We start from the raw sequence: 41,896 nt of genomic DNA on the forward strand, positions 1-41,896 counted from the left end.
TACAAGACCGACCGGTCGGTTCACCAGAGTGGGCGGTGCGGCGGGTGGTGCCGTCCGGCCCGCACGCGCCGGACGGCGGCGCCCCGCAGGGGCGCCGCCGCCGGTCAGAGGCAGGGGAAGGGGGACGGGGTCAGGTGGTGGTCAGGGACAGGCCCCACTGGCTGAGGATCGGGTTCACCGGCTGGAAGAAGGTGGTCCCGCCCCAGGAGCAGTTGCCCGAGCCGCCCGAGGTCACGCCCTGGGCCTGGTTGCCGCTCAGCCACGAGCCGCCGGAGTCGCCGGGCTCGGCGCAGGCGGTGGTGCGGGTCAGGCCGCGGACGGTGCCCTGCGGGTAGTTGACGGTCTGGTTCTTGGCCTGGATGGTGCCGCAGTGCCAGCCGGTGGTCGAGCCCGAGCGGCACACCGAGGCGCCGACGGAGGCCTCGTTGCTGCCGCGCACGGCCACGCGGCCGCCGCGGTAGTTGTTCACGTAGGGGCTGGGGGTCCAGCCGGAGTTGGCGCGCACATAGCCCATGTCGCGGCCGGGGAAGACCGAGCCGGCCACGCGGCCCGACTCGCCGGCCGATCCGCTCACGGAGGTGCCGGTGCTGCCGCAGTGCCCGGCGGTGACGAAGCCGCCGCGCACCGAGAAGCCGATCGAGCAGCGGCTGTTGCCCGGGGAGTAGGCGTCGCCGCCGACGATGGCGCCGAAGGTCTCGGGCTGGGCGTCGGCCTCCTCGACCACCACGGGGGCCGAGTCCAGGCCGGCGTCGGCGATGAGGTCCTCGGCCGCGTCCTCGGAGCCCTCCAGGGCCTCGACGACGACGGTGTTGGACTCCAGGTCGACGTGCCAGCCGGTGACCTCCTCCGACACGCCGTCCTCGGACGCGGCGTCCAGGTCGGCCATGGCGGCGTCGAGCTCGTCCTGGCTCGCCTCGACCACGCGCGTCTCGGCGCCGGTGGCCTCGACCGCCTCAACGGCGGAGGGGTCGGCGACCGAGACGGTCAGCTCGCGGGTCTCGGTGTCGAAGACCGCGCCGGCGAACGCCTCGCCGGCGGCCTTCTCGGCCTCCTTCTCGAGGGAGCGGGCGCTCTCCTCGGCCTTGAGCAGGTCGTCGGCCTGGCCGGAGGCCACACCGAGGTCGCGCTCGATCGCCTCGGCGAGCGGCTCGGTGCCCTCAGGGAAGGCGTCGGCCTGCGCGCCGGCGGGGGCGGCGGCGATCAGGCCCAGGGCCAGGGCCGATCCGCCGAGGATGCGAATACAGGGGGATTTCCGCACGTTCCTTACTCCTTGCGGTGGGGAGAATCGAACGGGTCGAGCGGTTCGGACGCCGCCGCTGGCGGGCGGGGGCGCCACNCCGGGGCAACCCGGCCTTGTGGGCCGGGCGGAGTGTCCACCGGACGATCGGTAAACAGTTGGCGACTATAAGCGAATCCTCCGCTGAGCAACACGGTTGTTGCACAACGTGCCTAGCGGAGGAGGGCGTGGTGATACATCGGAACAGCGGACGGCCCGCATTCGGGCGCACCGGTCCAACTCGGCGATCGGCTTTTAGCTGCGCCTTATCTCCTCAGGTCAGGCCGGTCGGAATGGGCCCCATAAGAGGCGGCGGGGAGCATATCCAGGGGGGTTTCCTGGCCGGATCAGGCCAACCGCTGTATACGGAGTGCAATCAACCGGGTACCCTGGTGCCGCCGTGCGGACCTCGTGCGGACCTTCGGCCCTGCCGACCGGCCGGGGCCGGCGCGGGCGCGCCTCGATAGGCTCGTGCGCTGTGGGCACCAAGCACAGGCGGCTCCCCCGGGAGGTCCGCGAGCAGCAGATGATCGACGCGGCCATCCGCGTCTTCTCCCGCCGGGGCTACCACAGCGCCGGCGTGGAGGAGATCGCGGAGGAGGCGGGCATCTCCAAGCCGATGGTCTACATCTACCTCGGCTCCAAGGAGGGCGTCTTCACCGCGTGCATCCGCCGCGAGGCCGACCGGCTGGTGGAGGCGGTCCGCGCCGGCGTCTCCGGCCGCGCCGCCCCCGAGGAGGGCCTGTGGGCGGGGCTGCGGGCGTTCTTCCAGTTCGTCGCCGACAACAGGGAGAGCTGGGTGGTCCTCTACCAGCAGGCCCGGACCCAGGGCGAGCCCTTCTCCCGCGAGGTCTTCCATGCGCGCTGCCGGGTGATGGAGGAGATCACCTCCCTGGTGGTCACGGGCACCGCCGCCCCGGACGGCGGGCGCCTGGTCTCCCAGAAGGACGCCGAGGTCCTGGCCCACCTCGCCGCAGGCGCCGCCGACGCCCTGACCGACTGGCTCCTCCAACACCCCGAGGAGACCCCCGAGACCCTGACCGAACGCATCGTCTCCCTGGCCCTGGCCGGAGCGGAGCGGTACACCGGATCGGGAAGGCCTTAGTACTGCAACGACAGGTCGGTCGGGGACCCGGCGGACACCCCCGCGGGCAGGCCCGTTGTTGATCTCGGGGAAGTCGGCCTTGTACCGGCCGGTACAAGGCCGACTTCCCCGAGATCAACAACGGAGAGGGCGCAAGCCGCACCACGGCGCCGGACACGGACACGACCCAGCGCCCCTGCGGCCCGCCGCCCGCCAAGCGGGCCGGAGCGGGGTACCTGCTACTCCGTATTAGCCCGTCGCCTGGCCCGCGCGTGTCACGGCGAACCACATCCGCATCCTCTGCTCGGGGTCGGACAGGTCGATGCCCAGGTCCCTTTCGATCCTTCCGATCCTGTAGCGCACGCTGTTCCTGTGGGCGCCCAGGTCGGCGGCGGTCCTGTCCCAGTTGCCGTTCCGGGCCAGCCATGCACGCAGGGTCCCGCGCAGCATGCGCGCGCTCTCGGTCTCGGCCGCCAACGGCCCCAACAGGCCCTCCGCCGCCCGTTCCGCCGCCGCCGGATCGATGACGGCCTCGAACGGGTCCTCCCCGCCCTGCGCCACCAGCGGGCGGGCCGCAGCGCGCGCCCGCACCAGCAGTGCGGCCGCCTCCCGGTCGGCCTCGGGCAGCTCCTGCACCGGGACCGGCCTGCTCAGCGCCCCCAGCCACCCCCGGCGGTACAGGTCGTCCAGCGCGTCGGCGTGCGCCCGGGCGTCCCCGAGGTCGGCTGCCACCGCCCGCACCGGCCCCTGGCCGCCCGGCGTCCCCGGGTCCGCGACCTCGGTGCCCAGGGCGGCCGCCGCGTCCGCCGCCGAGGGCGCGGGCCCCCGCCCGGCGCGCACCGCGTGCAGCACCCGGTAGCCGCCCTCCGGGGCTGCGTCGCCGGCCAGCGGGGCGAGCATCGGCCCCAGCCCCAGCGCCCCCTGCCCGTCCAGCAGCAGCCGGCACAGCAGGGGGCCGGGCGCCGCCGAGGCCGTCCCGCGCGAGAGCAGCCCCAGCAGCGCCACCGCCGTGCCCAGGACCGCCCGCTCGGCCATGTCCAGCGCCTCGGGGCGCCCCAGCACCAGCACGCCCTGTTCGCGCGGCGGCTCGCCCACCGCGTGCAGGAACACCTCGTCACCGCCGAGCACCGCCTTGGCGCTGCGTGGGCCCCGCGGGCGGCGCAGCCGCCCGACCAGCTCGGCCACCTCTGCGCCCAGCTCCCCGGGGGGCGAGGCGGCGCCCAGCCGCGCGTCCGCCCCCGGCCCGTCCAGCAGCACCGCCCAGCAGTCCAGGGCACCGGCCAGCGTGGACAGCACCCGCTCGGCGGGGGCGGCCGCGGTCACCGACCGCACCAGCGCCCGGTGCGCCTCGCTCACCCGGCGCACCGCCTCGACGCGGCCCTCCTCCACCAGCGCGCCGACCGCGCGCCCCACCGCCACGAACGGCGTGGTGCGGGCCACCTCCACCAGCGCCAGCCCGTGCGCGGCGCACCGCTCCACCAGGCCGCCCGGGACCTCGTCGAAGACCGGGGTCACCCCGAACCCCAGCGCGCCCGCGCCGGCCCGCACCAGTCCGGAGACGTACTCCTCCAGGTCGGCGGGGTCGGTGGACATGTTCACCCCGGCGGTCAGCACCAGCTCCCCGCCGATCAGGTAGGGGGCCGGGTCGCGCAGCTCGCTCACCGCGGCCCAGCGCACCGACGGCGGTTCCCCCACGGGCAGCACCACGGCGCGCAGCCCCAGGTCGCGCCGGTCCAGCAGGCTCTTGAGCGGCACGCTCCCGTCACCGTGCACCGGCCCCCCTCTCCGTCCGCCCGCTCCCCGGGCGCGTGTTTCCCGCAGGTCACCGACGAGGGGCCGGGGGAAGGGCGAACGAGACCGAACGACCAGGGAACGGGGACCGGACTGTATGGAACATCCAGTTACAGGCCAGCTTATGCGGCCTTAACGTGCAGGAATCCGGTGATCCGCGTCTCGGACCCCCGTAGGCCAGGACACTCCCCCGTTCGAGGAGCCCCCATGACGATCGACCTCGCGGTGATCGCGCTCTACCTGTCGGGCATGGTCGCCCTCGGCTGGTGGGGCATGCGCCGCACCCGCGACCGCTCCGACTACCTGGTCGCGGGCCGCAGGCTGGGCCCGTTCATGTACGCGGGCACCATGGCCGCCGTCGTCCTGGGCGGCGCCTCCACCATCGGCGGCGTCGGCCTGGGCTACACCTACGGCCTGTCCGGCGCCTGGATGGTCGGCGCGATCGGCGCCGGCATCATCGCGCTGCACGCCTTCTTCGCGCGCCGCATCTCCCGCCTGCGGGTCTACACCGTGGCCCAGATGCTCGACTTGCGCTACGGCGGCAACTCCCGCGCGGTGTCCGGCCTGGTCATGTGGGGCTACACCTTCATGCTCACGGTGCCCTCGACCCTGGCCTTCTCCACGGTGTTCAGCGGGCTGTTCGACATGCACCGCGCCGTCGCCGTCATCCTGGGCGGCGCGATCGTGGTCACCTACTCCGCCCTGGGCGGCATGTGGTCGGTGACGCTCACCGACATGGCCCAGTTCCTCATCAAGACCTTCGGCCTGCTGCTGGTCCTGACCCCCGTGGCCGTCCGGCACGCCGGCGGGTTCTCCGGGATGCGCGAATCGCTGGGACCCGACCACTTCGCGCCGTTCACCATCGGCGGCGGCACGATCCTCACCTACTTCCTCATCTACTCCCTGGGCATCCTCATCGGCCAGGACATCTGGCAGCGGGTCTTCACCGGCCGCAACGACGCCACCGTCACCGGCGGCGGGCTGGGCGCCGGGATCTACTGCCTGGTCTACGCCGTGGCCGGCGCGCTCATCGGCACCGCCGCGGCGGTGCTCTTCCCCGGCCTGGACAACCCCGACGACGCCTTCTCCGTCATCGTCGCCGACACCCTGCCGACGGGCCTGGCCGGGCTGGTGCTGGCCGCCGCCCTCTCGGCGGTCATGTCCACCGCCAGCGGCGCCCTGATCGCCTGCTCGGCGGTGACCTCCACCGACCTGATGCCCGAGGTGCGGCGGCTGTGGCGGCGCGGCACGGGCGGCGGGAACGACACCGGCGGCGAGAACGGCCAGGACGCCGGCGGCGGGCGCGACGGGGTCGCCTCCAACCGCATCACCACGCTGGTGCTGGGCGCGGGCACCATCGGGGTCTCCCTGCTCGTGGACGACGTGGTCGCCGGGCTGACCGTCGCCTACAACATCCTGGTCGGCGGCCTGCTCGTGGCCGTGCTCGGCGGGCTGGTGTGGAAGCGCGGCACCCGCGCCGGGGCCCTGGCCTCCATGCTCACCGGCTCGGTCACCGTCGTCGCCACGATGGCCGCCGAGGGGATGCTCGCCAACGAGCCCATCTACTACGGCCTGGGCGCCGCGCTGATCGCCTACGTCGCGGTCAGCCTCGCCACCAGGCCCACCGACCCCGCCGTCCTGGCCGCCTGGCAGCGCCGCGTCCGCGGCGGGGCCGGGCCCGGGGACGGCGCGGACGCCGGGGCGGCCGCGCACGAGCGGCCCGCCCCCGGCCCCGGCGACCGGACGAGCCCGGCCGCCGCACAGGAGGGGTCGGGCTGACCCGGCCCGCCCCTCCCGCGCTCTACCGACAGCGAACCCGACACCAGGAAGGCCCTCCACGATGTCCGCACCGATCGGCCCCACCGACTCCAGCCGCGTCCCCCGGTTCGCCGGGCCGGCGACCTTCGCCCGCCTGCCCCGGCTGGACCAGGTCGACCACGCCGGCATCGCGGTGGTGGGGGTGCCCTTCGACACGGGCGTCTCCTACCGGCCCGGCGCGCGGTTCGGCCCCGCCTCCATCCGCGAGGCCAGCCGCCTGCTGCGCCCCTACAACCCCGGACTCGACGTGTCGCCCTTCGCCGAGGTGCAGGTGGCCGACGGCGGCGACATCGCGGTCAACCCCTACTCCGTCGGCGACGCGGTGGAGACCCTCCAGGAGGCCGCCACCGGGTTCCTCCAGGCCGGGACCCGCATGGTCACCCTGGGCGGCGACCACACCATCGCCCTGCCGCTGCTGCGCGCGCTGCACGCTCAGCACGGCCCGATCGCGATGGTGCACTTCGACGCCCACCTGGACACCTGGGACACCTACTTCGGTGAGCCCTACACCCACGGCACCCCCTTCCGCCGTGCCGTGGAGGAGGGCATCCTCGACACCGAGGCCATCTGCCACGTGGGCACCCGCGGCCCCCTCTACGGCAAGAAGGACCTGGAGGACGACCGCCGGTTCGGCTTCGGCATCGTCACCGCCGCCGACGTGATGCGCAAGGGCGTCGACGAGATCTCCGACGCGCTCCGGCAGCGGGTGGGGAACCGGCCGCTGTACGTGTCGGTCGACATCGACGTGCTCGACCCCGCGCACGCCCCGGGCACCGGCACCCCCGAGGCCGGCGGGATGACCAGCCGCGAACTGCTGGAGATCCTGCGCGGCCTGGGCTCGTGCAACCTGGTCGGCGCCGACGTCGTCGAGGTCGCCCCGGCCTACGACCACGCGCAGATCACCGCCACCGCCGCCAGCCACGTCGCCTACGACCTGGTCAGCGTCCTGGCCCTGAACAAGGGCTGACCGGCCGCCGCGGCGCCGCCCCTCCCGTCCGCTCCCTGCGGGGCGGCGCCGCGGCCCCGAAAGCACCCAGCCGTCCCCCCGAGCCGAACCGCACCGAACCGCACTGAACCGCACCGAAAGGCCGTGCCCCGTGACCCGACCCCGCAACGGCGGCGATGTCGCCGTCGAGACGCTGATCGCCCTTGGGGCCCACACCGCGTTCGGCATCCCCGGCCAGCACGCGCTCGGACTGTTCGACGCCCTGCACGCCCGGCCCGAGGTGCGGTTCGTCTCCAGCAGGGTGGAGAACAACGCCGCGTTCGCCGCCGACGGGCACGCGCGCCTGACGGGGGAGGTCACGCCCCTGCTGGTGTCGACCGGGCCCGGGGCCCTGCTCACCCTGGCCTCCATCCAGGAGGCGGCGGCCGCGTCGGCGCCGGTGCTGTGCATCAGCAGCCAGATCCCCTCCGAGGGGTTGGGCGGCGCGCGGCGCGGGTTCCTGCACGAGCTGCCCGACCAGTCGGCCGCGGCCCGAGGGGTCGTCAAGTCCGTGCACACGGTGCGCCATGCGTCGCAGATCCCTTCGGCCATCGCCGAGGCCTGGCGCAGCGCCGCGTCGGCGCCCGCAGGGCCCACCTGGGTGGAAATCCCTCAGGACGTCCTTCTCGGCCCGGCCGGGCTGCCCGCGGTCGCCGACGTCGACGGCGCCCCGGAGCCCCTGTGCCCCCGGGCCGAGCTGGTGGAGGAGGCGGCGCGCCTGCTCGACGGGGCGGAGCGGCCCGTCGTCCTCGCAGGAGGCGGTGTGTCCCGGGCCGGGGCGCAGGACGCGCTGCTGCGCCTGGCCGAGCACGTGCAGGCGCCGGTCGCCTGCACCTTCGGCGGCAAGGACGCCTTCCCCTGGGACCACCCGCTCTCCCTGCAGTCCTGGCTGGAGGACCGCCATACCACCGACTACCTGGAGCAGGCCGACGTTCTCCTCGTCGTCGGCTCCGGCCTGGGCGAGCTGTCCAGCAATTACCACACGATGCGCCCCAAGGGCCGTGTCATCCAGATCGAGGCCGACCTGGGCAAGCTGGAGGCCAACGGCACCGCGCTCGGCCTCCACGCCGATGCGGCCGCCGCCTTGGAGGCGATCTCGGCGCGCCTCAGGCCTCGGGAGGGCTCGGAACGCGCTGAGCGCCGGGAGCGCGCCGAGCGGGAGACCGCCCAGGTCAAGCGCAAGGTGGCCGAGCGCCTGGCAGGACAGGACCTGGAGACCGAGACCCGCGTCCTCCAGGCCGTGCGCGAGGCGCTGCCCGACGGTGCCCCCAGCTACTGGGACATGACGGTCCTCGGCTACTGGGCCTGGTCGGCCTGGGACCCGAGGGGCGGCGCGATGCACAGCGCCCAGGGCACCGGCGGCCTCGGCTACGGCCTGCCCGCCGCGCTGGGAGCGGCCGCCGCCCACGACGGGCCCGTGCTCGCGGTCTCCGGCGACGGCGGCGCGATGTACGGCATCGCCGAGCTGGCCACCGCCCGCCAGCACGACCTGGACGTCACCTGGCTGATCGTCGACGACGGCGGCTACGGCATCCTCCGCGAGTACATGAACGGCGCCTTCGGCCGCGCCTCCCACACCGAACTGGCCCGCCCCGACTTCGCCGCGCTCGCCGGGTCCTTCGGGGTGCCCGCGGTGCTCTCCAGCGTCGAACGGCTCGGCGACGACCTGGCCGCCGCTCTGGCCGCCCCCGGCCCCAGCGTCGTCGTCCTGCCCGCCGTGCTGCGCATGTTCGCCCCCACGCACTTGGACTGACCGGCCGGTGGAACGCACCCGTTCGACGATGAACCGAAGAAGAGAGGCGACCGACCCGATGCGCACCCGTGAGTTCGACACCCTGCCGGCCTTCATCGCGGGGGACTTCGTCCCCGCCGCCGACGGCCGCACCCTGGAGCTGACCGACCCGGTCACCGAAGCGCGCGCGGGGCAGGCGGTCGTGTGCGGCGCCCCGGAGGCGGAGGCCGCGATGGAGGCGGCCCAGGGCGCGTTCCGCACCTGGCGCAGGGCCTCCCCGGCCCAGCGCCAGGACGCCCTGCTCGCCATCGCCGACGCCCTGCGTGAGCGGGCCGGGGAGTTCGCCGACGCCGAATGCCGCGAGACCGGCAAGCCCCGCTCCTCCATGCTGGAGGAGGAGATCCCGATGTGCGTGGACAACCTGCGCTTCTTCGCCGGGGCGGCCCGGCACCTTGAAGGGCGCTCGGCCGCCGAGTACATGGAGGGCTGCACTTCCTGGATCCGGCGCGAGCCGGTCGGGGTGTGCGCGCAGATCACGCCGTGGAACTACCCGCTGATGATGGCGGTCTGGAAGATCGCCCCCGCCCTCGCGGCGGGCAACACCGCCGTGCTCAAGCCGGCCGAGAGCACGCCGACCACGACCGTGATGCTCGCCGAGATCGCCGCCCCCCGCCTTCCCCAGGGCGCGCTCAACGTCCTGCCCGGGGACCGCGACACCGGGCGGCTCGTGGTCGAGCACCGCGTGCCGCAGCTCGTCTCGCTCACCGGCTCCACGCGCGCGGGCGTCCAGGTCGCCAAGTCCGCCTCCGAGGACCTGAAGCGCCCGCACCTCGAGCTCGGGGGCAACGCCCCCTGCGTGGTCTTCGAGGACGCCGACATCCCCGCGGCCGTGCAGGGCATCCTGGCGGGCGGGATGCTCAACGCCGGGCAGGACTGCACCGCCGCCAGCCGGGTCATCGTCCACGAGCCGGTCCGCGAGGCCTTCACCGCCGAGCTCGCAGCGCGCGCGTCGGAGCAGCGCACCGGCCGCCCGGTCACCGAGGAGTCCGACTTCGGACCGCTCAACAACGCCGACCAGTTCGGCCGGGTCCTCGGGCTCCTGGAACGCCTCCCCTCGCACGCCGAGGTGGAGACGGGCGGCACCCGGGTGGGGGAGCGCGGCTACTTCATCGCGCCCACCGTCGTCTCGGGCCTGCGCCAGGACGACGAGATCGTGCGCGAGGAGATCTTCGGGCCGGTCCTGACCGTGCAGTCCTTCACCACCGAGGAGGAGGCCGTCGAACTGGCCAACGGGGTCGAGCAGGGGCTGGCGTCGTCGGTGTGGACCCGGGACCACGCCCGCGCGCTGCGCATGAGCGGCGAGCTGGACTTCGGCGCCGTCTGGGTCAACACTCACGGCGGCCTCGCATCGGAGATGCCGCACGGCGGGTTCAAGGGCTCGGGCTACGGCAAGGACCTGTCGGCCTACAGCCTGGAGGACTACACGCGCGTCAAGCACGTGATGAGCGCCCTGGCCTGACAGGGCGGGGCCGGGCGGCGGTCAGCCGCCCGGCCCCTGCCCGGGGTCCTGCCCCGAATCCTGCTCCCGGGGCTCGACCGGCCCCACCACGCGCCAGAGCAGGGGGACCTCGCCCGGCCCGTCCTCGGGTGAGTCGACCGGCTGGCGGTCCGGAGGAGCCGCGTCGAGCGGGCGCTCCAGCAGGACCTCCACCGCGAAGCCGGCCTGCGGCCCGCCGCTGATGCCCACGCCCCGCACCCGCGGGGCGGCGCCCCCCCCCCCNCCTGGCGCAGCGTCGTCACGGCGCGGCCAGGCGGGCGCCGAACGCCTCCAGCACCGCGCAGATCGGGTTGGCGTAGGTCAGCCCGGTGCCGTCGGGGCCGCCGAAGCGGCTGCCGGCGAACAGCAGGCCGACCGCCTCGCGCTCCTCGCCGGTCCAGATCAGCGATCCGGAGTCGCCGCCGGCGCTGAACGGGGCGCCGTCGCCGGAGACCTCCAGCTGGTCGTCGAAGACCAGCGTGCCGCCGGGGAAGGCCACGCGCAGCCCGTCCACCTCGAAGGCGGTGATCCGGCCGCGGGTGTGCCCGGTCGTGCGCCCCACCTTCTCCACGGCCCTCGCGCCCCCGGGCTCCGGGGCGGCCCCGGTGACAGGGCCTCCCGGGTAGCGGCCGGGGTCGTGGCCGGCCCGGTCGTCGACCCGCGCGATCGCGGCGTCCACCACGTTCGCCCGCACGTCGCTCAGCTCGCTCATCGCGGCGAGCTCGCCGACGCGGTCGCAGTCCTCGCGGCCGCCGTCGGCGATGCCGGGCTGCAGCGCCGGGTCGCCGATGCGCGCCCGGCCGGTGTTCCCGAGCACGTGGTTGTTGGACAGCGCGTAGAGCGCGCCGTCGACCTCGACGAACGCCCCGAGCGTGCCGGCGGTGACCTCCGGGTGGCCGACCGAGCAGCCGGGGACCAGCGGCCGGAGCGGCTTGCGCAGGGCGTCCGGGGCGAAGGGGGACAGGGCCTGGACCTCGCCCACCTCCACGACGTCGACCTCGCCGCGGGCCTCATCGGAGATCTGCGCGAGCAGGTCGCTCACGGGTGCGCTCTCCCGCACCCGCACCGCCAGCCTGAACCGGCCCTGCTGGGGCTCACCGATCCCCAGGGCGAGGGTGGGGGCGGCGGCGTCGGCGGGGGCGACCATCCGGCCGCGCAGTCTGTTCTTGAGTTCTCGGCAGGAATCCAGGTGCATGGCGTCTCCGGGGGGAGGGGAGGGGCCGCTCGGCAGGTATGTACGGACGGCTCACATTCGAATACGGACAGTAGTTGTGCAGGTGCGGGGCGCGCCGGTCGGAACACCGCCCATAACCTGGGGAAAGGCGTTCCGCGGTGCGTCCTACCTGCGGTTGTACCCCGGCCGCGCCGGATCTCCCGTCCTAGCGCGAAGAACGCGCGGGATCCGGCCCCTCGTCGGCCGCCTCACCGGTCGGGCGGCGCGCCCACAGGGTCGCCGCCAGGGCCCCGGACATGTTGTGCCACACCGAGAACAGGGCGCCCGGAAGCGCGGCGAGCGGGGCGAAGTGGGCCGCCGCCAGCGCCGAGGCCAGCCCCGAGTTCTGCATGCCGACCTCGATGGCCACCGCGCGGCGCGCCGACTCCGGCAGGCCCGTGGCGCACCCCACGCCGTACCCCAGCGCCAGGCCGCACAGGTTGTGCAGCACCACCGCTGCGCCCAGCAGCAGGCCGGTGGAGGCGACCGCGTCGGCGTTGGCGCCGACCACCGCGGCCACCACGACCACGATGCCGCCCACCGAGACCAGCGGCAGCAGCGGCAGCACCCGGGCCACCAAGCGGCCGGCCAGCGCGCGCAGGGCCAGGCCCATCAGCACCGGGACCAGGACGACCTCCAGGATCGACACGAACAGATCACCCGCGTCCACCGGCAGCGTCGACCCGGCCAGCCCCAGCACCAGCAGCGGCGTGACCAGGGGCGCCAGCAGCGTGGACAGCGAGGTCATGGCCACCGACAGGGCCACGTCGCCGCGGGCCAGGTAGACGATGACGTTGGAGGCCGTCCCGCCGGGCGAGGCGCCGACCAGCACCATCCCCACCACCAGCAGCGGCTCCAGGCCGAACAGGTGGGCGATGCCCCAGCCCAGCAGCGGCATCACCACGAACTGGGCGGCCACCCCCAGCAGCACCGCCTTGGGGTGCTTGGCGACGATCGTGAAGTCCACCGGCCGCATCGTCAGGCCCATCCCGAACATGATCACGCCCAGCAGCAGGGCGATGTGCGGGGCCAGCGCGGCGGAGCGCTCCGGCAGCAGCATCCCGGCGACCGCTCCGGCCAGGACCAGCAGGGCGAACCAGCGCCCCACGAACGAGGCGATGCGCTCCAAGAACGCCATGGTCCGCTCACTCCCTCACCGCATCCGGGGCATCCGCGCCGCTCCGGGCGCGTCCGACCCGCGGAATTCTACGGCGGCGCCGCCGGCCGGAACCGGGCGGGGCGCCGGCGGTGCAGGGCGGGGGTGGCAGAGTGGGGGCGACGGCAGGGGCCCGACGGCTGCGGAAGGGACGGTGGTGCCACCGTGCACGCGCTCATCATCGGGGGCGGCATCGCAGGGCTCGCGTCCGCACTGGCACTGGAGCGGGTCGGGGTCCTTGCCACGGTCCACGAGGCGCACCCGCGCAGCGGCGAGGACATCGGGGCGTTCCTGACCATCGCGGGCAACGGCATGCGCTCCCTGGACCGGTTGGGGGCGGCCGAGGCGGTGGCCGAGACCGGGTTCGCGCTCACCGGCCTGCGCTCGGCGACGCCGGACGGGCAGGTGCAGGCCGATCGGCGCTTGGACGCGCCGGGGGACCCGCTCAGCCGGTTCCGCTGCCTGCGCAGGGCGGACCTGCGGCGTGCGCTGCACGACGAGGCGGTGCGGCGCGGGATCACCGTCCGCCAAGGGGAGCGCTTCATCTCCGCACGCCACGACGGACAGGGGAGCGTCTCGGCCGTGTTCTCCGGCGGCGGCGAGGCCTCGGGCGACGTACTGGTGGGTGCCGACGGGCTCGGCTCGTCCGTGCGGTCCTACGTCGACCCCGGCAGAGGGGGCGCGGCCGGCATCCGCTACGCCGGACAGAACATCTTCTACGGCTACACGCGCGACCATGAGCCGCCGCACGCGCGCGGCAGGATCGACATGATCCGGGGCCAGGGCTGGTTCTTCGGCTACACCGTCTCCCCGGAAGGCGAGGTGTTCTGGTTCGCCCGCCTGAGCGCCCCGGAACTGACGCGTGAGGAGCTCTCCTTCCCTGACCCCGGGGCCTGGGAGCGCCGACTGATGCCGGCCTTGGGGGACGCACCCGTGCCCGCGCGCATCGTGGAGGCGACGGGGGAGCGGGTGATGGCGACCAACGCCCACGACATCGCGCCGGGCGCCCCCTGGCGCAAGGGGAGCGCGCTGCTCATCGGGGACGCCGCGCACGCCGCCTCCCCGGCCACGGGGCAGGGCGCCTCCATGGCGGCCGAGGACGCCGTCGTGCTGGCCAAGGCGCTGCGGGACTGCGACGGGACGGAGGCGGCCCTGAACGCCTACGAGGAGGTGCGGCGAGGGCGGGTCGAGGAGAACGTCCGACGCAGCCGCGACATGAGCTTGGAGCGCCCGGTGGAGCCGGTCGACCCGGAGACCGCTCGCCGGCGGGAGGAGGAGCTCTCCCGCGCGCTCGACTGGGACATCCCGCTCACCGCCCTCACTGCTCGCCCCTGACTCACGGGCAGGGCGCTCACCTGGGCGTGTCACCCCGGGCGACACCGTTTTCGCGCATAGGGTTCCCCTGCGTTCGGCGGAGGGGGAGACGTGGAAGAGGCGGGCGCTGAAGCCCTGGGCATCCTGCTCGTGATCCTGGTGGCGGCCTTCCTGGCGCCCCTGGTGAGCGACCATCTCGCGCGCTGGGTGCTGATTCCGGCCACCGTCCTGGAGATCGTCTTCGGGATCGTCCTGGGGCCGGCGGTCCTCGGCGTCGTGCACGAGCACGAGGCCATCGGGATGCTCGCCGACCTCGGACTGGCCCTGCTGATGTTCATGGCGGGGTACGAGATCGACTTCGCCCGGATCGCGGGGCGTCCGCTCAGGCGCGCGCTGCTGGCCTGGATCGTCTCGGTCGCTGTAGGACTGCTCCTGGCCGGGGCGGCGTTCGGGGCGTCCCAGACGGCGCTGATCGTCGGGCTGGCGCTGACCACCACGGCGCTGGGAACGGTGCTGCCCATCCTGCGCGACGCCGGGGCGCTCCAAGGCCCCTTCGGCACGCGCTTCCTGGCGTCGGGCACGGTGGGCGAGTTCGGGCCGATCGTGCTCATCGCCCTCCTGCTCAGCGGCTACCGCCCGCTGGAGGGCACCCTCCTGCTGCTCGGGTTCTTCGCACTGGCAGGGCTGGCGGCCTGGCGGGCCACCCGCCCGCCCTCGGAGCGGCTGGGACGGCTCCTCCGGGCCACGCTCGGCTCCAGCGCGCAGCTGGCGGTGCGGCTGTGCATGCTGCTGACCGTCCTGCTGGTCTGGGTGGCCGCGAGCATGCGGCTGGACGCGCTGCTGGGGGCGTTCGCCGCCGGGGTGATCGTACGGCTCATGCTCACGACCAACCACCCCGAGGAGGCGGAGGAGGTCGAGTCGAAGATGGACGCGCTCGGCTTCGGGTTCCTCATCCCCCTGTTCTTCGTGATGACCGGCGTCCGCTTCGACCTGAGGGCGCTCCTGGCCGACCCGGTCGCCCTGCTGCTGGTCCCGGTGTTCCTGGCGGCCTTCCTGGTGGTGCGCGGAGGACCGGACTACCTCCTGTCGAAGGGGGACCTGCCCGGAGGGCAGCGCGTGCCGCTGGCCCTGATGTCGGCGACGGCGCTGCCCCTCGTCGTCGTCCTGACCGCCATCGGCCAGGAGACCGGCGCCCTCGACGGAGCGCTGTCCGCGTCCTTGGTCGGTGCGGCGATGCTCAGCGTATTGGTGCTCCCCCAGGTCGGAGGGGTCCTGCTGCGCCGCGCGGCACGTGCGGAGAACGGAACCGCCCCGTCCCCAGGGGATTAGGGGACGAGAACGAGGGTGTCCTCAGCCGCCTCCTCCACGGCACCACGGGTGAAGGGCATCGGAACGGTCTCCCCGGTCGCCCACGCCTCGGTCTGGGAACCGCGGTCCGGGTGGAAGGCGTGCCCGGAGGGACCGGTCAGGTCGATCCAGCGTGCGGCGTCCAGGTCGTCCATGTCCACGGCCATGCGCATGGACGGCACCCACGTCACCTCATAGCCCTCCGCATGGTCCCAGCCTGTGGCGTTCACCGTGCTGGAGCCTCCGGACGTCTGGACAGGGCCGCCGTTGAAGATCCACTCGACCGGGCCGATGCCCGACGTGCCCAGGGACGGGTGCGTGGGGGTGAGGGTGTGCATCTCGCCCCAGCGCCACTCTGACGGGTCGTCGCCGAAGCGCTCCGACAGCTCGTCGGCGGCCTGCTCCATGGAGGCGGCGAGGACCGCGTCCCGGCCGCTCACCTCTTCGCCCTGCCACCAGGGGGAGTCCGGGTCCTCAAGGAGTCGCGACACCACGAGCCAACCGCGCGACGAACCCCCCATCGGGTACTCCTCGGGGAGCTCGTCGAAGGTCAGGCCGAGCAGGCGAGGCCACACGGCGTTGTAGAACGCTGCCCCGGCCGAGTCGGCGTCCTGGTCCATGTCCCAGTCGGCCAGGACCTCTTGGGCCCGGGCCGCGGGGCCGTCGACGTCCGCCTCCAGCAGGAACGGCACGACGTCGCGTGCGCCCAGGTGGGCGGTGTCCATCTGCAGGCGGATCATGTCCTCGGCGGTGAGTCCGTCACCGGCGTCGACCTCCTCCTGCAAGAGTTCGTGAATGCGGGCCGCCCTGTAGCCGTGGTCCCAGTCCTCGGTGAGGAAGTGCGGGTAGTCGGAACCGACGGCGGCCTGGTTGGCGGTGACGATGACGCCTGAGTCGGGATTGCGCACCGACGGCAGGTCCTCGAAGTCGAGGTAACCCTCCCAGTCATAGGAGGAGTCCCAGCCGGGGGCCGGCCAGCGGCCGTCGCCCTTCCCACGTACCGGGACGGTGCCCGGGGCCTGGTAGCCGATGGTGCCTTCGGTGTCGGCGTAGATGAGGTTCTGCGCGGGGACCTCGAAGGAGCGCGCGGCGTCGCGGAACTCCTCGAAGTCCGAGGCCGTGGACATGGAGAAGATCGCGTCGGCCGTCGTGCCGGGGGTCAGCGCCGTCCAGGCCAGTGAGACCGCGTACCCGCCGTCCTCAGGCTCTCCACCCGTCCGCTCGACCGGCTCCCCGTCGGTGTCGACCGGCGGCGCCTCGCCGAACCCGCGCAGATCGAGGGCGGCCTCGGCGTCGGAGAGCACGGGACCGTGGCGGGTGGAGCGGACGGTGAACTCGACCGGCTCGCCGTCGGCCACCCGCACGGTCTCCTCGCGGGTCTCCAGCGGCTCGGGCTCTCCGTCGACGACGGCGGCGCCGTCCTCGATCCGCTCCAGGTACAGGTCGGCCACGTCGGGGCCGAGGTTGGTGAAGCCCCAGGAGACGTCGGCATTGTGCCCGATGACGACGCCGGGCAGCCCGGCGAAGGAGAAGCCGGTGACGTCGAAGGGGCACGCCTCGCCGGGATCGGTGCAGTGCAGGCCGGTCTGGTACCAGATGGAGGGCATCTGCGGGCCCAAGTGGGGGTCGTTGGCCAGGACGGGCAGGCCCGAAGCGGTGTGCTCGCCGGAGACCACCCAGGAGTTGGATCCCAGGTCGGGGCCTTCGGGACCGAGGAGGGAGGGGACCGAGTCCAGCCCCGCGCCGACCTCCTGGAGGACGGGAGCGGCCGGGGCCGGCGCGTCGTCCGCCGGCGCCTCCTCACGGCCTTCCTCATCCCCCTTCCCGTCCTCCTCCTGCACGATCGTGGGGTGCTCCTCCTCCGGGAAGTCCGGGTACAGCTCCTCGATCTGCTCCCGGTCGAGCCCGGAGGCCAGCAGGGAGGCGCGCTCGATCTCGTCCTCCATGTTGCCGCGCAGGTCCCAGGCCATGGCCTTGAGCCAGGCGAGGCTGTCGGTCGGCGTCCACTCCTCGACCTCGTGGTCCGGCGCGAGGAACGCGAGCACGGAGAACTCGAGCCCCAGCTCACCGCCGTCGCGCTCGGCCAGGTAGGCGTTGACGCCCTCGGCATAGGCGTCGAGGTAGGCCCGCGTCTCGGGCTCGAGCAGCTCGTACTCCTGCTCGGCGACGTGGCGCCACCCCATGGTGCGCAGGTAGACGTCGGTCTCGACCTGCTCCTCACCGAACATCTCCGCCAGGCGCCCGGAGGTCGTCATCCGGTTGAAGTGCATCTGCCAGAACCGGTCCTGGGCGTGGACGAAGCCCTGGGCCTTGAACAGGTCCTCGGCCGAGTCCGCGTAGATCTGCGGGATCCCGCTCCGATCGCGGTACACCGTGACCTCGCTCTCCAGCCCCGGCACCGCGATCTCCCCATCCACCTGCGGAAACGCACGCTGGACGGTCCAGAACCCGACCCCTGCCGCCACCAGCACCAGCACGAGGACCACGGACAGGGGGATGAGGACCCATCGTTTGACGGGCCGTGTGATACGCACCATATGCGTAATATAGACCGACCGGTCGGGAGGACGACACGCCGGGGGTGATCATGGGCCCCGCCCGCGTCGCTTCCGGGCGTTCCCGGTCGCGGAGGACGGGGGACGTGCGCGGCTGCGGCCAGCGCTCCGAGGGGAAAGGGGGCGCCGTGGTGTGAGAAGGAAAGGCGGGGCGGCCGTTCGGATGTGGCTGTAGAAGGCGAAGGTCGAATTTATTGTCGACGACACTGGTGCGGTTTCAGGGGGTGTATTCCCCTCCTTGGTCTGGCGCGATCCGTTCCCTGTGTCTTGAATCAGGTCTCGGTTTGGAAGGATGTCTCGGTCGACTTTACAGGGAATGGTGAAGTGATTTTCTTGTGCTGTCAGGATGGTCGGGTCGTAATCACCTCGTCGATGGTTTCAGCGGTTTTCTGGACGAGGCGCGCAGGGGTCTTGTTGTGAATCTTCCCGAGTTCTCCGTGAATCCGACCTGGCGAGAGCTCTGGTGATGGCGCTCGAGGGGCGGGTAGCTCCGGAAGAGCGGCGCGCTGGGGCAGGACGGGCCAGGCAGCGCCGCCGATGGCCAACCACGGCTCGCCGGGGACCTCACCAGGGGGCACCGCTGCGAACGCCATGACATCCCGGTGCAGGTGGGGCTGGTCGGTATAGCCGCTGTCCGCCCCTCCCCGGGCCGCGCTCCGACCTGCGGCCAGAAGGTGGGCCGCGTGGTCGAACCGGACCAGCCTCGCAGCGCGCTTGGGCGGCAGACCGATCTGCGCACGGGAACGCGGCCACAGGCGCTTGCGGCTCCGGCCGACCTCGGAGACCAAGCCTTCCACGTGGACGGCGCCCTGCCCGGTGGCCATGCGGTGCCAGGTCCAGGACACCTCCGGGTCCGGCTCGGACCGCTCCGTCTCCGAGCGATCCGCACGGCGACGTGCCAGCCAGGTCTCGACCAGGACGAGGCGCTCCTCCCCTGAGGACAGGGCGTTCAGCCGTTCGGACATCCGTGCCGCGTCACGCCCCACCACATCGTCGAGAGCCACCGAATGATCCATAATCCGTACATGGCCGACTGGACTCCGCTTCGCAACGCACTGGCATCGGTCGAGGATCGTGTGACGTACACGTGGGCCGAACTCGAGGAGATGATAGGCGGGCTGCCTCGGTCGGCTTACGTGTACGACGCCTTCTGGAGAGGCGACCGCTCGAGATGGCAGGGATTCACCGCGGTGGACGCCAAGGTTCACGAGTCGGTGACGTTCGTCCGGCGGGCGTCGGGCGCCGCCGGTGTCGTCGTTCTGGTCGGGTGTGTGAAGACCAAGCTCGACCGGCCGGCTCCCGCGCAAGACCTGTACACCTCGCCTCTCTTCCTCAAGCAGCGCGCCTATGCGGAATCGACGGGCGCCCCCTGGTTCGTGCTTTCGGCGGAACACGGACTCGTCCGGCCGGAGACCGTGCTGGAGCCCTATGAACGCCGCCTGTCCGCCGAGCCCCGGGACTACAGGCGGGCGTGGGGGATCCGGGTCGTCGAGCAGCTCACTGCGACCATCGGTCCGTTGGACGGGAAAGTCGTCCACATGCACGCCGGGTCCGCGTATACCGATGCCATCCGGGACCTCCTCCGAAGCGAGGGCGCCGAAGTGGAGGAACCTCTCCGCGGCCTTTCCCTGGGGAAGCGATTGTCCTGGTACCGCGACGGTGCTCCTCCGGCAGCGCCATCATCGCCTGCCTCCTTGGACGCGCCGGAAGTTCCGGAGCTCGTCGAACGGCTTTGCGCCCAGGGGAGCGCCGTAACGCCGGCCGAGTTCCAGGCCACCGGCGGTGTAGGCCTTCGCACCCCCGGCCTGTACAGCTGGTGGGTCGACCGGGACGGCGCTTGCGAGCTTGCGGCAGGCCTGCACCATCCGGTCGAGCCGGGGCTCCTCTACGCAGGTCAGGCCGGGGCGACGAGGTCGCGCAGCAGGAGGAGATCGAGGAACACCCTGTGGGGGCGTATCCGGAGCATGCACCTCGGCCGTCGCCACGAGTTCTCGACATTCCGCCGCAGTCTCGGGTCGGTTCTGGCGAGCTCCTGGGACGAGCCCGATATCGACGAGGAGCGTTTGTCAGCATGGATGCACCGGCACCTGCGACTGATCGCCGTTCCCGTCGACGATGCGGATGCACTCGGGGACCTGGAGGCCGCGGTGCTCGCGGCCCTGGATCCTCCGCTCAATCTGAGCAAGATGCCGCGGAACCCTGTCCGCGACCGGCTCACGACACTGCGGCGGCCCCACGGCCGCAACTCGTCCTGACACCGTTCCGGGCCCCTGGTGTCCGCATGCGGCCGTGGGGGCGTACCGGGCTCCCAGGCCACCGGAACGGGGGCGTGCGACATAAGGGTTCCCTACCTTCTGCGCCATATTGATCACCCACTGTCACCGTGACAGTCTGCAGTCGACGCGGAGCCCTCTGAGGCGGGCGATATTCCTCGTGCGCGGCCCCGCCGCCGTCCGTCCGGCTCCGCGCCCGACCATCCCCCGAATCCCGGCTCACGGCCGGTGGAAGGAATCCCCATGGGTGTGCCTTTGCGGAGCATGTCCCTGTTCGCCGTGGCGGCCGCGCTGGTGGCCTCTGCGGCTCCGACGGCCGCCGCGCAGGAGGCGGCCCCCGAGGCCGCCGCGGTGGCCTCCGACAACGTCGCCGTTCAGGGCGAGATCAGTGCCCACTGGACCGAGGAGCGGATGCGCGCCGCCGAGCCGATGGCGCCTCCCGAGCGGACCGACGCTCAGAAGCGGCCGAGCCCTCCGCCCGAGGACGTCCTGCCCGCGCTGACCGGCGAGGGCGCCCCGCCCGCCGGAGCGCGGCCGGCCCCGGACGGGGCCACGCCCCTGCAGGGCTCCACCGCCCAGCGGTGGGGCAACCAGGGCAGCATGCCCGCCCTGACCATGGGCCAGCTCTACTTCGACGACGAGAACGGCGACCCGTCCCGCTGCTCGGGCTCGGTGATCAACACCGACAACCGCAACACGGTCTGGACCGCCGGCCACTGCCTGCACGCGGGCGAGGGCGGCGACGGCTGGCACAGCGCCTTCATGTTCGTGCCCGACGCCGACAACGGCCGGGAGCCGCACGGGCGCTGGGAGTGGCGGCGCGCCGTCACGGTCAAGGGCTGGACCGAGGACCGCAACTACGAGTACGACCTGGGCGCCGTGCGCTTCGACCCCCAGCCGCAGCGCGGGGACCTGCAGGACGTGACGGGTGCACAGGGCTACCGGTTCAACTACGGCCAGGAGTTCGACAACGTGCACCACTTCGGCTTCCCGGCCAACGGGTACGAGCGTGACGACTTCACCGGCGAGGACCTGTGGTACTGCACCGGCCCGACCGAGGACGCCGGCTGGTTCACCGATGAACTGGTCCACCAGTGCGACATGGCCCAGGGGACCAGCGGCGGCCCGTGGCTGGACGACCTGGAGACCGACCGCGGCTGGGGCTACATCGTGGGCCTCAACAGCAACTCCGAGAAGGACGCCGACGGCGACCCCGTCGACCTGGACGTCCACTCGCCCAACCACGGCGACGCGGCGATCAACGTCTACAACGACATCTCCTGACCCCTGACGGCCCGAGCGCGCAGGCCGCGCGCCCGGCCGGCCGCCTTCCCCGTTCCGGCGCCGACCAGGACGGGGAAGGCGCGGGGAGGGCTCATCTCGGCTCGGCCCGCTCCATCCGCTCGTCGGTCCAGTGTTCGGAGACCTCACCGGGAGGCCGCGGATTGCTCACGCTCGTGGTCGCGTCGGGGGCGCCCGCCCGGTGGACGGTGGTGACGACGGCCACCACAGCCAAGGCGAGCCCGCCGGCACCGACGGCCCCGAGGAGGGCGACGGTTCTGCGCTTCATCCCGCCATGCTAGTGAGCACGCCCCGTTGCACACAGGAGGGAAGGGGCAGGGATCGGTGCGGTGGAGTTCGGCCCCTCCCCAGAAGCGGACTCCGGCGAAGCGGTCCGCTTTCGCTTCGGCCTCGAACCAGTCGTCGGGAAGCCTGGAGAGGTCGGGGTCCCAACCGTGGTCTCGGGCGACGGTGGCGGCCGTGCAGTCGATGAGCTGGAGGAGAACGGCGGTGGCGCCGCGAACATAACCGGCTTGAAGGGTCGGTGCATCGGCGTCCGACTGCCACGGGTACCAGCCGTCCTGATCCGCTTCCTGTGCGGAGTCCCACGCGTTCTGCATGAGGGCGTGGTGCGCGGCGCCATTGCGGGCGCGGCGGGTCTCGGCGATGTAGTCCAGCAATTCCTCGCGGTCCTCGTCGGACGAATCCCGCAGGACCGTCTTCCAGCCGCGCGGTCGTACACCGACCCATGCGTTGGCCGGGAACTTCACCTCCCACCGGGGAGTCAGTGCCTCACGGACAACGCCTGAGTCGGTCAGGCGGCGATCGATCAAGCCCGGCCAGTGGGAGCCGTTGGCGGCCTTGTGCGCCCCTGGGCCGTGCCAGTCGTCCTCCTTGGCCGCGCTTATGAGGTCGGCGATGAAGCGCTCCCAGCTTCCGACGGATGCGACCACGGTGAACGGGTTGAGCGATGCGCGGGGCTGCCGGCCCCGGACCGGTTTCTCCGCATGGATTGCTATCAGGTCCAATGCCGTCCGCATGTTATCCCGGGCGGATCGGACCACCTGCGAGAAGCGGTCCTCGGTAAGAAGCATGCCGGCACACTACTCGGGCCGAGGTGATGAGGGAACGGGCTCCGTTATCGGTCTCGAGTTGTCGGTCTCGAATGGGGGAATAGCTCGCGTCCGCGATCGGGAATGGTGTGCTCCTGAGGGGCGGAGAGGGAAATCACCAGGTCGGTGGGGGGTTCTGATTTCCGTCTTCGGGGGCGGGTGCGCAATACTGCGGCGGCCCCCGTCCGGGGTCCCCTTCGGTCCCCTCTGCTCCTTAAGGCGCTGTGCTGCGGGCCTGCGGCGCGCCGAGCGGTGGGGGTTGCGGGGGCGCCGGGGCGGGGTCGCGGAAGGATGGAGACAGGATCGTCCCTGCGTACGGGGCCATCCGTTCGTACCCGGTCGCGTCCCGCTCGGGCCGTCCCGGGGCGTCCCGGGTCGTTCGCAGTGAGCCGGTGCCAGCACCGCAGGCAGGAGAGGTGAGATCGGTGTCCGCCAACGGAGGACAGGACAGCTCGGCGGGAGCGCAGGACCCCGCCACCGAGGAGGGGAGCCGGCACGAGAAGAGCCGCCTCAAGCCCGTGGTGTTCTTCGGCTCGTCCGCGCTGATCCTCGTGATCTCGGTGTGGGCGATCATCGCGCCGATGAACGCCGAACGGGTGATCGGCGCGGTCGTGGGATGGATCTCCGAGGGATTCGGGTGGTACTACTTCCTCGTCGCCACCCTCTACCTGCTGTTCGTGGTGTTCGTGGCGGTCTCCCGCTACGGCAAGATCAAGCTCGGCCCGCAGCACTCCACGCCCGACTACGGGGTGTTCGCCTGGGCCGCGATGCTGTTCGCCGCGGGCATCGGCATCGACCTGCTCTTCTTCTCGGTCTCCGGGCCGGTCACCCACTACCTCGCGCCGCCCGAGGGCGACGCCGAGACGGTCGAGGCGGCCCGGCAGGCCGTGGTGTGGTCGCTGTTCCACTACGGGGTGACCGGCTGGGCGATGTACGCGCTGATGGGCATGGCCCTGGGCTACTTCGCCTTCCGCTACAACCTCCCGCTGGCCATCCGCTCGGCCCTGTACCCCCTGATCGGCAAGCGCATCCACGGCCGGGTCGGTGACGCGGTCGACCTGGCGGCGATCATCGGGACCGTGTTCGGCATCTCGGTGTCGCTGGGCATCGGCGTGGTGCAGCTCAACTACGGCCTCAACGCGCTGTTCGGCGTCCCCGAAGGGGTCGCCGCCCAGACCGGGCTGATCATCGTGGCCGTGCTCGTGGCCACGGTCTCGGCCGTGGCCGGCGTCGACCGGGGCATCCGGCGCCTGTCCGAGCTCAACGTGCTGCTGGCCATCGTGCTGATGATCTACGTGATGATCGCCGAGGACCCGGTCTGGCTGCTCAACACGCTCATCCTCAACATCGGCGACTACGTCAGCCGCCTGCCCGGCATCACGCTCAACACCTTCGCCTACGACCAGCCGATCGACTGGCTCAACGCCTGGACCCTGTTCTTCTGGGCCTGGTGGATCGCCTGGGCGCCGTTCGTGGGGATGTTCCTGGCCCGCATCTCGCGCGGGCGCACCATCCGCCAGTTCGTCGCCGCGACGCTGGTGGTCCCGCTGCTGTACACGCTGACCTTCCTGTCGATCTTCGGCAACAGCGCCCTGAGCACCGTGATGGGCGGCAACACCGAGTTCGGCGAGACCGCCATGAACACCCCGGAGAAGGGCTTCTACACCCTGCTGGAGCAGTACCCGGCCTTCACCTTCAGCGCCGGGCTGGCCACAGTGGTCGGGCTGCTGCTGTACGTCACCTCCGCCGACTCCGGTGCGCTGGTGACCGGCAACCTCAGCTCCCACCTGCCCACCCCGCTCACCGACGCCCCGGCGTGGCTGCGCATCTTCTGGGCCTCGGTGACCGGCCTGCTCACCCTGGCCATGCTCATCGTCGGCGGCGTCGACGCGCTCACCAGCGCGACCATCATCATGGGCCTGCCGTTCTCGTTCGTGATGCTGCTGGTCATCTGGGGGCTGTACCGGGCGCTGCGGGTCGAGCAGTTCCGGGTCGAGGCGTTCCGCACCACGCTGTCCTCCTCGCTGTCCAACCGCACCGAGGTCGACCGCAGGGGCGCGGACCGCAACTGGCGCCAGCGCATCGCCCGGGTGACGAACTTCCCCGGGCGGCGGGCGGCGGTCCGCTTCGTGGAGGAGGTGTGCCGCCCCGCGTTCCAGGATGTGGCCGAGGAGCTGCGCGAACAGGGATCGGAGGCCTCGATCAGCGAGAGGATCGACGAGGAGACCGGGATCCCGCACCTGGAGCTGCGTGTGCCCATGGGCGCCGAGGAGGAGTTCAGCTACCGCGTGTGGCCGATCGAGATGCCGACCCCGGCGTTCGCCATGCGCTCGCTCACCGAGCACGACACCTACGTGCGCTTCGAGGTGCACCTGACCGAGGGCAGCCAGGGCTACGACGTGATGGGCTTCAGCAAGCAGCAGCTCATCGGCAACATCCTCGACGAGTACGAGCGGCACCTGGAGTTCCTGCGCCTGCACCGCGAGGCCGCCGCGGGGTCGGCCCTGCCCGACCACGGGCCCGGCACCGCCGAGGTCTACACCGGCGACGACGAGCACTGACGGGGGCGCCCGCCGTCACTCGGACGTCTCGACGTCCATGGTGACGGGGTAGTGGTCGGAGTAGCCGGAGGTGTCGACCGGCTTGCCCATCCCACCGAACCCGACGGGGGAGGGGTAGGTGCCGGTCGACACCATGTCCTTGGGGTCGTGGACGATGCGGACCGACTCGGGGAGCGCCCTGAGCGGTGAGCCGCGCGTGACCATGTTCCGGTTCACCAGGAACTGGTCCAGCATGTTCGCGAAGTTGTTGAAGTAGAAGGTCCCCGTCGGCCCCGCGTCTGAGCCGTCGGGGGCCTCGCTCCCCAGGGGCGGCCACATCAGGTTCCACAGGCGCGGAACCGAGACCGCGTTGAGGACCTTCGCGCGCTGGCGGGTGCTCACCGCGTGCTGGACCAGGGACGTGTCGAAGGGCTCGTCGTTGAAGTCGCCCATGGCCAGCACCGGGGTCCGCGGCCCGTGCACTTCCAGGGCGCGCTGGTGGAAGTAGGCCAGGGTCTCGCCGGCCACGGCCCTATAGGCGGCCGACTCCCACCGCCCTCCGCTGCGCGAGGGCCAGTGGTTGCCGAAGACCGCCCAGGTCGTGCCCGCCCGGGTGCGGAAGTTGACCTGGAGGATCTCCCGCGTACCGGTCCGGCGCATGACGACGTGCTGGTAGACCGCTTCGGGCGGCACCTGCAGCAGGTCGGGGTCGTAGAGGAAGGCGATGTCGATGCCCCGCCGGTCGGAGGTGTCGGCGTGCGCCGTGCGGAAGGGGCGCCTCAGCCGGGAGCGGACGGCCTCGGCCAGCAGGCGCAGCACGTGCTCGTTCTCCACCTCGCAGACCCCGAGCAGGTCGGGGCCGCGTCCGGCGTTCATTCCCGCGATGACCGACGCGAGCCGGTCGACCTTGCGCTCTAAGAGCCCGGCGGTCCAGCCCTCCAGTGACGACCCCAGGACACGGGTCAGTTTCTCGCTGCGGCGCGGGGAGTCCTCGACATCGAAGAGGTTCTCTACATTCCACCAGGCGACGTGGATCGCGGCCATACTCGGCCTCGCTTTCCTCCCCCCGGTGTCTTCCTCCCGCTGCGAATCGGCGTGGCCCCAGCATGCGCGCTGCAGGACAGGGTGTAAACCGGCACCGTCGCGCCGGGAGAATGGGGGCATGTCCCGACGACGCCCTGACACCACCGATGCCCCCGGCCGGCCCTGCCCGTGCGGCAAGGGCGGCGCCTATGCCGAATGCTGCGCTCCCCTGCACCGGGGGACGCGTTCGGCGTCCAGCGCAGAAGAGCTCATGCGCTCCAGGTACAGCGCCTTCGCAGTGGGCGACGCCGCTTACGTGAAGCAGAGCTGGCATCCCAGCACCCGCCCTCGGGAACTGGACCTGGACCCCGCCATGCGGTGGACGGGGCTGGAGATCCTGTCCACGACCGGTGGGACGGCCTTCCACACGGAGGGAACGGTCGAATTCCGGGCCTCCTACCGCCATGGCGGCGCCACCGGAAGCCTCCATGAGAAGAGCCGCTTCACCCGCCACGAGGGCCGCTGGACCTATGTCGACGGCGATGTCGAGGGGTGACGCGCCGGTTCAGGACAACTGAGGCGCTCTCCGCAGCGTCTCCCTCTTCATGACCATCCCCTCCCTCCGAAACCTCCGACCGACGACGGCCCCCATCGCGCTCGTCTCCCTCACCTTCGTGGCCACAGGGTGCGGAACGGCCACGCCGGAGGAGCCGCAGGACCTGTGCCTCGGGTCGGTGCCCGCGTCGTCCCCCTCGCCGGAGCAGGCCGCGTCCCCGAACGTGCAACGCCTCGACGGGGACGAGTACGCCGACCTCGTCATCGCCTACCCGGGGCAGGAAGGGAGCGTCCTGGTGGTCCCTGGCGGTGAGGACGGTCCCGACAGCGAGGGGGCACAGACCGTCGCGCCCGGTGAGAACGGGATCCCCGACTCCCCGAAGGACGACGCGCGATTCGGCGGAGATCCCCGGCTCGGCGACTTCGACGGGGACGGGCGCACCGACATCGCCGTGGCCGGGGGCCCCGAGAGCGAATCGGATGACGCCCCAGGGAGTACGGTCCTGGCCTGGGGCGGTGAGGAGGGCGTCAAGGGCGGGAGCGTGCTCCAGTGGACCGACGGTGAGAACCCGGGGGTGAACGCGGTCGGGGACTTCGACGGCGACGGCGTGTCCGACATGCTGGTCGGCGCCGAATGGTTCGGAGACCCGCCGCAGGTCCTGTACGGCCCCTTCGACCGCGACGGGGAGCCCGCCCGGACCGCCGCCTCCGGGGTCGCCCTGGGGGACCAGGAGACCTCGTTCGCCGTCGGCGACGTGGACGGCGACGAGTGCGACGACCTCCTCGTTTTCCACGCCTTCGAGGAGATGGCCTACGACACGGCCGTCTGGGCGGCCGACGGCGACGGCTTCACCGAGGCCGGGTCCGTGGCCGCCGCCGACGAGGGGCTCGTGGCCGACGTCGACGGCGACGGGTACGGCGACGTGGTCGTGCACGAGACGGGCGCGACGGTGGAGGAGGGGCCCTGGACGCCGGGCAGGGTCAGCGTCTACCCCGGCGGCCCCGACGGGCCCGCGTCCGAGCCGCAGGCCGAGCTGACCCTGGACTCCGCGGGGATGTCCCGCACCTCCGAGGACGGCGACCACTTCGGCCGCGTGCTGGCGGCCGGCGACGTCAACGCCGACGGCTACGCCGACGTCGCCGCGAGCGTGAACCGCCCGGTCACCGGCGGGACCCCCGTCGACGAGGGCGACGTCGTGGTCCTCCCGGGCGGCCCCGACGGGCTGACCGGCGAGGGCGCGTGCCTGCTGCGCCCGGAGGACGCCGACCGGTACCCGCAGCGGTCCGGGCCGGCCCCGGGGGACGGGTACTGGGACGAGTACGACGAGACCCCGCGGACGCTGCTGCGCCTGCTCGACACCGACGGCGACGGCGCCGACGACGTGGCGGTCGGGGCGCCCTCGGCCGACGACGCCGCCGACGGGGGCGCCCCGGGCCCGGTCCGGGTGTACCGGGGCCTCCACGAGGAGGACGGGGCCCTGGTGCCGGGCTCGGCTCAGGGCGTCGGCCTGCCCCACCGGGGCGAGGGGAGCCGGCAGTTCGGCATGTGAGGCCGAACGGCCGTCAGGCCGCTTGCCCGCGGCGCATAGGCTCGTCGGCGTGGTTCAGATGACGCAGGCCCAGAGCCCGGCCGCGGCGGCCGCGCGGTTGCGGGAGGTTCTGGGGGACGGGCCGATCGCTGTGGTGACCGGGGCGGGGATCTCGACCGACTCGGGGATCCCGGACTACCGCGGCCCGGATTCGCCGCCCCGCACGCCGATGACCTACCAGCAGTTCGTCGGGGACCCGGCCTTCCGTCGCCACTACTGGGCCCGCAACCACGTGGGATGGCACTACATGGAGGCGACCCGCCCCAACGGCGGGCACACGGCGCTCGCGCGCATGGAGGCGGCGGGCGCGGTGTCCGGCGTCATCACGCAGAACGTCGACACCCTGCACGAGGAGGCGGGGAGCCGCAGGGTGATCGACCTGCACGGGCGCTTCGACCGGGTGGTGTGCCTGTCGTGCGGGAGGACGATCGGCCGGGCCCACCTGGCCGAGCGCCTGACCGAGCTCAACCCCCGCTTCGCCGAGAGCGTCGCCGACGTGGAGGTCGCCCCCGACGCCGACGCGGTCCTGGCCTCCACGGAGGGCTTCCGCGTCGCCGACTGCGAGTTCTGCGGGGGCATGCTGAAGCCGGACATCGTCTACTTCGGCGAGAACGTCCCCAAGGAGCGCGTGCTCGAGGCCTACGCACTGGTGGACGCGTCGACGTCCGTGCTCGTGGCGGGCTCGTCCCTGACCGTCCTGTCGGGCCGCAGGTTCGTCAGGCACGCGGCCAAGCAGGACAAGCCCGTCGCCATCGTGAACCGCGGCGAGACCCGCGCCGACGAGTCGGCGACGGTGAAACTCGACGCAGGCTGCTCCGAGGTCCTGAAGGCCTTGGCGGAGGCCTACGGGGCCTGAGCCCTGTTCCCTCTACCGGCCGAGGCCGATTGAAGATCGCCATGTGTTCGATTCTGTACACATAGCGCCCCATGAATGGGCGAAGGTCGGGGGCGTGCATTTGCACGGCCGCACCCCCGACCCATGAGGAGTTCCGACGATGGCGGACACCCCCCGCCGCGCTGGCACACCGGAATCAGGCACCCCTGAGGAACCCAGGGCCGAGCCCCCAGGCGAGGAGGCGAGCGGCCGCGAGGGCCCGGGGCAGGCGGCCGAAGGAGGGCCGGCCCCGGGCGAGCCCGGCCCGCGGGATTCCGACGGGCCCCGGCCCGGGGAGGAAGCTCCGAAGAGCGGTCCGGACAACGGCTGGCCGACGCGTTCGCACATGGCCTCGAACAGAGGGCAGGCGGTCCAGGCCGGCCAGGTCAACGGCGGGATCTCCTATCACTCGTACGTCTACTCCGATGAGGTCGCCGAGCGGGTCCGCAGCGCGCTGCGCATCGACGAGCGGAAGATCGCGACCATCCGCGCCACGTACGTCGCCTGCAAGGGGTACGACCGCTTCGAGGGGGACCTGAGGGAAGCCGGGGTCGGCATCGTCGTGGGCGAGCCGGGGACCGGCAGGGGCGCCAGTGCGATCCACGCTCTCGCCGTGCTCCGGCCGGACACCCCGATCCAAGAAGAGATGCCGGACCTGAGTGAACGGGATGCCGGCCTGTCCTCTGTCACCGTCGACAAGGACCGGACCTACCTCATCGACGTCTCGCACGCGGGCGACATCGGTCGGACACAGCAGGCGGCCGTCCGGTCCTTCGCCGCCCGAGTGCGCGAGGCGGGGACCGTCCTCATCGTGATCGTGAACCCCAGACAGTGGACCGAGGAGTTCGGGGAGGCGTACGCCTGGCTGGAGATCGAAGAGCCGCCGCCTCCGTTGGAGGTCTTCCACGCCTCCATGCGGTACCGGACGAGCGCGGCCGATGCCGACCGCTGGTGCGGCAACGGGGCGGTGCAGACCGCGCTGGAGAACGCGGAGCCGGGCCGGGCCACTCAGCTCGCGGGTCTGGCGGCACGCGATCGCCCGGAGGGGGAGACCTTGGGCCAGGACGCCTACCGAGCGTGGGTCGATTCGGTCGTCGAGACCTTCGCGGACTCCGCGAAGCGGCTGCGCACCTGGTTCGCCTCCCGCGACCACGCCGATGAGTTCCAGCGCGTCCTGTTGGAAGCGGTCGCCCTGCTCGAAGGCGCTCCCTGCCCGGTCGTGCTGGAGCGGGCCCATGCCCTGGCCGACCGCTGGAAGATCCCCTCGGTATGGAGGACCCCCATCTCCGGGCGGGGACTGTCCGAACTGCTGCGCGATTTCCCCGCGGAGGTGACCGACGACCGGATCCGGTTCACCCGTCCCGAACTCGGCGGTGCGGCCCTCGATCACCTCTGGCGCGAGCACCCCCACGCCCGTTCCGGTCTCCTGGAATGGTCCAGGGAGACCGCCGAGGCCCTCTCGGTCCAGGACAAGAGGGGTCTCGCCGACCGCTGGCTCCGCCTCGGGCTGCGCCACTCCGACCCTGCCCCCGTCATCGAGCTGATGAGGGAGTGGGGAAGCACCCCGAAGCTCATATGGTCGGCGGTCCCCGCCGTCGCCGAGGCCGCCGTGACCGTGGAGATCGGGAGCCGGGTCCGAGCGGAGCTGTACCAGATCGCGCACAGCGGAGGCACCTGGAGATTGCGCATGGCGGCCGAGGTGTGCGGCGTATACGGGCGCGCCCAGCCGCGGTCGGCGATGGTGCGCCTCCGCCTCATCGCCGCCAGGGTCCCCCACCAGTGGGCGGACTCGATCGTCGGGATCATTGAGAACATCGCCCAGGAGCAGGACAACCTCGAAGCGGTTCTCGAAGAGCTCACCACCTGGGGTGGCGACTCGGCCTGGCACGGATACCGGCGGCACTTCGCCGTTCAGGGGCTGGCGCGTCTGCTGACCCGTAGGGAGGGGCAGAGGGGCGCACCGGTCCCCTCGATCTTCGCCGACCTCGCCGCAGGCAGGGTCGCTCAGGACACCATCACGGAGTGCTGGAAGACGCTCTCAGCGGATCCGGGACAGGCGTCTAAGGCCATGTGGGCTTGGCTCGACGCCTTCGAGGCACAGGTGAACCCCGCGGATCCCGTCCCGGCCTCCCTGCGCGCGGCCGCGTCCTCCGATCCGGAACTGGCCGCCCTGTCGATCCGGGCGATCAACCGCTGGCGCCTCGCCCATGGGCGGCGGGTCGCGGCCGTCGAGCGACTGTACGCACATATCAACGACGAGCGCTGAGCATGCCCTGAAAGGTGGATCGTATGCCGTTGTTCAATTCCGGCCCCAGGGGAGAGCGGCCTTCCATTCCGTCATGGAGCATCGCCTTCCGCGCTCCCGAGGATTACGTCGAGTTCGAGACGCGTCTTCCGAGTGGGAACGACGGGCTTTGGTTCGACGCCGCCTTCGCGATGGAGGTCACCTGGAACGGTTTCGGGAAAGCGGAGCGGAGGCGGGCGCTGGCGGAGCTGCAGCGGGAGGTCATCAAGTCGGCGGGTGCGCACTCTGCACGCTTCAGCCTCGGGGACAAGGGGGCTGCTGAAGCGGAACTGAAGTGCGAACTGGCCGATGACCCCATCTTCGAGAGGGCGGAGGTCAGGGCCCACCAAGTCGCAGTGGAACTCGCCGTCGACCCCGAGGACATGAAGCTGGCCAAGGAGCTGGAGGTCTTCGGCCCCAGGAACGAGATCCGATCCGCCGCGCACCGCGCGCGGATGGAACGGGTACGCGAGCTCCAGCGCGATGTCCTGGTCGACTCCGTTCTCGCCCGGGTGTGGTGGTTCGAGCAGCACCCCGAGCAGCTGCACGCCATCTCGGAGATCGGAGACAAGCTCGATGAACTGCTGACACCTCCGGAACAGGTGGGAGGCATCACCGCCGAGGGGGGCCACGGGACCGAGACCCCCGTGATGGACGCCTTCCTCGCGGACCTGGAGGTGTGGGAGAGGTCGGCCATTGTGGATCGGCTGGTCACCATCCTCGAAGGGTTCGAACGCACGGACTTGGCCGAGCGTCTTCGGCGCCAATGGAGTGCCGGGGAAACGGCACCGTCTGCCTGACTCATCTACCATCGGCCCGTGGCCTATTTCAGGATCGTGCGTCGTGTCGCGTTGGGGCCTGAGGAGGCGTGGGGGCGGATCACGGACTGGCGGCGGCATGGGGAGCGTATTCCTGTGACCCGTGTCACCGTCGAGCCCCCGGGGGAGACCAGGGCCGGGACTCGGGTCTCGGCGCGTACGGGGGTCGGGCCGCTGGGGTTCGACGATCCCATGGAGGTGGTGCGGTGGTCCCCTCCCGCGGAGGGAAGACCGGGCTTCTGCCGACTGGAGAAGCGCGGTTCCGTGGTCACGGGATGGGCCGAGATCGTCGTGGGCGGGAGCGGCGGGCGCTGCCGGGTGCTGTGGCGTGAGGAGGTCCGTGTCGCCGGGCTTCCCCGTGTCCTCGACGCTCCGGTGGCCTTGGGCGGCCGCCTGGTGTTCGGGCGCCTGGTGCGCGCCCTGCTCGCCGGTTAAGGGCCGGCCAGGGCCGGAGCGGCTGTCGGAACCGGCCGGCGCAGGGGGCTGTGGAAGCGCCGGCCGGCTCCGCGTCTACGGGTCCGGCCTGGGGGTCACCTCGGGGCCGCCATAGGCGTCGGGGACGCCGTCTCCAGGGTGATCCGTTCTCGGCCGGCGTAGACGTTCATGGAGTCCCCCCTCAGGAACCCGACGAGGGTCAGCCCGTTCTCCCGGGCCAGCTCCACCGCCAGGGACGACGGGGCGGACACGGCGGCGAGGGCGGGGATGCCCGCCATCAGGGCCTTCTGCACCAGTTCGAAGGAGGCCCGCCCCGACACCATCAGGACCGTGCGGCGCAGCGGGAGGCTCCCCCGGCGCAGCGCCCAGCCCACCAGCTTGTCGACCGCGTTGTGCCGTCCCACGTCCTCGCGCAGGCACAGCAGCTCCCCGTCGGCGTCGAACAGGCCCGCCGCGTGCAGGCCCCCCGTGCGGTCGAAGACCCGCTGGGCCGCGCGGAGCCGCTCGGGCAGGGCGGCCAGCAGACCCGGGGACAGCTCCAGCGGGTCCCGGTCCACCTCCCAGCGGGCGGTGGTGCGCACCGCGTCGATCGAGGCCTTGCCGCACAGCCCGCACGCCGAGGTGGTGGAGAAGTTGCGCCGGAGCGAGGGGTCCGGCGGCGGCACGTGCGGGGCCGGCGCCACGTCCAGCACGTTGTAGGTGTTGGACCCGTCCTCGGTGGCGCCGGCGCAGTAGCGGATCGAGGCCAGGTCCTCGGCGGCGGCCACCGCGCCCTCGCTCACCAGGAACCCTGCGGCCAGGTCGAAGTCGTCGCCGGGGGTGCGCATCGTGACCGCGAGCGCCTCGCCGCCGAAGCGGATCTCCAGCGGCTCCTCCACCACGAGGGTGTCGGCGCGGTCGTCCGACGCCGCACCGCGGATCCGCAGCACCTTCTCGCGGGTGGTCACCCGTCCCATGAGCCCTCAGCCCTTCCGGCGTCGCGCCCGCCCCGGCGTTCCTGCCCGGGGCGGCTCACACCATTGTCTCCCCGCCGCCCCGCGCCTGTCGCTTCCCGGGCGCGTTCTGCACGTGCTGGTAGCCGAACCGGCCCTTGATGCACAGGTTGCCGTGCGTGACCGGGTTGTCGTGCGGCGAGCTGGTCTTGACGATCTCCCCGTCCTGGACGTGCAGGGTGACGTTGCAGCCGACGCCGCAGTAGGTGCACACGGTCGTCGTCCGCGTCTGGCGCTCCTCGTCCCAGGTCCCCTCGCGGCGCATGTCGAACTCGGTGGCGAAGGACAGCGCCCCGGTGGGGCACACCTCGATGCAGTTGCCGCAGTACACGCAGGCCGAGTCGGGCAGCCCGACGTCGAACTCGGTGGACACCCGCGCGTCGAACCCGCGCCCGGCGATGCCGATGGCGAAGGTGTTCTGCCACTGCTCCCCGCACGCGTCCACGCACTTGTAGCACATGATGCACTTGCCGTAGTCGCGGACGTAGAGGTCGTTGTCGTCCTTGGCGGGCTGTTCGACGGTGGCGGCGGCCGCCCCGTCGACGGGCGCGTGCTCACCGGCGTGGCGCGCGTCCCGCTCGCCCAGGGGCGCGGGGTCGGCGCGCGGGCCGAACCGGTCCGGGGCCGCCCCGTAGCGCTCGTTCCACTCGGGCACCCCCGGCGTGGTCGACAGGTCCACCGACGACCCGAGCAGTTCCAGGACCAGCTTGCGGCTGTGCCGGACCCGCTCTGAGTCGGTGAGGACGCTCATCCCCTCCTCGGCCTTGCGCGAGCAGGCCGGGGCGAGCGTGCGCGCCCCCTCGACCTCGACGACGCAGATCCGGCAGGCATTGCGCGGGGTGAGGGTGTCGCCGTAGCAGAGGGTCGGAACGTCGACCCCCTTCGCCTCGCAGGCGTCGAGCAGGGTCGAGCCCTCAGGGACGCGGATCTGCTCCCCGTCCACGGTGACGTCGACCAGGCGGCGCGGCGGCGCGAGGGGGACCGGTCCGGAGCTTACGGGGGTCTCAGGTGCGGCGGTCACTGCGCCTCCTTCGTGTTCGACGGGGCGGCGGTGGTCAGGGGAAGGGACGTCCTCGCGGGCGGCGCCCCGGCGAACACCCCGAGGCGGTCGATCGCCGATTCGACCGCGTTCCAAGCGGTCTGTCCGAGGCCGCAGATGGAGGCGTCCCGCATGGCGGCCCCCACCTCGCGCAGGAGGGCGACGTCGGATCCGTCGCCCGTTCCGCCGGAGAGCCGCGCCAGGGCCTCCTCCTGGCGGACGGTTCCGACGCGGCAGGGCACGCACTGGCCGCACGACTCGTCGCGGAAGAACGCGGCGATGCGCACGAGCACCGCGGGGAGGTCCACGGTGTCGTCGAGCACCAGGACCACGCCTGAGCCGAGGGTCGTCCCCGCCTCCCGCGCGCCCTCGAAGGTGAGCGGCACGTCGAGCTCGTCTCCGCGCAGGAAGCCGCCGGCCGCCCCGCCCAGCAGGACGGCGCGCGGAACCGGGGGCGCCTCCTGTCCGGCGTTGGCCAGGTCGATGAGCTCGCGCAGTGTGGCCCCGAACGGCACCTCGTACACCCCTGGGCGCCCGACCGTTCCCGAGACGCAGAAGAGCTTGGGCCCGGTGGAGGAGCCGGTCCCGATGCCGGCGTAGGCGGGGCCGCCCATGTGCATGACGGGCAGGACGTTGACGAGGGTCTCGACGTTGTTCACGGCCGTCGGGCGCCCGAACAGGCCGCGCTCGACGGGGAAGGGCGGCTTGCTCCGGGGCTCGCCGCGCAGGCCCTCGATCGAGTTGAAGATCGCGGTCTCCTCACCGCAGATGTAGGCCCCTGCGCCGCGCCGGATCTCGATGTCGAAGGAGAACCCGCTCCCGAGGATGTCGGGGCCGAGCAGCCCGCGCGCGCGGGCGCGGGCGATGGCGTTCTCCAGCCGGGTGAGCGCCAGCGGGTACTCGCCGCGGATGTAGAGGTAGCCCCGGGCCGCGCCGATCGCGAAGCCCGCGACGGTCATGGCCTCGATGACCGAGAACGGGTCGCCCTCCATGAGGACGCGGTCCTTGAAGGTCCCCGGCTCGCTCTCGTCGGCGTTGCAGACGATGTAGCGGGGCGCCTCGGGGCGCTGGGCGGTCCCGGCCCACTTGCGCCCGGTCGGGAAGGCCGCGCCTCCGCGCCCCACGAGCCCGGAGTCGGTGACCTCGCGGATCACGCTGGAGGGCCCCAGGGCGATCGCGCGGCGCAGGGCGGTGTAGCCGCCCGCGGCGCGGTAGGAGTCCAGGTCGGTGGGGTCGGTGGTACCGATGCGCCCGAGGAGCAGGAGCCCGGGGCCGCCGGCCTGGGGCACGGCGGCGTGCGCGGGCGGCTCGGCGGGCAGCGGGGCGAGCCTCCCGGGGGCGAAGGTGGTGGGGGAGAGGGCGGTGGGTGCGCCCTCGGGCGGGCGCCCGGAGGCCTCCGCCGAGCAGAGCGCGTCCGGGTCGGCGGGGGCCGAGACCGCGTAGGCGGGCGGGTCGCCGGCCTCGATCGCGAGCGCCGCGGGGGCGCGCTCGCACATCCCCAGGCAGGGGCTCTCCACCCAGGCGGGCTCGGAGCCGGAGGGCGCCCCTTCCGGGCCGGCCCCGTGCCCGGGAGGCCCCAGGCGCGCCTTGAGCGCGTCGCACACCCGGCCCGAGCCCTTGGCGGCGCACGCGATGTCGGTGCACACGTGCAGGACCCGCTCGGGGCGCTCGTGCAGGGAGAACATGGAGTAGAAGGAGGCGACACCGTAGGCCTCGGCCGGAGGGACGGTCAGCCGGCGGCAGATGTAGCCCAGGGCGCCCTCGCTGATCCACCCGATGCGGTCGTTGACCGCGTGCAGGGCGGGCAGCAGCAGGTCGCGGCGGCCGCGGGCGGCCTGCCCCCCGTCGGCCCGGCGCAGGTCGGTCCCGGTGCGCTCGCCGCCCTCCCAGGCCGACTCGGGCGGGCCGAGGAGGGCGTCCACGGCGGCGCGCTCGGCGTCGCTCGGAGGCGTGTCCAGGTGCTGAAGGTCCACCTTCTCCGCTCACCTCTCACTGTGTCGCTCACTGTCGCGGCTGGATGGGGCGGCGTCCGGGCCTGGGGCGCGGCGCGCGGCCGGTCGTGGTCCAGATCACAGGATTTTGTATACGGGCTACAGTATGCCTTCGATCGGACGGGGACAACCCCTGTCGGCAGAAGGCGGAAGTGGCCCGTGAGCGCTTTTCGTGCACGCATGGCCGCGGCCGGGGGAGAGGGGCCCTCGCCCCCGGCCGCGTACTGCGGAGTGCCCGTCACGCCGCGGGCGCGCGGTCTCCGGTCTCGGCTCCCTCGACTTCCTCGGCCCTCTCGACTTTCTCGACGCGGACGGCCGCCGCCTTGTACTCGGCGGTGCCGGCCACGGGGTCGGTCGCGTCAATGGTCAGGAGCTGGGTGTCCACCTGGTCGGGGAAGTGGAACGTCATGAACACCAGTCCCGGCCTGAGCCCCGCCGACACCGACAGCGGCGCCACGACCGAGCCGCGCCGGGAGGAGACCCGCACCGCGTCCCCGTCCTCAAGGCCGAACCCGGCGGCGTCCTCAGGGGACATCTCCAGCAGCTCCCCGCGCCTCAGGGGCGAGGAGAACCCGCTCGTCTGGACGCCCGTGTTGTAGTCGTCCAGGCGGCGGCCCGTGGTGAGCCGCAGCGGGTACTCCTCGTCCAGCAGGTCCACCGGGGGAGAGTGCCCCACGATGCCGAACGGCGCGGGCGTCCCGCGCTCCTGCGGGTCCTCCGACCACAGGCGCCTGTGCAGGTACGTCGGCTCGGTCCGGTCCTCGGAGTAGCACGGCCACTGCAGCCCCTGCTCCTGCTCCAGCCGCGTGTACGTCATCCCGCGGTGGATGGGGGACAGCGCCCGGACCTCGTTCCAGACCTCCTCGGCGGTCGGCGTCTTCCACGCGTGCCCCAGCCGGTCGGCCAGCGCGCACAGGATCTCGATGTCGTCGCGCGCCCCGTCCGGCGGCTCGACGGCCTTGCGCACCAGCTGCACGCGGCGCTCGCTGTTGGTGAAGGTCCCGTCCGACTCGCACCAGGCCGCGCTCGCCGGGAGCACGACGTCGGCCTGCTCGGCGGTGCGGGTGAGGAAGATGTCCTGGACGACCATGTGGTCCAGGCGTCCGAGGCGGCGCAGCGTCGTCTCCGTCTCGGGCTCGGACTGCACCGGGTTCTCCCCGATGACATAGAGCGCCTTGACCTCGCCCTCGTCCATGCCCTCGAACATCTGGGTCAGGTTCTTGCCCTTGTAGGGCTGGATGGGGGTGTCCCACGCGCGCTCGAACGGCTCACGGGTCCGTGCGTCGAGGATGTCCTGGAAGCCGGTCAGCCGGTCGGGGATGGCGCCCATGTCGCCCCCGCCCTGCACGTTGTTCTGGCCCCGCAGCGGTTGCAGCCCCGACCCCGGGCGGCCGACGTGCCCGGTCAGGAGCGAAAGGTTGATCAGCGACCGCACATTGTCGGTGGCGTTGTGGTGCTCGGTGATGCCGAGCGTCCAGCACATCTGCGCGCGCTCGGCCAGGGCGAAGGCGTGCGCCAGCTCCCGGATGGTCCCGGCGGGCACGCCGGTCTCGGCCTCGGCTGCGCTGAGCGTCCAGGGCTCCACGAGTTCGCAGTACTCGTCGAACCCGGTCGTCGCGCGCCTGATGAAGGTCTCGTTGACCAGTCCGGAGCGGATGATCTCCCGGCCCACGGCGTGCGCCAGGGGGATGTCGGTCCCGACGTTCAGGCCGAGCCACCGGTCGGCCCACTCGGCGGTGGGCGTGCGGCGGGGGTCGACGACGAAGAGCCGCGCGCCGTTGTGCACCCCTTTGAGCACGTGCTGGAAGAAGATGGGGTGCGCGTTGCGGGGGTTGCCGCCCCAGATGACGATGAGGTCGGTCTCCTCGACCTCGCGGTAGGAGGAGGTGCCGCCTCCGGAGCCGAACGCCGCGGCGAGCCCGGCGACGCTGGGGGCGTGGCAGGTCCGGTTGCAGGAGTCGACGTTGTTGGTGCCGATCACCGCGCGGGTGAACTTCTGCGCCATGAAGTTCATCTCGTTGGTGGAGCGGGCGCAGGAGAGCATGGCGAAGGAGTCGGGGCCGTGTCGCCGGACGGCCCCGCGGAACCCTTCCGCGGCGCGGTCCAGGGCCTCGTCCCACGTCGCGGGGCGCAGCTCGCCGTCCTCGCGGACGAGGGGCCGGGTCAGTCGTTGGTAGGCGGGACTCCGCCGGTCCGATCGCATCGTTGCCTCGCAGGGGTGGAGGGGTGGTCCGGGGGTGCGGCGGGCGGTTATTGATGACTGTCTACAGTATTCAACTTCCGGCAGGTGGCGGCAAGGGGGCGATGGGCCCGTGCGGACGCGGGCCCGCACGGGCCCCGGTCAGCCGACGGGCGCGCCCTCGGCGGCCTTCGGGCGCTCCGTCCCCTGTTCCAAGCGCTCGTTGAGCAGCGACGCCAAGGCGTTCACGGTGCGCAGTGTCGGGGCGCCGACGCCGGTGAGGTCGGCCAGCTCCACCACGGCGCCGAGGATGACGTCGAGCTCCATCGGCCGCCCGCGCTCCACGTCGTGCAGCGTCGACGTGCGGTGGTCCCCCGCGCGCTCTGCGCCCGCCATGCGCCGTTCGATCGAGATCGAGGTGTGGACGCCGAGGCGCTCGGCGACTTCGAGGGTCTCGCGCATCATCAGCTCGGCGGTGGTGCGGGTGTCGGGGGACGAGCAGATCTGCGCCATGGTCGACCGGGTCAGCGCGCTGAGCGGGTTGAAGGTGGCGTTGCCCATCAGCTTCACCCACACGTCCTCCCGGATGTCGGATTCGACCGGGCACTTGAGGCCGCCGGCGGTCATCGCCTCAGAGAAGGCGCGGCACCGGGCGGAGGCGGACCGGTCGGGCTCGCCGATGGAGAACCGGGTGCCCTCCATGTGGCGGATGACCCCGGGGCGCTCGATCTCGGTGGCGGCGTAGACGACGCAGCCGATCGCGCGCTCGGGCGGGATGGTGGCGCTGACCGCGCCGCCCGGGTCGGCCGCCTCGATCCGGCGGCCCTCCCAGGGGCCGTCGGCGCCGAAGAAGTACCAGAACGGCACGCCATTTTGCGCGGTGACGACGGCGGTTCCCGGGCCCATGAGGGGCGCCAGCATCGGGCCGCAGGAGGCGTAGTGCTGGGCCTTGAGGCCGAGCAGGACGTAGTCGACCGGGCCGACCTCGGCCGGGTCGCCGGTGGCGCGGGGGCGGGCGGTGAAGTCGCCGCGCGGGCTGAGCACGCGGACGCCGTGGGCCCGCATGGCCTCCAGGTGCGGGCCGCGCGCGATGAGGTGGACGTCGGCGCCTGCCCGGTGCAGGGCGGCGCCGGCATAGGCGCCGATGGCGCCGGCTCCCAGGACGGCGATGCGCATGGGGGGTCCCTTCTCTCGGGGAAAGGAATACTGTATACAATAACCGTGTGCGGGAAGGGTGACCCTCCGCGGAGGGGGAGAAGGAGGCGGGAACACGTCCGGTCCGGGAAGTTCTCGCCTTCTTTCCCCGCGGCCCGCCGCGCGTTTCGTACACTGTCGACAATGACCGCCGAGGAGCCGGAGGACCGTCCATGACCTCTCCGACGACCACCGCCGGCGGCGCGGCCGACCCCGTGCGACGCCCGGCCCCGCTGCGCGAGGCGGTATACGAGGCCCTCCTCGACCTCATCACCACCCGTGCCCTGCCCCCGGGGCGGCACCTGGTGGAGACCGAGCTGGCGGGCCCGNTGCAGCGCCTCAGCAACGAGGGGTGGGTCGACCTGCGCCCCGGCTACGGGGCGTTCGTGCACACCCCGGACGAGAGCGAGGCCGAGCAGCTGCTGGCCGTGCGCGCCCTGCTGGAGACCGAGGCCGCCCGGCTGGCCGCGCGCAACGCCGCCCCCGAGGACATCGCCCGCCTGCGCACCCTGTGGCGCCAGGGCGCCCGGGCCGCGGGCGAGGAGCGGGTCGAGGCGGCGGTCACCGCCAACGCCGACTTCCACCGCGCGCTCATCGCGTCCTCGGGCAACACGGTCCTCGCCGAACTCGCCGCCCAGGTGGACCGGCGGGTGCGCTGGTTCTACGCCCCCATCGCCCGGTCGCGCGGCCAGGCGTCCTGGGACGAGCACGCCCGCATCATCGACGCCGTGGAGGCCGGGGACCCCGCGACCGCCGCCCGCCTGATGGCCGACCACACCGAACGCACCCGCGCCGCCTACCGGGAACTGGGAGAGGGCGGCGACTCCTCGAAGGCCGTCTGACTCCGCCGACTCCGCTCACTCTGCGGGGGCGCGAAGCGGGTCACTCCCGGCGCTTGTAGACGCCGCCCTTCTTCATGTCCAGGTCGGAGAAGAGCTGGGAGACCGTGACGAAGTGGTAGCCCTCGTCGTGGAGGCGGCTGAGGATGTCGGGGACCGCGTCCACCGTGGTGCCGTGGATGTCGTGCATCAGCACGATGCTCCCCGGGCGCGTCTGCTCGACGGCCGTGTCGGCCACCTTCTCGGCGTCGCGGACCTTCCAGTCCAGGGTGTCCACGTCCCAGATCACGATGGGCGCGCCCACGCTGCGCTCGGTCGTGGCGTTGAAGGAGCCGTACGGCGGGCGCATGGTGTGCGGCCACTGGCCCGAGGCCTCCTCGATCGCCTCGGCCGTGCGGACCGTGTCGTCGGCGACCGCCGAGGCCGACATGCCCGTCAGGTCGTCGTGCCTCCAGGAGTGGCCGCCCACCTCGTGGCCCTCCCCGGTGATCCGGGCCGCCAGTTCCGGGGACTCCCCGACCAGGCTGCCCAGCATGTAGAAGGTGGCCCGGGCCGAGTACCCCTCCAGCATGTCCAGCAGCCGCCCGGTGTGCTCGCTCGGGCCGTCGTCGAAGGTCAGCGCCACGCACGGCACCCGGTCGCAGTCCAGGTCGGCACGGGCCGGCCCGTCGGCCTCCCCCAGGTCCAGCGGGGCCCGGGACAGCGCGGCCGCCCGCGCCCGCTCACCGAACTCCGACAGCAGGCCGCCCGCCGCACCGGCCGGGACCGCCACCCGCTGTCCGGCCACCGTCACCACCAGCCCGCCGGCGGTGTCGAAGGCCAGGTCGCCCAGGGGCGAGCCGTCGAGCTCGGTGCTGAGGTTCCAGGCGTCCCCGGGCCGGACCTCGGGGGCGTCCCCGGCGCCGCCCTGTGGGCCCTCTTCCAGCGGGGCGGCGGACCCGTCCGACTCCAGGCCCTCGGGCAGCTCGCCGGGCTCCAGCCCGCCGCGCTCCCGCAGCACCCGGGCCACCTCGGCGTCCAGGGCCTCCACCGCGTCGGGCCCGCGCAACAGCCCCGTCCACGGCAGGACG

The 41,896-nt window shown here is 72.6% G+C and carries 32 protein-coding genes; 17 read left to right on the plus strand and 15 right to left on the minus strand.

Features of this window, described 5'->3' with window-relative positions:
• Window positions 1-130 precede the first annotated feature (130 nt).
• Entirely contained in the window at window positions 131-1,258 is a 1,128-nt protein-coding gene (locus D450_RS0103675) for a S1 family peptidase (protein ID WP_017537324.1), read from the minus strand.
• A 496-nt stretch (window positions 1,259-1,754) separates the two neighbouring features.
• Here D450_RS0103675 and D450_RS0103680 point away from each other — a divergent pair, with 496 nt between their 5' ends.
• On the plus strand, window positions 1,755-2,381 hold the full coding sequence (locus tag D450_RS0103680; protein WP_017537325.1) for a TetR/AcrR family transcriptional regulator: 627 nt from the start codon (window positions 1,755-1,757) through the stop codon (window positions 2,379-2,381).
• Between the two features lie 228 nt (window positions 2,382-2,609).
• On the opposite strand, the gene D450_RS0103685 is transcribed toward D450_RS0103680, so the two are convergent.
• Window positions 2,610-4,133 (minus strand): PucR family transcriptional regulator, encoded by a 1,524-nt coding sequence (locus D450_RS0103685; RefSeq protein ID WP_017537326.1) that lies wholly within the window; start codon window positions 4,131-4,133, stop codon window positions 2,610-2,612.
• Window positions 4,134-4,358: 225 nt separating this feature from the next.
• Here D450_RS0103685 and D450_RS0103690 point away from each other — a divergent pair, with 225 nt between their 5' ends.
• The 4 genes from D450_RS0103690 (at window position 4,359) to D450_RS0103705 (ending at window position 10,205) form a co-directional block, all read left to right on the plus strand.
• Window positions 4,359-5,930 carry a sodium:solute symporter gene (locus tag D450_RS0103690; protein ID WP_017537327.1) on the plus strand — a complete coding sequence of 524 codons (1,572 nt, stop codon included), beginning with the start codon at window positions 4,359-4,361 and terminating at the stop codon, window positions 5,928-5,930.
• Window positions 5,931-5,991: 61 nt separating this feature from the next.
• Window positions 5,992-6,936, plus strand: a complete 945-nt coding sequence (gene speB / locus D450_RS0103695; RefSeq protein ID WP_017537328.1) for an agmatinase — start codon at window positions 5,992-5,994, stop codon at window positions 6,934-6,936.
• A 130-nt stretch (window positions 6,937-7,066) separates the two neighbouring features.
• The gene (locus D450_RS0103700) at window positions 7,067-8,707 is read left to right on the plus strand and encodes a thiamine pyrophosphate-binding protein (RefSeq protein ID WP_017537329.1); all 1,641 of its coding nucleotides are present in this window, start codon (window positions 7,067-7,069) and stop codon (window positions 8,705-8,707) included.
• Window positions 8,708-8,765: 58 nt separating this feature from the next.
• On the plus strand, window positions 8,766-10,205 hold the full coding sequence (locus D450_RS0103705; RefSeq protein WP_017537330.1) for an aminobutyraldehyde dehydrogenase: 1,440 nt from the start codon (window positions 8,766-8,768) through the stop codon (window positions 10,203-10,205).
• 21 nt (window positions 10,206-10,226) lie between these two features.
• Here D450_RS0103705 and D450_RS0103710 read toward each other — a convergent pair whose 3' ends face one another.
• The 3 genes from D450_RS0103710 to D450_RS0103720 all read right to left on the minus strand — a co-directional run bounded on the left by D450_RS0103710 (window position 10,227) and on the right by D450_RS0103720 (window position 12,574).
• Entirely contained in the window at window positions 10,227-10,433 is a 207-nt protein-coding gene (locus D450_RS0103710) for a hypothetical protein (RefSeq protein WP_017537331.1), read from the minus strand.
• Between the two features lie 49 nt (window positions 10,434-10,482).
• A complete protein-coding gene (locus tag D450_RS0103715) occupies window positions 10,483-11,418 on the minus strand; it encodes a Nal1-like putative serine protease (protein WP_017537332.1) in 936 nt (311 codons plus the stop codon).
• Between the two features lie 184 nt (window positions 11,419-11,602).
• The gene (locus tag D450_RS0103720; RefSeq protein WP_017537333.1) at window positions 11,603-12,574 is read right to left on the minus strand and encodes a bile acid:sodium symporter family protein; all 972 of its coding nucleotides are present in this window, start codon (window positions 12,572-12,574) and stop codon (window positions 11,603-11,605) included.
• Window positions 12,575-12,757: 183 nt separating this feature from the next.
• On the opposite strand from D450_RS0103720, the gene D450_RS0103725 reads away from it, so the two are divergent.
• Both D450_RS0103725 and D450_RS0103730 read left to right on the plus strand, forming a co-directional pair.
• Window positions 12,758-13,927, plus strand: coding sequence for an FAD-dependent monooxygenase (locus tag D450_RS0103725; RefSeq protein ID WP_017537334.1), 1,170 nt, complete (start codon window positions 12,758-12,760; stop codon window positions 13,925-13,927).
• Between the two features lie 90 nt (window positions 13,928-14,017).
• Window positions 14,018-15,235: a cation:proton antiporter gene (locus D450_RS0103730; RefSeq protein WP_017537335.1), complete on the plus strand. Its 1,218-nt coding sequence runs from the start codon at window positions 14,018-14,020 to the stop codon at window positions 15,233-15,235.
• On the opposite strand, the gene D450_RS0103735 is transcribed toward D450_RS0103730, so the two are convergent.
• Together D450_RS0103735 and D450_RS29350 are read right to left on the minus strand one after the other, a co-directional pair.
• Window positions 15,232-17,790 (minus strand): penicillin acylase family protein, encoded by a 2,559-nt coding sequence (locus D450_RS0103735; RefSeq protein WP_051063551.1) that lies wholly within the window; start codon window positions 17,788-17,790, stop codon window positions 15,232-15,234. The genes D450_RS0103730 and D450_RS0103735 overlap by 4 nt on opposite strands.
• Before the next feature lie 359 nt (window positions 17,791-18,149).
• The gene (locus tag D450_RS29350) at window positions 18,150-18,812 is read right to left on the minus strand and encodes a helix-turn-helix domain-containing protein (RefSeq protein WP_017537337.1); all 663 of its coding nucleotides are present in this window, start codon (window positions 18,810-18,812) and stop codon (window positions 18,150-18,152) included.
• 21 nt (window positions 18,813-18,833) lie between these two features.
• On the opposite strand from D450_RS29350, the gene D450_RS0103745 reads away from it, so the two are divergent.
• Together D450_RS0103745 and D450_RS0103750 are read left to right on the plus strand one after the other, a co-directional pair.
• Window positions 18,834-20,063, plus strand: coding sequence for a DUF6884 domain-containing protein (locus D450_RS0103745; RefSeq protein ID WP_241483044.1), 1,230 nt, complete (start codon window positions 18,834-18,836; stop codon window positions 20,061-20,063).
• 261 nt (window positions 20,064-20,324) lie between these two features.
• Window positions 20,325-21,365 carry a trypsin-like serine peptidase gene (locus D450_RS0103750; protein ID WP_241483045.1) on the plus strand — a complete coding sequence of 347 codons (1,041 nt, stop codon included), beginning with the start codon at window positions 20,325-20,327 and terminating at the stop codon, window positions 21,363-21,365.
• A gap of 143 nt (window positions 21,366-21,508) precedes the next feature.
• Here D450_RS0103750 and D450_RS34115 read toward each other — a convergent pair whose 3' ends face one another.
• Window positions 21,509-22,456 carry a hypothetical protein gene (locus D450_RS34115; RefSeq protein WP_193789647.1) on the minus strand — a complete coding sequence of 316 codons (948 nt, stop codon included), beginning with the start codon at window positions 22,454-22,456 and terminating at the stop codon, window positions 21,509-21,511.
• 443 nt (window positions 22,457-22,899) lie between these two features.
• Here D450_RS34115 and betT point away from each other — a divergent pair, with 443 nt between their 5' ends.
• Complete coding sequence (betT, locus tag D450_RS0103760; protein ID WP_017537341.1) at window positions 22,900-25,035, plus strand: choline BCCT transporter BetT; 2,136 nt, start codon at window positions 22,900-22,902, stop codon at window positions 25,033-25,035.
• A 15-nt stretch (window positions 25,036-25,050) separates the two neighbouring features.
• Here the strand turns inward: betT and D450_RS0103765 are convergent, their stop codons facing one another.
• Window positions 25,051-26,058, minus strand: coding sequence for an endonuclease/exonuclease/phosphatase family protein (locus D450_RS0103765; protein WP_017537342.1), 1,008 nt, complete (start codon window positions 26,056-26,058; stop codon window positions 25,051-25,053).
• 118 nt (window positions 26,059-26,176) lie between these two features.
• Between D450_RS0103765 and D450_RS29355 the strand changes: the two genes are divergently transcribed.
• The 6 genes from D450_RS29355 to D450_RS34430 all read left to right on the plus strand — a co-directional run bounded on the left by D450_RS29355 (window position 26,177) and on the right by D450_RS34430 (window position 32,592).
• On the plus strand, window positions 26,177-26,593 hold the full coding sequence (locus D450_RS29355; RefSeq protein ID WP_039820094.1) for a YchJ family protein: 417 nt from the start codon (window positions 26,177-26,179) through the stop codon (window positions 26,591-26,593).
• Window positions 26,594-26,642: 49 nt separating this feature from the next.
• Window positions 26,643-28,142 carry an FG-GAP repeat domain-containing protein gene (locus D450_RS0103775; protein WP_017537344.1) on the plus strand — a complete coding sequence of 500 codons (1,500 nt, stop codon included), beginning with the start codon at window positions 26,643-26,645 and terminating at the stop codon, window positions 28,140-28,142.
• A 58-nt stretch (window positions 28,143-28,200) separates the two neighbouring features.
• Complete coding sequence (locus D450_RS0103780) at window positions 28,201-29,037, plus strand: NAD-dependent protein deacetylase (protein WP_017537345.1); 837 nt, start codon at window positions 28,201-28,203, stop codon at window positions 29,035-29,037.
• 364 nt (window positions 29,038-29,401) lie between these two features.
• Window positions 29,402-31,321, plus strand: a complete 1,920-nt coding sequence (locus tag D450_RS0103785; protein ID WP_017537346.1) for a hypothetical protein — start codon at window positions 29,402-29,404, stop codon at window positions 31,319-31,321.
• Window positions 31,322-31,344: 23 nt separating this feature from the next.
• Complete coding sequence (locus D450_RS31705; protein WP_017537347.1) at window positions 31,345-32,139, plus strand: hypothetical protein; 795 nt, start codon at window positions 31,345-31,347, stop codon at window positions 32,137-32,139.
• 282 nt (window positions 32,140-32,421) lie between these two features.
• A complete protein-coding gene (locus D450_RS34430; RefSeq protein WP_241483046.1) occupies window positions 32,422-32,592 on the plus strand; it encodes a hypothetical protein in 171 nt (56 codons plus the stop codon).
• A gap of 95 nt (window positions 32,593-32,687) precedes the next feature.
• Here the strand turns inward: D450_RS34430 and fdhD are convergent, their stop codons facing one another.
• The 5 genes from fdhD to D450_RS0103820 form a co-directional block, all read right to left on the minus strand.
• The gene (fdhD, locus tag D450_RS0103800; RefSeq protein WP_017537349.1) at window positions 32,688-33,548 is read right to left on the minus strand and encodes a formate dehydrogenase accessory sulfurtransferase FdhD; all 861 of its coding nucleotides are present in this window, start codon (window positions 33,546-33,548) and stop codon (window positions 32,688-32,690) included.
• 55 nt (window positions 33,549-33,603) lie between these two features.
• Complete coding sequence (locus D450_RS0103805; RefSeq protein WP_017537350.1) at window positions 33,604-34,605, minus strand: 2Fe-2S iron-sulfur cluster-binding protein; 1,002 nt, start codon at window positions 34,603-34,605, stop codon at window positions 33,604-33,606.
• Window positions 34,602-36,596 (minus strand): NAD(P)H-dependent oxidoreductase subunit E, encoded by a 1,995-nt coding sequence (locus tag D450_RS0103810; RefSeq protein WP_017537351.1) that lies wholly within the window; start codon window positions 36,594-36,596, stop codon window positions 34,602-34,604. The genes D450_RS0103805 and D450_RS0103810 overlap by 4 nt, the downstream gene beginning before the upstream one ends.
• 256 nt (window positions 36,597-36,852) lie before the next feature.
• Window positions 36,853-38,817, minus strand: a complete 1,965-nt coding sequence (locus D450_RS0103815; protein WP_017537352.1) for a molybdopterin oxidoreductase family protein — start codon at window positions 38,815-38,817, stop codon at window positions 36,853-36,855.
• A gap of 138 nt (window positions 38,818-38,955) precedes the next feature.
• Entirely contained in the window at window positions 38,956-39,969 is a 1,014-nt protein-coding gene (locus tag D450_RS0103820) for a 2-dehydropantoate 2-reductase (protein ID WP_017537353.1), read from the minus strand.
• A gap of 191 nt (window positions 39,970-40,160) precedes the next feature.
• Here D450_RS0103820 and D450_RS0103825 point away from each other — a divergent pair, with 191 nt between their 5' ends.
• On the plus strand, window positions 40,161-40,829 hold the full coding sequence (locus D450_RS0103825; RefSeq protein WP_017537354.1) for a GntR family transcriptional regulator: 669 nt from the start codon (window positions 40,161-40,163) through the stop codon (window positions 40,827-40,829).
• A 40-nt stretch (window positions 40,830-40,869) separates the two neighbouring features.
• On the opposite strand, the gene D450_RS29365 is transcribed toward D450_RS0103825, so the two are convergent.
• Window positions 40,870-41,896: polysaccharide deacetylase family protein (locus tag D450_RS29365; protein WP_017537355.1), on the minus strand; the 1,027-nt coding region annotated here is incomplete at its 5' end.

It is taken from the genome of Nocardiopsis halophila DSM 44494 (genome assembly GCF_000341245.1).
Lineage (GTDB): Bacteria > Actinomycetota > Actinomycetes > Streptosporangiales > Streptosporangiaceae > Nocardiopsis_A > Nocardiopsis_A halophila.

Coding starts and splice junctions, on each gene's coding strand:
- D450_RS0103690 (WP_017537327.1), top strand. CDS start 4,359: ATGACGATCGACCTCGCGGTGATCGCGCTCTACCTGTCGGGCATGGTC.
- speB (WP_017537328.1), top strand. CDS start 5,992: ATGTCCGCACCGATCGGCCCCACCGACTCCAGCCGCGTCCCCCGGTTC.
- D450_RS0103705 (WP_017537330.1), top strand. CDS start 8,766: ATGCGCACCCGTGAGTTCGACACCCTGCCGGCCTTCATCGCGGGGGAC.
- D450_RS0103715 (WP_017537332.1), bottom strand. CDS start 11,418: ATGCACCTGGATTCCTGCCGAGAACTCAAGAACAGACTGCGCGGCCGG.
- D450_RS0103720 (WP_017537333.1), bottom strand. CDS start 12,574: ATGGCGTTCTTGGAGCGCATCGCCTCGTTCGTGGGGCGCTGGTTCGCC.
- D450_RS0103735 (WP_051063551.1), bottom strand. CDS start 17,790: ATGGTGCGTATCACACGGCCCGTCAAACGATGGGTCCTCATCCCCCTG.
- D450_RS0103745 (WP_241483044.1), top strand. CDS start 18,834: ATGGCCGACTGGACTCCGCTTCGCAACGCACTGGCATCGGTCGAGGAT.
- D450_RS0103750 (WP_241483045.1), top strand. CDS start 20,325: ATGGGTGTGCCTTTGCGGAGCATGTCCCTGTTCGCCGTGGCGGCCGCG.
- D450_RS34115 (WP_193789647.1), bottom strand. CDS start 22,456: ATGCTTCTTACCGAGGACCGCTTCTCGCAGGTGGTCCGATCCGCCCGG.
- D450_RS0103765 (WP_017537342.1), bottom strand. CDS start 26,058: ATGGCCGCGATCCACGTCGCCTGGTGGAATGTAGAGAACCTCTTCGAT.
- D450_RS29355 (WP_039820094.1), top strand. CDS start 26,177: ATGTCCCGACGACGCCCTGACACCACCGATGCCCCCGGCCGGCCCTGC.
- D450_RS0103775 (WP_017537344.1), top strand. CDS start 26,643: ATGACCATCCCCTCCCTCCGAAACCTCCGACCGACGACGGCCCCCATC.
- D450_RS0103780 (WP_017537345.1), top strand. CDS start 28,201: ATGACGCAGGCCCAGAGCCCGGCCGCGGCGGCCGCGCGGTTGCGGGAG.
- D450_RS0103785 (WP_017537346.1), top strand. CDS start 29,402: ATGGCCTCGAACAGAGGGCAGGCGGTCCAGGCCGGCCAGGTCAACGGC.
- D450_RS31705 (WP_017537347.1), top strand. CDS start 31,345: ATGCCGTTGTTCAATTCCGGCCCCAGGGGAGAGCGGCCTTCCATTCCG.
- fdhD (WP_017537349.1), bottom strand. CDS start 33,548: ATGGGACGGGTGACCACCCGCGAGAAGGTGCTGCGGATCCGCGGTGCG.
- D450_RS0103815 (WP_017537352.1), bottom strand. CDS start 38,817: ATGCGATCGGACCGGCGGAGTCCCGCCTACCAACGACTGACCCGGCCC.
- D450_RS0103820 (WP_017537353.1), bottom strand. CDS start 39,969: ATGCGCATCGCCGTCCTGGGAGCCGGCGCCATCGGCGCCTATGCCGGC.